Raw genomic sequence first — 43,049 nt, 5'->3', positions numbered from 1 at the left:
AGAGCCTTACAGGCGCATATGAAAAACCCCCGGCTAAGCCGGGGGATATTTATTTATGTGTTGTTGCCGCAATAACCACGCTTGGCTTCGGTTGACCACATCGATGGATAAATAATATAAAGTATCTTGTCGCAACCCTGTCACTGGAGATGTCATGGACCTGAAGAAAGGACAAAACATAATTGATGTCTTTGATGCGCTGTTACAGTCTACAGATCCAGCCCTCGCGCATGTGCGGGTGGCGGCAGACGCATGGACGCTTACGGAAATTGTCGGCCATCTTGTGGATTCTGCTGCCAACAACCATCAGCGGTTTGCCCGCTTGATATCGGGCAACCTTGAACAGTTTCCCCCATATGACGCGGAAATATTTGTGACTGTTCAGCAGTATGACGGCTGTGATTTTGCAGAAATGGCAAAGTTCTGGCGGCAATATAACTGGATGCTCATGCACATAATGCGGGCAATACCCGCCACGGCCCTTGAGAATATGTGGCAGCGCCCGGATGGGGCAAAGTCTCTACGGACTCTTGTTGAAGGCTACTTTGAGCATATAGAGATGCACACAGGCCAGTATCGCGAGCGCTTGCAGCGGGTAACGACTCATATTTTAAGTTAGAAACAGGAATTAGCGGTAAAATATCAAATTTTTCATCTGGTTCTGAAATTTAATAAAGTTCATGAAGGCATGAAGTTCATTACAATCTCAGACAGGAATGAACTGAGTTGAATATTCAAAAGCTCACTATTTCCCTTGCAGGTATTGCCTATGATGAATCTGTCGGATTTTGGAATTCTTATTTCTGCTATAGGTGGTGTAATTGTTATATATGAAAAAATTTTTGAAAAACGAGACAAATTTATCATTAAGTTTGATTCTTATCGTCCAGAAATGGATGATAGAGATGCAATGTTTATAGTTAGTAAAAGCTTTCGACCTATCTCCATAAGAAACTATGGCTTTATAAAAGAGGATGGACAGTTTGAGTCAATCCCTTGGATTGGTGAATGCGCGTCAGAATGCGACAACTATGATATTGAAATAAGAGGCACATTAGAGAATATGGAGTATAATCAAATTTGCGAAATTAAATGCCGCACTGGGGGGCGTCTTGTAGGTGCTTTTGCAATAGGATCTACTCAGAATTTTCCGAAATTCGCATTTGGGCTGAATGTTAATCCTGTTAAAAGACTATGGATTCGCTTAAAAATTTATGGAGTTACATATTTTGAATAGAGCTTCATCGCCACAAACGAGAAAAGGGAATTCATGTTTCCATGAATTCCCTTTAAATCTCTGGTCGGGATGAAAGGATTTGAACCTTCGACCCCTTGAACCCCATTCAAGTGCGCTCCCAGGCTGCGCTACATCCCGACGCGAAAGGTGTATCTACGCGGAACCGCCGGGTCTGTCAACTTTTATAATCATTCCAGGATTTTTCATTTAACCGCGGCGCAGAGCGCCGCAAATCCACGGCACACCACCATAATCTCCCAACTACACTCCCAATGCGGGCATCCTTGCCCAAACCTCTTTCCATCCATCCGCTTGCGGGCGAAGGAATCTACCGAGTAAGTCACTGGCTATTTTGACTTGCATTGTCCCTCACGCTGCGCAATTTTAGAAAAGCCGTCACTCCAACAGGATTACCTGCCATGAACATCATTTTGCGCCGCGTATACACACACGATGCCGAGCCAGCAGGAATACGGGTTCTTGTGGACAGGCTGTGGCCCCGGGGGATTTCCAAAAGCGCAGCCCTGTGGGATGTGTGGCTTAAAGATATCGCCCCATCAGACAACCTGCGCAAGTGGTTTGCCCACGATGAAGCCAAATGGCCAGAATTCAAGGAGCGCTATTTCGCCGAGCTTGATGCCGCCCCGGCTGTAGTTGGGCAGATGCTGACCATCCTTCGCCAGAATCCGACCGTGATACTGCTCTACGCCGCTAAAGCTACAGAAATAAATAATGCTGTGGCGTTGAAAGAATATCTCAAAAAAATGGATGTTTGATGTTCGAGAAAATTATCAATGAGAAATAATTCTATAACTAACTATTTTTATAATATTTTTTAGTATGGAGATTTATTGTTATGAACAGGCAAGATAAGAAAAGATTATTGGAACATATTTTTCTGGCTGTGCTTGAAGCGTTCAGCAGGCCAAATCAGCATGAACCTCAGCTAGTTGCGAATCTGGTTTGGTATCTGCCATATTTTATCAACAGGCTTTCCCTTTCTAATGGTAACGCTGTGAAAACTGGTGGCGTATTCGTGCATGCACAGCCATTTGTGAAGGTAGATAATTTTCCTGAGGCAAGGCCACAGTCTGTAGAACTTGGTGATCTCCTGTTGTTACGGACAGCATACCTGAATGGCCAGCCGCAAGATCACCGTGCAATGCTCTTGCAGGCCAAAAAAGTGGATAGAATCCCGACACTTCCGGATAATAAAAATCAGCATCATCTCTATGCGAATTGGCCCATATTTGAATACACGCGCGCGTCACGACATTTGAATGGAAAACGAAGACACCTACAAGGGCCAGATTTATACAATGCGGCTAAATATTTACTAATATCCACAGAGAATACAGATCAATGCGAAGAGTGTCATACTTGTTCTGAAAGATTCCACAATAGATATTTTTGCCGTCATCAACTATTGACTGCACATCCATCATTACCCATCCTATCGCATTATTACTGTTTTGCAACTGATTTGCTTAATTTCATCCTTGGAACCTCTGGCAAGTCGTACAACACAGATGTTCACAATGCTGAAACAGGCTGGAATAAAGTCATTCAAGACCTTACTGCGATCACTGCACATAAACATTCTGCTTTTATGGGAAGAGCATCACAGGATGACTCTGAAGAACGCGGATCAGGCAGCAGCACTTTTTTTGTGTCTGGCGAAGTAGAATCACAATCCCGCTTGTTTGAACTGGGGGTGACTACTGAGGGAAGCAGTCTATCTGGCCGTAATGTTCCACCAGATGTACCTGGCAGGGAATACCTTGATGACAATGACAATGGCGGCGGCGTTTCTGTGCTAGAATTTGCAGTACATATGGAGCGCACGGATCACACTGAGTAAAATCACCTATGCCAGCTCTAAACAAAAAATTGGCCTCTGCCCTAAGTTTTAGAGCAATCATTTGCATTCAGGACAATTAGCTTACAGTTCTCCTAACTTGGCCATCAGGATGGGGCTATGAAAGCCTCATTTTTTCAGGTTGGAAGAATCCCCTTGCGGCAAGAGCCCCACGGCCTGCGGCATCATCCCCCAATGCCTTGAAGACCGGGTGCACTTTCTTGGCAACACATCACGCTCAGGCACCTGTATGGCGCTTGCATCGCATCATGCACGCAAAGCAATGGAGGAGCTTTCTCAAAAAAATGACTATATTGAATTGAGCACAAGGCCCGGCTACAACAGGCTGTTTGCAGCCAGCATGCGTTTTTCATAAACACACGCAATCATTACATCATGGTAATATCAATCGCATAATAACCTCTCGCCGATAACCATATCACTTTGAAAAATCATTTAAAAAAATTAATCTTACAGCCCAACGCGTCATGCTACTGCATTTGATCAAAAATATGCCAGGGCACTACTGCTTGCAGAACATATACAACTTGGGATAAAAGAATACAGCAAGTTTACATACGATTTGCCACTCCAGAGCTCCTCCCCCCGGAGTTGGGTGAACTTTATTGGACCTGATGCGGCGGTGTGCACAATTATAGGTGTTACAGTGCGCCAGAGCGTCTGTGCCAATAAGTCGTTCTCTGCTCCTCCCCCCTTTCAGGGCAGATTAAAGAACAGTTCAAAAAACGCTGTGCAACAAGATACGTACGCGCTCAATGTACGATTCTGCCTGTTCCGCGTTTTTTGCACTTGATGCCCAACTGTTCTGCCAGTGCTTATCCACAAGGCAGAATGGTGTGGTTACTTTACTCTGGAGCACCGTTATCATGGCCTTAAGAAACATCAAACTTTCCGGGAAGTTGACGTCTATTGGAATAGCCTTTGTATTGCCTCTGGGCGTTTTGCTTTACATCTCTGTATCCAACATCAATTCGCAAATATCTTTCAGCAGTCTGGAAACCCAGGGTAACTCTTTCCAACGCCCGTTGGAACATCTGCTGGAGTATCTGCCAAAAGCAACACAGCCAGATGGCCAGCGCAAGGTTGATCAGGCATTTGCCGAACTTGAGGCGGCAAACAGGCTGCATGGATCTGACCTGCAATTCACCGCTGATGGCTTGAATGCTCGTGGTCGCTCCCACCTTTTTCCAGATGCTATTGCAGGCCGGTGGGAGCAACTGAAAAGCAGGCAGAATGATGCCGCCGCGTTCAAAGAGGGTCTTGCCCAGTTGCTGGAAGATGTTTCGGGCATGATTACTCACTGCGGCGATACCTCGAACCTGATTCTTGATCCGGATCTGGACAGCTACTACACAATGGATATGACCCTGCTCACGCTGCCCCAGACCCAGCGTAGAATCGCGTCGATCCTTGATTTTGGCAACGCGACCCTGCTCGGATCCCAACTTGGAGAAACCGAACGGCGCCAGTTCCACACGTTTGCTGCAATGCTCCAGGAGTCCGACTATTCCCGCATTCTGGCTGACACACAGACGGCCCTGAACGAAGACCCCAATTTCTATGGAGTCAGCCCTACGCTTGCGCCCAAGCTTAAGGCGGCGCTTGAAAGCTATAAAGCGGCCACGGAACCTTTTATTGCAATGCTCAACAGCATTTCGGCTGGGGCAGCAATATCTCAACGTGAGTTTATGACCACAGGCGAAAAGGCATTTGATGCAACCTTTCGCTACTGGGAGGTGTGCGCCGCTGAGTTGGATGTGTTACTTGCTGTGCGCATCGATGATTATAAAACAAAACGCGTAACCATGCTGTTGGCAACGGGCTTTGCGCTGGTACTGGCCTCGCTGGTGGCATATCTGGTGGGTCGCGGCATTACGCGCACTATCAGGGGCATGGTGGCGTATAGCAACGCGGTTGCGGCGGGCAACCTCCACGCAATTCTTAAGGCTGACGGCAGCACCGCCGAACTTAATCAACTGAAAAAAGACCTTGAAGCGATGGTGACGGCACTCAAGGAAAAGCTTGGATTTGTGCAGGGAATACTCGGCGGCGTTGCCACCCCCTGCCTGGTGGTTAACCAGGAAGGCCGCATCACATATCTGAATCAGCTCTTGTGTGATTTTCTGGCTATGGAACAAAGGGCCGATACGCACTTTGAAGCTCATGTAACAAATTTTTTCCGCCACAATCCAGAAATATCAGGCGACATACTCACCGCGCTCAAAGAAAAACAGGCAAACCCTGGCCGCACACTTGAAGGTCACGATGCAAAAGGCAAAGCATTTTTCATAAAACTTGATGCCACCCCCATATATGATCCGGCAGCAGCGTTTATTGGTTGTTTTGTCCAGTTTACAGTCCTCACAGAGCTCCGGGAACAGGAGGAAAAACTGCTCACATCAAACAGGATTATTTGCGAAACAGCTGAACAGGCCGGATCCATTGCCGGGGAGGTTTCAACGGCAGCAGCGGAGCTTTCAACGGTTGTAGAGCAAACGAGCAAGGGCATGAACACCTTGCACGTCCGCACGGCTGAGGCAGCTGTGGCCATCAGGCAGATGAACGCCTCCGTTGTGGAAATTGCCCAAAATGCCTCCGACGCAAGCCTGCAGGCAGACAAAACCATGCAGCAGGCCAAGAAAGGTGCGGCTACGGTGCAACAGTCTGTCGCAGCAATTGGCCGCGTGAAGGGGCAAACAGACATTTTGAAGAAAGACATCAGCGGCCTTGGCGATCAGGTGGCCGACATCGGGCAGATCATGAATGTCATTACCGATATTGCCGATCAGACCAACCTTCTGGCTTTGAACGCCGCAATCGAGGCAGCCTGAGCTGGTGAGGCTGGACGCGGATTTGCTGTAGTTGCCGATGAGGTCAGAAAGCTTGCAGAAAAAACCATGAGGGCAACTGCGGAAGTCAGCTCTGCCATAACCGCCATTCAATCTGGCGCTGGCAAGGCTGCTGAAGGCATGGGAGATGCCGCTTTAGCCGTGCACGAAGCAACGCAACTGGCGGACCAATCCGGCGTGGCATTGCATGAAATTCTGGAACTGGCTGGTTTAACCACTGATCAGGTGCGCTCCATTGCGACCGCTGTTGAAGAACAGTCGGCAACAAGTGAAGAAATACACCATGTGTTGAATGAAGTCAGCGGGGTGGCAGATCAAACAACCAGCGGAATGGAACGGTCTGTAACTGCGGTGGAACAGCTCGCATTCCAGGCGGGGGCGCTCGACAAACTTATTCAAAAAATCAGCGGCAAAACCTGCCTGCCATCCGGCGCTTAATCTGCAAAAACGCAGTATGGCTGATCAACAAAAGGGTTGGCCTGATTGGCGTAACGTTCCACAATGCGCAGCTGTGCTTGCCGTCTTAGCCTGCAACTACCACGGTATCACGCCCTGCTTCCTTGGCGGCATAGAGGGCCTTGTCTGCCCGGATCAGCATGACGGCCAGCGATGCCTCGGCGGATTCTGGCGATTCGGCCATGTCCGCCATATCTGCGCTCAGCGCCACGCCTATGCTTATTGTTACCAAAAGCTCGTTGCCGTCATGCCGCAAGGGATTCGCTGACACCGCATGCCGTATGCGGTGGGCAAGCTCTTCGCCTTGCCGGGCGTCCGTGCAGGCAACAAGAACCACAAACTCCTCGCCACCATAACGCGCAAGGAGGTCCGCACTGCGCACGCTGGCATTGATTATCCTCGCAGTGTGCTGCAACACCATATCGCCTACATTGTGCCCAAAGGTGTCGTTGATACTTTTGAAATGGTCAATATCAAGCATCAGGCAAGCGCACTGTTGGCCTGCTGAATACGTTTTTTTAAGAAATTCCGTGCCCATTGCCTGCAAAAAACGGCGGTTGTGCAGGCCAGTGAGCGCATCTTTCTGGCTCACGGCCTCGGCCTTTTTGATCTGCCTGGCGACCCTGAAACTCATTACAGTAAATGCGTCAAACAGAATTTTGAGTTCGTTGGGCATATTTTGCTGGTCACACAACTGCCCTGTTGCCTCGTAATTATTTTTGCGCAACTCAAGCGCATAGGCCGTTAGCTCCTCAAGTGGAGCTTCAATACTGCGGGAAAAACGCAGCATCAGTGGCATCATGAGCAATATGGCGCACAACGATCCAAGGCCGACAAAAATTGTAAGCCAGCGATATCCTGCCAGGATTTCATCAACTGACCGAAAATACACCAGCCGCCATCCACCATTCCCGACAGCAACAGAAGCGCCGAGCATGCGCACGCCCTGATCGTTCACAAAACTCTGACCTGATTCGTCAAGTTGCATAAGTTGCAAGGGGAGTTGCTTTGCAGCATCGTCTGCGTTGCTTGCAACTGCCCTGTGGGGAGCAAGGATGTTTCCTTGGGCATCGCACAGTATCAGGCCCATCTTGTCAGGAACAAAAGACCCATGCAGCCAAGCGTCCAGATCGCCCACGAAAATGGACAGAAATACGACTCCGTCAAACTCCCCGGCCTGGTTAGTCACAGGCATTGAAAACATGCACACGGGTTTGCCGGAAACCCGCCCATTGATTCCTGTAGTAATTGCACTGCGGCCCATCATTGCTTGCTTAAAATAATACCTGTCTCCGCCGTACAAACCTGGTTTGCCCATAGAATCAATTTCTGAAATGCCCTGTGCATTGACAAATACCGCTGCTGCAATGCCCGTGTGGCTTTCATCGTAATCGCTAAATTCTTTTGCAGCACTCTCCATATCTGATCTGTGCGCTTTAATAACCTTTGTCAAAAATGAAACATCCTGAAAGCATACGTTCACATAGGCTTCAATTGTATTTTTATTTTGGCCCAGGATTTCGGCAAGCTGTTTTTTTTCATGCTCGATAAGGCGTTCTTGCTGAAAAAAAACAAAAAAAAGTGCCGCAATGGTGATTGGAATGCAGACAATGGCAATGGTATAGGCGCGAATACGTCCCCTGATCGTATCAAATCGAAAGATACTCATAAGTCTATGTCTGTTCATGACCATCTCGCTGCCTGTCAGATTTTTCTTTTTTTGCCTGCCTGAAATCATTAGCAATATCCATTCCAATACTTTTTTGTTTCATGCCACGATAATGGCAAAAAATCATATATGCCTAGTACGATGTCCATCGAAAGCAATTAAAATAAATCTTAACAATACAATTACAGTAAGAAATTAGTGTTGTTATATGAGTTATAACCATAGAAATTGTCATGAATCAAGACATGCGCCTATACTTTGAGACAGACTCAAAGGAATTTTCTTATCGGATAAAATTTTTTTCATGTTTACGCCTAATTATGCATTCAAAAAAAGAGTTCAAAAAAAATTATTACGCGGTATCTATTCTTCAAAATATTCTAAAAGTATGAATCACAATTTTAAAAGATATTTTTAGAACAGCAAGCCCTATGAACGCTATCAAGATAGCAGCAATCAATTCAAAAACAAGATAATCATATTTTTATTATAGCGCACTGCACTGTAAAAACAATAGGATCAACATTACTACAGTAAATTGTATCACTCTTTATAAAGCAAGTATTATCTGGTATCATATTTATTAACATTTGTTCGTTTCATGAACGTCAGCATGTGAAAAAAATATTTATATTTATGAAATATAAACATTGTAACATAAATTCCGAAAATAAAATTGCAGCCCTACTACCATTGATACCGCTGTTTGCTGCAAAACAATAAATAGCAAGCGCTTGTTGCGACATGTCTTGTCAGCATGTTGCGCTGTGCTCAGCCCAGATATGTCACTACAATTGCCTAAGGAGCCGTTTTGATCAGCCAGATACTGCATACGTTGCGTGGAAAATTTATCCTCACTATTTCGGTTGGGGCCATAGCCATGGCCGGGCTATTTTGCTTTTCTTTGCAGGCAATTAACAATATTGAAATCAAATATGCCCACACCCGCGATACCGCCATCGCAGGCAGGATTATTGCCCTGGAAATAACGAAAAATATAAATTATTTTAGCAGATTAACTAGAAACATCATGCTTGGCAGCAATATTGATAAAGACCTCAAGCAAATAGACACAGCCATTGCCGCCGTCAAAAAGCACTTTGCGACACTCTCCTCCCTCAAGCTGCCCGCAGACTCCAAAGCTTTGACGGATAAAGCTCATGAGGCGGCCATTGCATTCATGAACAATGGGCAGAGCCTCGTTGCTCCCTTAAAGGATATGCCCGCGGACCAACGCTACCTCACCTACAAGACATATGAAAAAGAAGCCACGCCCTATGCCGTGGCATTCCGCGAACATTTTGAAAAATTTGACGCAAATATTACCGCCCTTGCTGAAACAGCCATGGCCGAAATGAATGATGACATCGCATCGCGGCGCACCCTGATGTGGATCGAATTTATTTTTGCCATATGTCTTGTGTATTGCGCAGGATATTTCCTGACAAACAGAGACCTGCGCGCCATGCGCCAATGTGTGTCTTTTGCCTCTACCCTTGGCGCCCAGCAGTCAGATGAACGTCTCGCTGCCGAAAATTTTGCCAGCCTGAGCACCCTGGCTCTCGCGCTGAACAGCACCGCAGACAATCTGGCTGCTTACCGCAGGGCTTCTTCCACCGCTCAGGCTGAAGCTGAGCATGACCGCGAAGAAGCCAGAAAAGCCCTTGCAGAAGCCCAAAAGGCGCAAGCTCTAGCAGAGAACGCCAAAAGCCAAGGGATGCTCCACGCTGCCAGCCAGCTGGAACATGTGGTTGAAATTGTCTCCAGTGCTTCGCAGGATCTTGCGGTTAAGATAGACCAATCCCGTAGCGGAGCTGACGATCAGTCTGGCCGCGTGCGCGAAACCGCCACGGCCATGGAGCAAATGAATGCCACCGTGCGCGAAGTTGCCCAAAATGCGCAGCAGGCCGCCGGCATTGCAGATCAGACCCGGCAACAGGCTCTGGAGGGCTCACAGATTGTCAACGATGCGGTCAAGGGCATTGAGTCGGTGCACACGCAATCGCTTGCCATACGCCAGGATATGGACGTGTTGGGCAAACAGGCCGAAAGTATCGGGCAGGTGATGGGCGTTATTGCCGACATTGCCGACCAGACCAACCTGCTTGCGCTCAACGCCGCCATAGAAGCCGCCCGGGCGGGCGATGCCGGGCGCGGTTTTGCCGTTGTTGCGGATGAAGTGCGCAAACTGGCGGAAAAAACCATGTCTGCCACTCAGGAGGTGGGCCGTGCCATTGGCGATATTCAGGCCGGAACGCGGAAAAATATCGTGAATGTGGAACAGAGCGCCAGCGCCATTGAAGAGGCTACCAAACTTTCCATTCGCTCCGGCGATTCGCTTAAGCAGATTCTTGAGCTTGTTCATTTGGTAAATGATCAGGTTCAGGCCATTGCCGCTGCAAGCGAACAACAATCTGCCGCCAGTGAGGAGATCAACAAGTCTGTTGAGCAGGTTGCAACCATTTCTGCCGAAACGGCTCAGACAATGGAAAATGCAGCGCATGCCGTTGATGGCCTTGCGCAGCAGGCGCAGGTGTTGCAAGGGCTAATCCGCGACATGAAAAATCAGGGCTGAAGCTCCTGAGTGTAATCTTTCATTGCGAAAGGCCGTCCATCACCGGGCGGCCTTTTTGCGTCAGTGCAGCAAATATTACGCACTCACATCCCGCAGATTTTGAAATCAATAAGCAATATTTTTACGCCGCAGTGTATGGACACAGTACGCAAGGCGCATTAGGCTGTTTATAACCAAAATGCTTGGAATGCCCTCATCTGCATTCCAGGCCGATTTGCGGGGCATAACAGTCTCCGTGGTTCATGGCAGCTGCGAAAATCATTACCACATTTAACATGCCAATTTCATTAGTTTATAATTGTGTAATAATTTTGTCCGCACTTGCTGCGGGCCATCAACTTCATGCTTTTGGGGGAGGCGCACCATGCAGTTAAAAGTAGCGACCCGGCTTTGGCTGGGCTTTGGTTCCATTTTCTTTCTGATGCTGCTCAGCGCCTTGATTATGCGCCACTACCTGAGCCAGGCCGACAACCTTGCCGACACAACGGCCGATGAAAGCATGCCGCTGGCCATGCTGGCAGCGGATATGAAGCTGCAAACAGTGCAGGTGCAGCAATTCCTGTCTGACGTTTCCGCAACGCACAACCCTGATGGCTACAAAGACGCGCAAGAAGCTGCGGATGCCTTTCATGAACACGCAGAGAAATTCAAAAACAAATTCGCTCTTGAGAACAATAAAAAATTACAGGAGAGGCTAGCCTCGCTGGTCAAGTCGTTTGACGCCATGTACGCGATAGGCCGCAAGATGGCTGATACTTACATAAATCAGGGCATTGAGGCTGGCAACGAACTCATGGAAGATTTCGACAATGCCACAGAAGCTCTCACAACGGCTCTGGAACCGTTTATTGAAGAGCAGACTGGCGTGGCAAGCCACAACCTGGGCACCTTAAAGGACGAGCTTGCCACAAGTCTGATCCTGCAATGGGTTCTGACCGGGATTTCAATTATTACTGGCTCGCTTGGGGCATTTTTTACAATCCGGTCATTCATGACGCAGCTTGGAGCGGAACCTGCCGATGTGGCAGAAGTGGCGCGCAAAATCGCCCATGGCGACCTTGAAGTGGATATGAGCCTGCACGGCAGCCGTAAAAACTGCGGTCTGTTCGCCGCCATGAGCGAAATGCGCGACAAACTCAACGACAGCTTCACTGAAGCTTCCACGCGGCAGGCTGAGGCAGAACTACAAGCCGAAGCCGCCCGCAAGGCAACAGCCGAAGCCCAGCAATCAAAGCTGATGGCTGAAAGGGCCAAGGCAGAGGGCATGTTGCAGGCAGCGCAGCAACTTGAAGAAGTGGTTGAAGTAATCTCTGGCGCTGCGGAGCAGCTTTCCACGCAGATAACCCAATCCAGCCGCGGGGCGGATGAACAGTCAAACCGCGTGCGCGAAACTGCCACAGCCATGGAAGAAATGAATGCGACAGTGCTTGAGGTCGCCAAAAATGCCCAACTCGCAGCAGGCGTTTCTGGCAACGCTCAAAAACAGACTATGGAAGGCGTGCAGATTGTGAGCACCGCTGTTGAGAACATCAAGTCCATTCATGCTAAATCATCGGCAATAAAGCAGGATATGGGGGCATTGGGCAAACAGGCTGAAGCCATTGGCCAGATCATGAACGTCATTGCGGATATTGCCGACCAGACAAACCTTCTTGCGCTCAACGCCGCCATTGAGGCTGCCCGGGCTGGCGATGCAGGCCGGGGCTTTGCCGTGGTGGCTGATGAAGTGCGCAAACTTGCAGAAAAGACCATGACAGCCACCCGTGAAGTTGGGGACGCCATCAGCGGCATTCAGCAGGGCACGAGAAAAAATATTGATAATGTGGAAGACGTGGGCGCAGCCATTGAAGAAGCAACCACGCTCTCTGCCCGTTCTGGCGATGCATTGCGGCAAATACTTGAATATGTGGAGCATGTTAACGATCAAATCCAGGCAATTGCCGCTGCAAGTGAGCAACAATCGGCAACCAGCGAAGAAATCAACAGATCCGTTGAGCAGGTCGCAACTATTTCTGCCGAAACTGCGCAGGCTATGGATCACGCAAGCAAGGCCGTGGATGCCCTATCCCAGCAGACGGCTGCACTGCAAGGGCTAATACGCGACATGAAAAATCACGGCTGATGCGCCTTTTCTTTTCGCTGTTCATGGCCGCCTTCGGGCGGCCTTTTACTTTTTTGACAGATATATGGCAAAGCAATCTTAAATAGCCACCATGTGTTAATGATAACATTTATCAAATGTAACAATTGCAATGTACTTGCAATCTTTTTTCCATCTCATTATATATCGAATATAGAATTAGTATTCCTTACAAACACATAACCAATTGTGATGCTCCGGCTCAATCTGCATCAGATACGCACGATTTGTAAACGACACCCAAATATCCAAGAGCCTTAAGCATCCAAGCAGAAAGGAAAATTGCGCCAAGCAGTCCCCCCTATCTTTACCCGCAAGCTATTGGAACAGGAGATAACAAACAAAAAGGTTTGCAGCCATATCAACAACTTGTGAAGGAAATGCCAATGACTAATCTTCTTGGTGAATTTTTTGGAACGATGATTCTGATTACCTTTGGTGCTGGCGTTGTTGCCTGCGTTCTGCTTAAAGACTCCAAGGGCAACGGCGGCGGCTGGATTGTTATCACGGCGGGCTGGGCTTTTGGCGTCATGCTCGGCGTATTTACCTCGGTGGCGCTTGGCGCGCCCCAGGCTGATCTTAACCCCGCAGTGACCCTTGCAAAGACCATGCTGGGCGTCTACGGCGCGAGCCAAGCCTTTGTAACCATGCTGGCGCAGATCGCCGGCGGTTTCACCGGCGCTGCCATTGTCTGGCTTGCCTACCTGCCCCACTGGGCCCCCACTGAAGATCCCGGCCTGAAACTGGCGGTCTTCAGTACCGCGCCTGCCATCCGCAGCTACGGTCAGAACTTTTTGTGCGAAGTTATCGGCACCTTCATGCTGCTTTTTGGCATCTTCGCCATTTTCCACACCAACAACGGCACCCTGCCTTCTGGTTACGGCCCCTACATGGTGGGCATCCTTGTGTGGGCTCTGGGCCTCAGCCTTGGCGGGCCCACCGGTTACGCCATCAACCCCGCCCGTGACCTTGGCCCCCGCATTGCGCATGCGGTGCTGCCAATTGCGGGCAAGGGGTCTTCTGACTGGGCCTATGCCTGGATTCCAGTGTGCGCTCCCATGGTCGGCGCCGTGCTTGCCTATGTTGTGGGCAAGGCCATAGGTCTGCTTTAGACCGTTTTGAGCAACTCCGTGCTGCCAGCAGCGTACTGGTTTCCAAGCTCCTGCGCGTTGCGGCAACAAACACCAACCATGCTTTTCGGAGGATTATATGGCTCATAAATACATTCTGTCTCTTGACCAGGGCACAACCAGCTCGCGCGCCATTCTTTTTGACCGCGATGCCAATATTGTTCAGGTTGCGCAGCGGGAATTCACCCAGATATTCCCCCAGCCCGGCTGGGTTGAACATAACCCCAATGAAATCTTTGACACGCAGTCGCATGTTGCCAAGGAATGCCTGAAACACGCCAACGTGCAGAGCAACGAACTGGCCGCCGTGGGCATCACCAACCAGCGCGAAACCACAGTTGTGTGGGACAAGGCCACAGGCGCCCCCGTATACAATGCCATTGTGTGGCAAGACCGCCGCACGGCTGGCTTTTGCGATCAGCTACGCGCTGCGGGCAAGGCTGAGGTAATTCGCCAGAAGACCGGCCTCGTGCTTGATGCCTATTTTTCTGGCACCAAGGTTCGCTGGATACTCGACAACGTACCCGGCGCGCGCGCCAGGGCCGAAGCTGGTGAGCTGCTTTTTGGCACAATTGATACATGGCTTATATGGAACTTCAGCAAGCGCGGCGCGCATGTGACCGACCCTTCCAACGCCAGCCGCACCCTGCTTTTCAACATCCACACCGGCCAGTGGGATGATGAACTGCTTGAAATCATCGGCGTGCCGCGCGCCATGCTGCCCGAGGTGGCCCCTTCCTCCAGCGTTATGGCGCAGACCCATCCCGAATTTTTTGGTCAGGCTGTGCCCATCGCGGGCGTGGCTGGCGACCAGCAGGCCGCTACCTACGGCAATGCCTGCATGACCGAAGGCATGGCCAAAAACACCTACGGCACGGGCTGCTTCCTGCTGCTCAACACGGGCACCAAGGCCCGCGAAAGCAAGAACAACATGCTGACCACCGTGGCGTGGGAAACGCCCAAGGGCCGTTATTACGCCCTTGAAGGCAGCGTTTTTGTGGGCGGCGCTGTGGTGCAGTGGCTGCGCGACGGCCTCGGCTTTATCCGCGACTCTTCTGAAATGGAAAGCCTTGCCATCACCGTGCCGGACAACGGCGGCGTGTACCTTGTGCCAGCCTTTGTGGGCATGGGCGCTCCCTACTGGGATCAGTACGCCCGAGGCACCATGGTGGGCATCACGCGCGGCACCAACCGCGGGCACATTGCCAGGGCGGCGATAGAATCCATTGCTTTGCAGACCCTCGACATCATGGAGGCCATGCAGAAAGACGCGGGCGTTCCCCTGACCACCCTGCGCGTGGACGGCGGCGCAAGCCGCAACAACATGCTCATGCAGTGCCAGGCCAACCTCACCGGCGTTGTTGTTGAGCGCCCCATGGTTACGGAAACAACCGCCCTTGGCGCGGCCTACCTTGCCGGTCTGGCGGTGGGCTTCTGGGAAAGCGAAGAACAGCTCTGCGCCCAGTGGAAGCTTGACCGCCGCTTTGAGCCAAACATGCCCGAAGACCGTCGCCAAGAACTGCTGCACCAGTGGCACCGCGCTGTGGAGCGGGCCAGAAGCTGGATTGAAGAATAAGTTTCGCCCCGGCCAGAGCCGGACGCGCATTGCCTGACCAACAGGGCTGCTCCACGAGGGCGGCCCTGTTTTGCATTTTAAACTGCTGTTACTGCAAGGTATGCCTCGCAGATTATTGATTGTTATATTTTCATAACACTCTGTTATTGAATATTGTTTTTTAATTATTGCGTGTATTATCTGCATTGCAAATTTTTATGAATACGGCTAATTTGACATTGAAATTAAATTTCAAACCTGCTAATCCGTGACCTCACCTGAACAGTATTCTCAACCCTGCCCGCACATCTGAATGTAAGCGGCGCGTTTCGCCAACCATAAGGATATGTAATGTTGTGCCATTCTCGCCTTAACCTTGCCGAAAACGCCACACGCCACGAAAAACTCGTCCCCTGCAGCTCTGCTGTGACAGAAATCATTCACCAGCTTGCGGAATCACTGGGTAAGGCCATAGACGCCAAGGATACCTATACCCTCGCCCATTCAGAAGAGGTTGCCATCATCTCGCAGGCTTTGGCTCTTGCAATGGGCCTGGGGCACCAGGCTGCCGACATAATCCATGTGGCTGGTCACCTGCATGATCTTGGCAAAATTGGTGTTCCTGACGACATCCTGGCCAAAACATCCGCTCTTACTCCCAAAGAATGGCTGGCAATCCGCAAGCATCCAGACATGGGGGCCGACATTCTTGCTCCCATAGCCTGCCTTCGGGATTGCGGCATTGTGGATATGGTGCGCGCCCACCACGAACGTTTTGACGGCAACGGTTACCCGCAAGGGCTTAAAGGTGGCCACATTCCGCTGGGCGCACGCATCATCACCGTTGCGGATAGCCTTTCTGCCATGCTGCAATCGCGCCCATACCGCCAGGCCAAGACTTTTGACGAGGCCTGCCGCGAAATCATCAAAGGCACCAGCAGCCAGTTTGACCCGGATGTGGTCAAAGCCTTTATGAGCATCAGGGACAGACTGCGCGACCTCGTTGCCATGTTGCGTGCAGATTGAACATCCATCAAAACGCGCCAGAAAATCCAGCATGCGGAGCTGTGCGCAACACCCTTCACAGATTGTAATCTGCTGAACCTGCGGTTCATGTTGCTGCCGGGTATCTGCAATTCAGGCAGTCACCCTATGCAAACTGTTTGACTGCCTTAAAGTAAGTGGTTAACTTGTCGTTTTGGCAAATGCACGGCCCACGCTGTGTTTCGTGAGATTTTGTCCTCACGGTGTGGATGCTGTTGGTTGCTGCGCAGTGCAAACGCACGGCATTCGCCGTGCCACTTTTTTGCCCAAGCCCGCGCAACCAGCCAGCTATCGTTTATTTGCGGCAGGCCTTTGCGCCGCTATGCAGCCGGATTCTGACCCCCGGCACACTCCTGACCTCTGAATTCCAGGCAGATTTATGCAAACAAACATATCATCGGCCATGAGTCGCGAAGCGCTCAGACGCCGCACTTTCGGCATTATTTCCCACCCTGACGCAGGCAAGACAACCCTCACGGAAAAGCTGCTGCTGTTCGGCGGGGCCATCCAGATGGCGGGCGCGGTCAAAGCCAAAAAGGCCCAGCGTCATGCCACTTCTGACTGGATGGAAGTTGAACGCGAGCGCGGCATTTCCGTTTCATCCTCGGTGATGAAGTTCACCTACGCCGATCATATCATCAATCTGCTTGATACGCCCGGTCACCAGGACTTTTCAGAAGACACCTACCGCGTGCTCACGGCTGTGGACTCCGCTCTCATGGTCATTGACTCTGTCAAGGGCGTTGAAACGCAGACCCGCAAGCTCATGGAAGTGTGCCGCATGCGCGACACGCCCATTCTGACCTTTATCAACAAGCTTGACCGCGAAGGCCGCGATGCCTTTGACCTTTTGAGCGATATCGAGCAGACCCTGGGCATTCAGGCAGCGCCCATGACCTGGCCCATTGGCATGGGCAAGAGCTTTCAGGGCGTGTACGACATTGAGCGGCAGGCCATCCGCTTTTTCGCGGAGGACGGTAAAAAAACCTCCCGACCCAAGGAAGCTCTGGTCATCAACGGATTGAACGATCCGCAACTTATCGAACTGATTGGCGAAGACGCCGCCGAGCAACTGCGCACCGAGATTGATCTGCTGGAAGGAGCAGGCTTTCCTTTTGACAAGGAACTGTACCTCAAGGGCAAGCAGACACCTGTGTTTTTTGGCAGTGCGGTCAATAATTTCGGCGTTCAGGAGCTGCTCGATACTCTTGTGCGTCTTGCCCCCGGCCCCATCCCCCGCGTGGCGGAATGCGCCACGGGCGAACGCGTGGTCAATCCGCTGGAGGAAGATTTTTCCGGCGTTGTTTTCAAGATTCAGGCAAACATGGATCCCGCCCACCGCGACAGAATTGCCTTTATGCGCATATGTTCCGGCAGGTTCGAGCGCGGCATGAAGGTCAAGCACCACCGCATCGGCAAAGAGGTGCAGCTTTCGCGGGCAATCACCTTTATGGCGCAAGACCGTGAAGGCGTTGAAGACGCATGGCCCGGCGACATTATCGGTTTGCATAACCACGGCACGCTGAAAATCGGCGACACGCTCACAACCTCAGAAGTGCTCAAGTTTACGGGTATTCCCAACTTTTCGCCCGAGCATTTTCGCCGCGTGCAACTGGCTGACCCCTTGCGCTCCAAGCAGCTTGCCAAAGGGTTGAAACAGCTTGCGGAAGAAGGGGCCATTCAGGTTTTTCGCCCGATCACAGACAGCTCTCACATTCTTGGCGCAGTGGGCGTGCTGCAGTTTGACGTTATCATTGCCCGGCTCAAGGCCGAATACGGCGTTATTGCCCTGTACGAGCCCTGCCCCATTTCTGCTGCGCGCTGGATAACCTCCAGTGACCGGGCGGCGCTGGAGTCTTTTAAATCCGACCAGCAGTCAAACCTCGCCTACGATGGGGACGACTGCCTTGCCATCCTTTCCAGCAGTGAATGGCGGCTCTCGCGGATTATTGAAGAATGGCCGCAGATAACATTCCACACCACACGTGAAATCAGATAGCCGGGCAAAAACTTCATCTGTTCGCACCTGCATAAGATTGAATAACCGCACAAAATCCTGCAAAAACGGATTTTTGTGCGGTTATTTTCAATTCTGATTACATAGTGAGGCACCGCAGGCCGCGCCTTACGGGGATATAGAGTTTTTGCCCCCGCAAAACCGTGCTTGAAAAGTTGGCAAAGCAGGCATATATGGTCTACTTGATTAGCCTTAAGCTTTGGCCCTTTTTCTCAGGTGCTGCCTCGTTGAGGAAACCCACACGCCTGCCCCCCGAAACTTTCTTTCAACCACTCCTTTATGCTAAAAAGACTTCTGATTTTTCTATGTATGCTGATAGCCATGCTTGAGGTGGCATCCTATTTCTACATCAAGTATATAAATACAAACATTCAGATGCCATCTTACAGTCTGGTGAACGTTAACAGCAAGTTCTGGACGTTCAGCGACGAGCATTTTGGCGTATGGCACCATCCATCATCCACATATTTGCACAAAAAACCCTGCTTCACGGCCCAGTACACTTCCAACGCCTTTGGCATGCGCGACAAGGAGCGCACCAAGGATGCAGACCAGCCGCGCGTGGTTATTTTGGGCGATTCTTTTATTGAAGGATGGGGCAACAGATCGGAAGACAGGCTCTCCAACCTGCTTGAGGCTTCGACCGGCAAGGAAGTGCTTAATTTCGGCACATCCGGAGGTTTTGGCACCATTCAGGAATGGCTGCAATACAAGCATCTGGTTAAACAATTCAGGCATGATGTTGTTCTGCTGGGCATTTTGCCCCGCAATGATTTTGAAGATAACAGCCTGGATTTCTACTATACGCAGGACACGGACGATTACCGCCCATATCTGGTTGGCGATTATCCTGATTACAAGCTTTTTTACCCGGTTAAAAACTTGCCCCAACCGACCAAAGTTCAGGCCTTGGCCAAGAGCTTCAAGCTCACCCTGCTGGAATGGAGCTGTCTGTACCGGGTTGCTATTTATCTGAATGATTTCAAGATTGAAAACATGAAGCTTGTCCCCCGCTGGACACCTGAAAATACCGGTGATCCTTCGGGCGGATCCATGTACTATTCTGTGCCCGAGAACGAATGGAACATCATGCGCTATTCCATTGAACAGCTTGTTGCCGAAGCGGGCAACCGCAAGGTTATTCTGTTCACCATTCCTGCCTATCAGGATTTTGAACACTATGACGGCAAGGAGCCGCCCCTTGCCCGCATGCTGCGCGAACTGGCCGGGCGCACCGGTGCGACCTATGTGGACTTGATGCCTGCCATGCTTGCGCGCGGCGTCAAATACCCCGACCTGTATTTCAGTTGCGACAAGCACTGGAATGCCTTTGGCAACGCTGTTGCCGCAGACATTCTTGAGCCATACGTGCGCGCCGCGCTGCAATCATCCCCCGCTGCAAGAGGAAACTGATGCAACACCGCAAACTACATTTCGGCTTTTTGCCTGCTGCCGTGAGCAACAAGGAATGCGCCGATACCGCTATGGCCATGACATTGATATGTCTGTTGGCCGTCATGTTTACCAAGTCGCTCACCCTGTTGCCCCTTGCTCTGGGGCTGCTGCTGGCGGGCATGATCTGGCCCCGCGTGTATTCGCCCGTGGCAAAGCTCTGGCTGGGTCTTTCCCTGCTGCTTGGCTCCGTCATGTCGCGACTGCTGCTGAGCGTCATATTTTTTATTGTGGTGACCCCGCTGGCGCTTGTCATGCGCCTTTTCGGTCATGACCCCATGCGCCGCAAGGGCTGGAAAAAGAACACGGATTCCACCTTTGTTTCGCGCGACCATACCTTTGAAGCAAAAGACCTGGAACATCCTTTTTAGGATTTGTTCCTTCAGGAGATATCAATGGATTTTCTGAAAGACCTGCTGCAATTTTTTATGCAGCGCAAAAAATTCTGGCTGCTTCCCCTTGTGCTCGTTCTGCTGCTGTTTGGCGTGCTTGTGGTGATGACCAGCGGCTCGGCCATAGCGCCCTTTATTTATTCTGTTTTTTAACAGCATCTGGTCAGGCGCACCCGGCGCCGACGACACATGGGAGCCTTCATGCCCAGAGCCATTCTTGGCATTTCTGCCTATTATCACGACTCCGCAGCCGTGCTGCTGGTGGACGGCAAAATTGTGGCAGCCGCTCACGAAGAGCGCTTTTCACGCATCAAGCACGATTCCGGATTTCCCAGCCATGCTGCCGCCTATGTGCTGCGCGAGGGCGGGCTGAATATTGCCGATCTTGAGGCTGTAGCTTTTTACGACAAGCCCTACCTCAAGTTCGAGCGCCTGCTTGAAACCTACAACGGCTTTGCCCCGGCTGGCCTGCGCAGCTTTCTTTCTGCCATTCCCGTCTGGATCAAGGAAAAGCTCTTCATGCGCTCCATGCTGCGCGAGGCCATAGCCAAGCTCGGCCCCGGCTCGCCCAAGATGCTTTTTCCGGAGCATCATCTTTCGCACGCTGCCAGCGCCTTTTATCCCTCGCCCTTTGACAGGGCCGCCATCCTGACCATTGACGGCGTTGGCGAATGGGCAACCACAACCATTGGCCTTGGCGAGAACGCCAGCATCCGCATTCTCAAAGAACAGCAGTTCCCGCACTCGCTGGGCCTGCTCTATACTGCGTTTACTGCGTACTGCGGCTTTAAGGTCAATTCGGGCGAATACAAGCTCATGGGGCTTGCGCCTTACGGCGATGGCGACATGGAGCTTGTGGAAAGGCTCAAAAAGGCCATCTGCGACAGCCTTGTGGACATTCGCGAAGACGGCTCCCTGCTGCTGAACATGGAGTACTTTGACTATGCCACCGGCCTGCGCATGTACAAGCGCGACAAGTGGGAAAAGCTGCTGGGTATTCCCCCACGCGATGCGGAAAGCGAAATCGGTCAGGAATATATGGCCTTGGCGCTGGCTATCCAGCAGGTGACGGAAGACATCGTGCTCAAGCTGGCCCGCACAGCCCGCGAGCTGACCGGCTGCGACAATCTGGTTATGGCGGGCGGCGTGGCCCTGAACTGCGTTGCCAATGGCCTGCTGATACGCAGCGGCATCTTCAAGAATGTGTGGATTCAGCCCGCCTCCGGCGACTCTGGCGGCGCGCTTGGGGCTGCGCAGGCCGCCTGGCACATCTGGGGCGGCAACGAGCGTCCATCTCCCAACGGTATTGATGCCATGCAAGGCTCGTATCTTGGGCCAGAGTTTTCGCGCAACGACATTCTGCGGGTCGCGCGCCGTTTTGACGCGCCCTATACTGAATACACCAACCTTGAAGAACTTTACTCCACGGTGGCCCAGCATCTGGCGGACGGCGCTGTGGTTGGCTGGTTTCAGGGCCGTATGGAATATGGCCCCCGGGCCTTGGGCGACAGGTCTATTCTGGGCGACCCCAGAAGACCAGAAATGCAAAAAAAGCTGAACCTCAAGATCAAGTTTCGCGAGGGGTTCCGACCCTTTGCGCCTTCTGTGCTTGAAGAATACTGCGCCGAATGGTTTGATCTTGACGCCAAGTCGCCCTACATGCTTGTATGCGCCCCAGTGGCGCAGAAGCACCGCACGCAATTGCCGGAAAACGTGCGCGAGCTGCCGCTCTACGACAGGCTGTATCTGCAACGCTCCACGGTTCCGGCCATCACGCATGTGGACTGGTCTGCCCGCATCCAGAGCGTTTCGCGCAGCACAAATCCCCGTTACTGGGGGCTGATAGACACGTTCCGGCGTGAGCAAGGCTGCCCCATGGTAGTCAACACCAGCTTTAACGTGCGCGGCGAACCTATTGTCTGCACCCCCCTGGATGCCTATATCTGCTTTATGCGTACAGAAATGGACTTTCTTGTGCTTGGCGACATGATTTTTGATAAGCGCAATCAGCCTGAGTGGAAAGAAAATGTAGACTTCAAGTCTATTTTTACCCTAGACTGACGCATAGCTGCATCATAAATACGTATAAAACAAGAGCGGATCTCCTGAACAGGGGGTCCGCTCTTATTTTGTATAAACAACACGCTGCCCAAATGGCCGTGACACTGCTATCGCAAAATAAAAAATACTATTAATAATTGTTTAGGTAACAGGACAATCTTGTTGCCGTTCTTTGCAATATTATATAATTTGATTGATGATATATTTTTATTACTATAAGTAATCCCACCAGATATATTTCCCGTTTGTTATCAGGTAAATTTGGAGCCAAAGTGGAATTTCATATTCCAACAATGTTCGTGATGCTGGTCGCCGGTTGCATTGCACTTGCGGTGTCTGCACTTGCGGCTTCTGAACGCCATGCAGGCGATGGGTTGCGCGAATGGGGTTTGGCCCTCTGCATCCATGCCACAAGTTATATTCTCTTTGCACTGCGCGAAACTATCCCTGGTTTTTTGTCTATTGTATGTGCAAATGCATTTTTTTCCATTTCATATGCAGTTTTTTACTATGCTGTTCATATTTTTCTTGGGGTACATCCGAAATACAGATTTCTGTTCTGGGGGCCACCCCTTATTATTACTGTTGGTGTGCTCATTTTCTATGACTCGGTCATATTTCGCGTGCTGTTGGTCAATGCCATGTTGGCTATTCAGGGATTCCTGGTGCAAAAGGCGCTGTTAAGTTATAAATTTGATTTTTCTGTGCGTGGGCGCAACCTGATGCTCTTTGGCATTGGGCTGTCAATTATCACACTTGCGTGGAAATTCTGTGTAGCCATTGTTGCTCCCAATCAGATAATGAGCATTTTTCAGACCACTCCGGTTCAGGTAACACTCTATCTTGTCACGTTCATTGCTTTGATTATGGTTTCAACCGGCTTTGCCCTCATGGCAAAAGAACGCTCGGATGCGGCCTTGCGCAAGGCTGCCCTGCTGGACAGATTGACCGGCTGCTGGAACCGCATACGTATTGAAGAGATATTGCAGCAGGAAATGGCGCGCATGCACCGCTATGGGCATCCAGTTACGTTGTTGATGCTGGATCTGGACAATTTCAAGCGCATCAATGATCAGTTCGGGCACCTTGCTGGTGATGAAGTGCTGCGGGCGTTTGGAAGATTGCTGCGCACAGATATACGCGCAACGGACGTGCCCGGACGCTGGGGCGGTGAAGAATTTGTTGTGGTCTTGCCCTCATCCACTTTTTTTGATGCTGTAACGCTGGCAGAGCACATCCGTGACCGTTTGGAAACATTCAAGTTCTCTTTCGGCGCAGTGGTTACTGTCAGCATTGGCGTGGCGGCCTGCCGGGCAACTGACACTATGGAAGAATGGATGCAACGGGCAGATATGGCCCTCTATAGAGCTAAACTTGCCGGACGCAATCAGGTCAAGGTGGAGGATCTGGACGGCAGTGTCAGCAATTTTATTTGCAGCCCGTCAAGCGCTCTGCGTCTTCAGTGGAGCGAATCCTACGAATGTGGACATCAAGAGATTGACCAGCAGCACCGCAATCTGTTTGCAACAGTCAACAACCTACTGCAACTGGATAGCTCCGGCGTTGATAAAAAAACAATCGGCGCTGCTGTTGAAAGCCTGCTGACGGACACGGTGGAGCATTTTCAGTTTGAGGAGCACATCCTGAACCAGATCGAATACGCGGAGGCGCCCTTACACATGCAGGCTCACAAACGCCTGCTGGACAGGGCCAACATTCTGCTGGCCCTCTTCCAACGCGACGATGCAGACCTAGCTGCCTTGCTGCACTTTATGATTTATGAGCTGACAGCCCAGCACATCATGATTGACGACAGATGCTTTGGCAAAATTGACGCTGCCGTGCATGAAACGCCTGCTCCGCCGCATTCTGCCGATCATGACTAATCAACGCTGATCTTGTTTCCGCAAAAAATATGCACGGCGCAATGCGCCAGCCTGCAATAGCTGCCTGATATTACGCCCTGCCCCGGCCCTGACGCACAAAAAATCCTGCAATGCCAAAAATCGTGGCGGGCAATATCCAGCCAAGCCCAACAGATTCAAATGGCAGCATGGCCGTCAGCTTGATGGGCAGCCCAAAATCTTCAAGCACGCTCAGGCCGCTGGCCAACAGCGCGCCAATGGTGGCAAATCGAAAAATGTTGTCGTTCTTGATGAACTTGTCAAACAGTGAAAGCACGATAACAGCGAGAGTACCTGGGTACAGAAAAATCAGAACCGGGGCCGCAAGGGAAATGATGCTGTCCAGACCCACGTTTGAGGCCACCATGCTGAACAAACCAGTGGTGATGGCCACAGCCCTGTAGCTGAAGCGCCCCTTGCTGAACTGCGAAATAAAGGTGCCCGTGGTGCCGATCAGCCCCACAGCCGTTGCCATACAGGAAACACTTATCACGACTGCCAGCAGCCAATTGCTGGCACGGCCAAAAAGCCCGCTTACAAGGCCGGATACCAGCGCGCCTTTTTCCGTATCTGCCGGAAACAGCCCGGAGCCTGTCGCACCAAGGTAGCACAGCCCGCCGTAGATTATGAACAGCAGCATCCCTGCCACAAGGCTCGACAAGCCAACGGAAAGCGCTTTCTGACTGCCGGAGGTATAGCCCTTGCCCTTGAGCGTATTCACGATAATAAAACCGTAAACCAACGCGGCCATGACATCTAGCGTCTGATACCCGGCGAGGATGCTGTTCCACGCAACCTTGGCGTCATGCACGTTGGCGTCGATCTCTCCCAGTGGCCAGGCTACGGCAGCGCATACAATCAGGATAAACCCGCCGATCTTGATGGGCGAAAGGTAGCGGGCGATGGCGTCCACCATATTTGATTCGCGATATGCCAGTAATGTAGAAATGCCAAAAAAAGCGGCAGAATAGAGAACTTTGGCAAGGCTGAACCCCTTGGACGAATAACCAAGCGGTGCAAACGAAATGGCAAAGGCAGTGGCCCCGGTGCGGGGAATGGCCAGCAACGGCCCAATACACATGATGATTGCCAGCATCATGAGCATGGCCGGGGTGCCGCCAAGTCTGTAAAAAAGCCCTTCCTTTCTGTCAATGCAAGAAGAAGCCAGCATGGCGTAAATGGTCAGCAGGGCAAGCCCCACATCTGCTGCGTAATAGCACAAAAAGCCCGTGAACCACTGCGATCCCGCTGTCAGCCCAATGTAGGGGGGAAAAACCACATTCCCCGCACCAAAAAGCATGGCGAACAAGGCCGCCCCAACCACAAATGAATCGCGCACGAGTTTTTTGTTCATAAAATTCCAGTAGTACGAGTATTACAGGGGCCTGCCCTTTGCCGTGGCACGGCGCAAGCCATCCGCGCCGCCTCAAATATCAGAAGGTGAGGCCGCAGGCTATATGGTCAGGTCATATTTTTTTTGGTCAGACGCGGCAGGCGTTCAAAAATAATTACCTTTCAACACGTTATATACGCATTATATACATAAGCCAGGGCAAAAAATTCGGCTCTGCCGTTTATTGCAAACAGCAGAGCCGCTACAGGTCAAGACCAGTGAGGATGGCCCAAACCTAAACTCGATGAATCGATCTATTTGGCTACAGCAAGAATAACCTGCGAGGCCTTAACAATGGCGGTAACCTTTTTGCCAGGTTCCAGGCCAAGGTTCTTGATGCTGCCCATGGTCACAATGGAGGCGATGGAAGCGCCGCCGGGCAGTTCAACAATAACCTCGGCATTGACCGCGCCGGGGGTAACCTTGCTCACAGTACCGGCAAACTGGTTGCGGGTAGAGAGCAGATAGTTTTCTGCATCATTCATCAGCAACACAAAGCTGGCCTTGATGAGGGCCATTGCGCTGGCGCCGGGCTTGAGGCCAAGATTCTTGGTGCTCACCTTGGTAATGGAAGCAACAATATTGATACCGCCTTCAACTGCCAATTCAACTTCATCATTGACAGCACCAGAGTTAACGGCAACAACTTTACCAGAAAAAACGTTTCTTGCGCTGGTTTCCATATGATTCTCCTTCAGTTTGCGGAGTGACTGGAATAATCGGGGGGAGGACAACCTCCGCTTTGTATGGATCAAGACTACAAGCTTTGCAGTTAAATAGCCAACCACTCGCACCGTTACATTGATAAATATTAATATGCTGTTATTTCATATAATTGAATTATCCCGATTTTTACTAAATGCGTGATTATAAAAATATTTTTTGGATGTTTCGACAAAGGCGCAGCGCAACCCGAATCCACTGAATATGCAGTCTATCCCCGCCGCCAGCCCGCGCATGGTGACAATGTGCTCAAGACACCGTACACTGCTCAGCCACAAGCCGAGTTCTACTGCGCCTAGCGCGGAGCCAGCTTTCCCTACAACAGCAGCCTTCAGTGGGGCCATGGCAGCAACGCCGTGATTAATCGTGCGTGTGACACATGCCCAACTGCCAATATCTGGAGAACGCATGAATACGTTTGATGTTGTTATTATCGGCGGCGGCCCTGGCGGAGCCAAGGCCGCAGGCATACTTGCCCGTGGTGGAAAATCCGTTGCGCTGGTTGAAAGCACCCATATGGGCGGCGTATGCCTTAACTGCGGCTGCATTCCCACCAAGCTGCTGCTGGGCGCAACCGCTCCCAAGGGATTGTTGCGCGGCCTTGAACGCCAACGTGTAGCCAAAGGCAGCATTGAGGTGGATTACGATGCTCTGCAAAAACGCATTCAGCGTTTTGTCAAAGCCTCATCTCAGACCCTGAGCAAGGGGCTGGAGCAGCTTGGCGTAACGCTCATTGAAGGCCGCGCCGCTTGCGCCAGCCCCTCTGAGGTCATGGTGACAGCCGCAGACGGGAGCGTGCAGAATCTGCGGGCAGAGCATATCATCCTTGCTGGCGGTTCCCGTTCCGCCGCATTCCCCGGCATGACGCCCGACCATGATGCTGTTCTGGACAGCACGGACATGCTGCGCGTGCCTGCTGTGCCGGAAAGCCTGATTGTTGTGGGCGCGGGGGCTATCGGCCTTGAAATGGCCGACTTTTTCAACGCAATGGGCAGCAAGGTTACCATTGTGGAAGCCGCACCCCACCTTGCCCCAACGGAAGATGCTGATCTTGGGCAAGAAATAGCAAAGCTCCTTGGCAAAACTGGCATAAGCTGCATCACAGGCGTTAAGGCGGCATCGCTGACAACGCGTGAGGGCGCGGCTGTGCTCGTGCTTGAGGACGGCAGGGAACTGACCGCCGCCAAGGCCCTTGTGGCTGTGGGCAGAACGCCCAACACTGATGATCTTGGAGCGGAAAAAGCCGGATGCACGATTAAAGCACGCGGTTTCATCACTGTTGACGAGCATCTTATGGCTGCCCCCAATGTTTACGCCATTGGCGACATCAACGGGCAAACCCTTCTGGCGCATGCTGCGGAGCATCAGGGCGCGTATGTGGCGCGGCGCATTATTGGAGCGCAAAGCGGCCCTTACGCTTCCGGGCCTGTGCCTTCCTGCGTATACGGCAGCTTAGAAATCATGCGTGTGGGCATTACCGCCAGGCAGGCCCTGACCCAGAGCGGCCCGGTGGCCGTTTCCAAGGCGCAACTCATGGGCAACGCCATTGCCCAGGCTGGGGGCGATGCGTCGGGCTTTATCAAGATTGTGTGGCAGAACGACTGCATTGTGGGCATTGCGGCTCTGGGGCACGGAATTTCGCACCTTGTAACAGCGGCGCAGCTGCTGCTCATAGGGCAATACCACGGTTCTGCGCTCGATGCCTTCATGTTTGCGCACCCGACACTGGACGAAGCGTTGCACTCCGCTCTGGAAGCGCCACAAGAACCTTTTGCTGGCTGATCCAGAAATTTTCGCTTTCCCAACCGTTCAGCCCCGGTCAGCCCCATAAGCCGACCGGGGCTTTTTGTTGCAAGCGTCACATTCCTCATATCGGATTAGGTATTTTTTTAAATTCTTGTCAAACTGCATCATCTTGTCTAAAAAAAACCTGCTTGAATCAATGTTATGCGGAAGTTTTTTCGTGCAATCCTTACCCCCCCTATCAGGAGAGCAACATGCCTTATGTTGAACGAGTGTTAAATAACCTTAAAGAAACATATCCCCATGAACCTGTTTTTTTGCAGGCTGTGCAAGAGGTGTTGCAAAGTCTGCAACCCATCCTGGACAAGCAGACTGAATACGCAAAAATGAAAATCCTTGAGCGGATTGTGGAGCCGGAACGTTGCGTCTCCTTCCGCGTGCAATGGATGGACGACACAGGGCAGGTTCAGGTTAACCGGGGGTATCGGGTTCAGTATAACTCGGCTCTGGGCCCGTTCAAGGGCGGTCTGCGCTTTCACCCCAGCGTGAATCAGGGCGTGCTGAAATTTCTTGGCTTTGAGCAGATTTTCAAGAACTCGCTCTCGGGCCTTGCCATCGGCGGTGCCAAGGGCGGCTCGGATTTCAACCCCAAGGGTAAATCCAAGACGGAAATCATGCGCTTCTGTCAGGCATTCATGACGGAACTCTGGACGCATATTGGTGCAACTGTTGACGTGCCTGCTGGCGATATTGGCGTGGGCAGTCAGGAAATCAGCTTTCTTTTTGGGCAGTACAAGCGCCTGACCCGGCGCTACGAAGGCGTACTCACCGGCAAAAACCTGCTCTTTGGCGGCTCGCTGGCGCGGCCTGAAGCCACAGGCTACGGCGCTGTGTATTTTGCCCAAGCCATGCTTGACGCGCGCGGCCAGAGTCTTGAAGGCAAGGTCTGCACTGTTTCCGGCGCAGGCAACGTGGCTATCCACTGCTGCCAGAAGCTTATTCAGGTGGGCGCAAAACCCGTGACCGTTTCCGACTCGCGCGGCATGATCTATGACCCTGAGGGCATCAGGCTGGACGTGCTCAAGCAGGTGAAAGAAATTGAGCGCGGCCCCCTCACCCGCTATGCGGAGCTGGTTTCTTCCGCCAAATACACGCCTGTGGCGTCCTATCCCGCCGGGCGCAATGCAGTGTGGAACGTGCCCTGCTTTGCGGCTTTTCCCTGCGCGACGCAGAACGAACTGAACCTCGCGGACGCGGAAACCCTGCTGGCCAACGGCTGCGGTTGCGTGGCGGAAGGTGCAAACATGCCCTCAACGCTTGACGCAGTGCATGCCTTTATTGCTTCCGGTATTGCCTACGGCCCAGCCAAAGCAGCCAACGCGGGCGGTGTGTCTGTGAGCCAGCTTGAAATGGCGCAGAATGCCAGCATGCAGCGCTGGACGTTTGAAGCGGTGGACAACCAGCTCAAACACATCATGTACGACATTCACCAGCGTGCCGCCGCCACTGCCGCAGAATTCGGTCAGAAGGGCAACCTTGTGATGGGCGCGAACATTGCGGGCTTCCGCAAGGTGGCTGACGCCATGATCGCCTTGGGCGTGTAACACTACGGTTGGCAGCCTGCCCTGAGCATGCCTGCCCGCAAGAATAACAAAAAGCCTGCTGCGTTGCGAAATATTCCTGAGAAGGACACATTCCGTACCGCACAGGCTTTTTTGTATTTACGCTATATCTCGATGCGGCTGTTTTGCAGTTATGATACCTTGGTGGTGTCGCCCAGCCCCAATGCCCGCTGCATCAGCACAACATCCACCCACTGGCCGAGTTTGTAGCCTGCGGACTGGAGCACACCCGCGTGCCTGAAGCCATGCGCCGCATGCAGGGCAATGGAACCAGCGTTGCCGCTGTGGCCGATAACAGCCACCATCTGCCGCCAGGGGCCGCGCTCGCACCGCTCAATGAGCGTTTGCAGCAGCGCATGCCCAAGCCCTTGCCCCATGGCCTGTTGCGCAACATAGATGGAATCTTCCAGACAAAATCTGAAAGCTGACCGCGTACCGTACAGACCAGCGTAACAATAGCCCACAACGGTATTGTCCTGCCGGGCCACCAGATAGGGCAAACCAAGTACGAGCACTGCCTGACGGCGGCGCTCCATTTCTTCCACGCTGGGCGGCTGTTCTTCAAACGTTGCCAGCCCGTGCAGCACATGCCAGGCATAAATGCCCTGCACTGCCGCCATATCATCCGGTTGCGCGTCATTCACAATAATGTGCGGCGCACCGCCCCCGCTAGAGCGCAAAGGTTGCGAATCCATGGGTACAGGCCTCGATGTTGCGAGTAAGCTGTTTACCAGCCGTTCAGGTGAACCTTGCTTTCGTTGAATCTGTCTGCCTCGGCAAAGGGCTGCGCAGGATGCCCCATAACCACAAGACCGAGCATGTTGATCTGGGCCGGAACATTGAGCAGTTCGCGGATAGGTTCAACGCGGTCTTCAAAGGGGTGCATACCGCACCACACCGTGCCAAGGTTCAGGCCACGCGCGGCAATCAGCATGTTCTCCAGCGCTGCAGTGCAGTCCTGCTGCCAGTAGCCTGGAGCTTTGGCTTCATCTGGATTGGCGCAGACCACAATCACCACAGGCGCTTCGGCGGCCATTTTGGCATAGGGGTGCCGCTCGGCAATGGAGGCAAGCAAAGCTTTGTCGCGCACAACCACAAAGTGCCAGGGTTGCTTGTTGTGTGCGCTGGGCGCGCACATGCCGGCCTTGAGTACGAGCTGCAAGTCTTCATCGCTCACAGGCTCAGCCGTGAATTTACGTATACTGCGGCGGGTAAACAGCGCTTCAAAAACGTCCATTGAAATTCTCCTGAAAATGCTGGCAGTGAAACCGCATACTGCTATTGCGCGCAAAACAAGGCGAAATGCAGTGCGGTCTGAATACAGATAAACTTTGCCAGTGGTCAGTATGCAATAATTTTGATTTAAACAAAAGTGTGGGATGCCCGGCGCTAATGGTGCAAAAAGCCCCCTTTCTTACCCGTGTAGCGGGAGAAAGGGGGCTTTGCGTTCATTCAGGGCAAGCAAAAAGCCCGCCAGAGGCCTAGCTCATGTCCCAGTTGGGATACATGGTCCAGATGCCGCAAGGGCAGATGCCTGCGCAGATGCCGCAACCGATACAGCGGGCAGGATCAGAAACGTATTCAAATCCGCCGCCAGCGGTTTCCTTGCGGTCAATGGCCTTTTCCGGGCAGGATTTAAGGCACATCTTGCAGTCGCGGCAGGTGCCGCAGCTCACGCAGCGGGAGAATTCATCCTGCGGCGTGGGCAGATCACGGTCATGGCACTTGGCAAAATAGGCCGTGTGCAGACGCGTGGAAGGCACGAGCTTTTTCTTTTCCGGCGTGTAGGTTTCGCCGCGCACAAAGGCATCTGCGGCAAAGGCGGCATCGCGGCCCGTGCCGATGGCATGCACCAACAGGCCGGGCTTGATAACGTCGCCCACTGCAAAAACGCCGTCCATGATGCTGAGGTCGGGCTTGGGCACGATCCATTCACGGAACTTTTCCAAACCTTCCGGCAGGAAGGAGAGGTCGGGCGATTCGCCGATGGTGATAATGACCATCTTGCCGGGAATGAGCGTCCCTTCCTGGGTGATGATGCCGTTATCGGTGACTTCCTTGGTCTGCACAGGCCACACAAGCTTACCGCCCAGCCCTTCAACATGCTCAATTTCATGGGCAAAGGCGGCGGGCTTCTGCACGTCGATGCAGGTCACCTGCTTGGCGCCCATGGCATAGGCACCCACAGCGGCGTCCATACCCGCATTGCCGCAACCGATAACAATCACGCTGTCGGGCACGGCGGGCTTTTCGCCCTTGTTGATGGCTTTCAAAAAGTCAATGCCAGCCACGATCTTTTCGTGACCGGGCCAGGGGAAGATGCGCGGCACGTGCCCGCCGGTGGCGACCACCAGGGCAGAGTGCTTCTTGCGCAGTTCCTCGAACTTTTTGGCGTCAACAGGGCAATTGTTCACAAAGGTCACGCCCATGTCCTCAATGCGCTTGAGTTCCTTGCGCAGCAGGTCATGGTTCAGACGGGCACGGGGAATCACCTGTTCAAGCTTGCCGCCCATGACGGAATCGGCTTCGTACACGGTGACGTCGTGTCCCAGGCGGGCAAGCTGCCAGGCAGCCGTGAGGCCGCCAACACCGCCGCCGATCACGCCAATGTGCTTGCCGGTGCGTGTTTTGGGCTTATCGACCGTGATATCCGCAGAACAGGAACCGAGCTTGCCGATCTGCACGGGGCTGTCCAGATCAGTGCGCGTGCAGCTCTGCATGCAGGGGTTGGGGCACACGCTGCCGCAGACGGAACCGGGGAACGGCGTGTAATCCAGCACCATGCGGTAGGCTTCTTCCACATTGCCTTCGCGCAGAAGATTAAGTCTGCGCTGGGTGGGGATGGACGCCGGGCAGTTGAATTCGCAAGGGGCGGCATACTCGGCGTTCTGCCACATGGGCACACGCAGGCGGTAATCGCCACGCGCCACCAGCCCGTTGACCATAAAGTCATCGGGGGCAACATCGCTGAAAATACCGCTGGGTATCCATTCCTTACTGCGGAACTGCCCAAGGCTCACAACTTCCTTCTGGCCACGCTCCTCAAACGGCAGCGGCGTGATCTTCTGCCACTGGCTCCAGTCGCACAGTTCGCTGCGCAGGCTGGGCTGGTCAATGGCCATCAGAAAGTCGTCAAGACCAGCGTCAAGCCAGGCGATGTCTTCATTGTCCAGGGGGTTGAGGCGCACATCCTTGGGCAGCTGTCCAACAGGCCCACGAAAGTAGACAGCACCGCCAACCATGCCGACGCAGGAGCGTTCGCCCATGACCGAGGCAATATCCTGACTGTCATGGCCGCACACAACGGCCTTGCCGCCGCCCATGAATTCAAAAGAGAAGCTGCCCACGCTCTTGAGCACCCAGAGTTCCGGGGCTTCATAAAGGGGGTCGTGCTTCATGAGTGAGCCAGAGCGGGTACCCGCGCGGCCACCAATGTAAACAGTACCGGCTGCCGCGCAGTGGGCCGCAGTGTCGCCCGCGTCGCCGCGCACCACTATGCGCCCGCCCGCGTTCAACCAGCCTACGTCCGCCGAGGCGGAGCCTTCAACCAGAATCTCGGTGTTGGGCAGGCACATGGAGCCTACCCGCTGACCGGGGTTGCTGACCTTGAAGGTCAGCTTTTTTCCTTCCTTGTTCCACAGGGGGCCGCCGATGTCGTGCTGGCCCGAGGCCTCAATATAAAAGTCAGTCTCACCCTTCTCTACCGCCGCCTCAATGGCCAGCAGCAAATCCTGGGTGGACATGCGCTTGTGTTCGTCTACCGTGCTAACGCGCAGCATGTTCTGCTCCTCGCCAAAGTCTAACAGGCGTACTGGATATCCAGCTTGTCGGCCACAGCCTTGTCCGTGGTAACCAGGGCGTCGGAACGCCCAACCGGCAGCGAACTGTTGCCCACAGGGGCCAGCAGCTTGCGCAGTTCGGAGTCAAAGGCCAGCATGTAGTCCACAATGTTCTGCGCGCCCCTGTCCACATCCAGCCTTTTGACCAGACGCGGATCCTGGGTGCATATGCCCGTGGGACATTTGCCGGTATTACAGGCATTGCAGCGGCCATGCTCATTGCCGACGCAACCCAGCAACTGAATGAGGATCTTGCCGATGATAACGCCGTTGGCGCCAAGGCAGATCATCTTGAAGGCATCCGCAGCAGCGTTGCCGGTCAGGCCTATGCCGCCGCCAGCCCACAGGGGAATCTGCCCCTGAAGACCCTGGGCAACGGCAGCCATGTAGCAGTCGCGCAGCTTGGAAACAATGGGATGCCCGGTATGCTCCAGCGAAACCTCGTTGGCAGCGCCCGTGCCGCCCTGAATGCCGTCGATGAAGAACCCGCCGCAGATCTTGTAGGGATCGCGCAGTAGGTTGTTGTAAACGGAAACGGACGTGGCCGATGCCGCGCACTTGATGGCCACCGGTACGCGGAAGCCAAAGGCCGCATTGAGCGAAAGGTGCATTTTCTGCACGGATTCTTCAATGGAATACAGGCCCTGATGGTTCGGCGGCGAATGCAGGGTCGCCTTGGGTACGCCACGGATGGCCTGAATGTGCGGAGCCACCTTGGCTGCGGGCAAGAGGCCGCCGTCGCCGGGTTTTGCACCCTGACCAATCTTGATGAGCACGCCCGCCGGGTCGGTCTTCATGCGGGGCATGGCCTTGATGATGCGGTTCCAGCCAAAGTGGCCGGAGGCGATCTGCAAGATCATGTATTTGAGCTGGTCGGATTCCAGCAGCTTGATGGGCATGCCGCCCTCGCCCGAGCACATGCGCACGGGCATGCCGCATTGTTCATTAAGATAGGCTGCGGCAAGGGCAATGGCTTCCCACGCGCGGGTGGAGAGCGCGCCGATGCTCATGTCGCTGAAGATGGCGGGGTAAATCCAGTGCACCGGGGGGGTGCGCTCGGTCAGCACAAGGCTGTCGCCGTCAACGCGCAGGGGCAGTTCCTTGGCAAGCATGACGCGTCCAAGGGGGGAGCGGATATCAAAGGTATGACGCTCGGAATCCAGTGCGGGGTCGGTCATCTGACTGATGCGGCCCACAAAGATGGAATCAAGCGTGCGCGGCGGGTTCAGGTTGGTGCGCCCGCCACGCTTGACAGGGCCGTGGTGGCGCGCAAGCACGGGGAACCGATTATCCTGGTTGCGCACGGGTTTGATGGCCGCGTTGGGGCAGATTTTTTCGCACATGCCGCAACCCACGCAGGCGTTGGGGATGCTGGCCTTTTGCAAAATGACCGGGCGCGCGGAATGCTCCTGCGTCGGGTCGGGAAAGGCCTTGCGCGAAAGCGTGATGCTGCGGCGCATCATGCCCACTTCTATGGCGTTGAAAGTACACGCCGCCACGCACGAGCCGCACATGGTGCACAAATCGGGGCGGTATTCTATCTTCCAGCGCAGGTCGTTAACACTTACGTCCTGAGTTCTTACTGATTCCATCGCTGCACCGCCAGATCGTTGTCAATAACCACCATTTCCCGTTCATTGGGATAGATGTCGTTGGAGATGTCGCGGTCTGGCATGATGGCGTTCAGACCGCAGACCTCGGAGGCGATGGCCACCATATCCGAGTTTACGCCCACAACAACAGGCCGCAGCTTTTTGGAGTCGCAGCAGGTAATCATCTTGCCGTCAGGCAGAAGGCCGATGATGGTGTTGGGGCCGTTGATCTCCAGATGCGCGAGGGATTCGCGAATAAGATTCAGCACCTTGCGGTCAGCGCGCTGTTCCGCCTCCACAAAAGGCAGGGGCGTGATAACGTGCTTGTAATACTTGATGGGCCAACGCAGCTCATGCAAGACATAGTGCAAGGTGTACAGAAAATTCTGCGAGTCGGATTCAAAACCCACATAACCTCTGTGCAGCGACTTCTGGAACTCTTTGTTCTTGGTGAAAAACGTGTTTTCGCCGTTGGCGCACACGGTGTAGCCCTGCAAAAAGAAGGGATGCGCAGCGTAGCGCACGATGGCGTAGTTGGTATTCTGGCGGCACTGGGTCACGATGTTGCGCGCAGTCAGGCGGCCATCGTCTTTCCATAGTCGAAAATATACAGCTATGTCGGCAGGATCACCGATTTCTTTAAGGGTCAGCACATCGGGCCAGAACGAATAGACAAAGCCATTCTTTTTCTCGGCCAACAAACCCCGCAGCTCAAGGCGCGTGTCCAGCAGCAGGTTTTCACGATCTTCCTGACTACGGGAGCGGTATTCCTCCGGATAGTCATAGTTGCGGAAGACGTAACGGGGCATGGCCTCAATCTTGAGGCCGGGGCGTTTGTCCACTTCAGGTACCCACTGGGCAACCTGCACAAAACCCTTTTCTTCCATGTAATCGTTGACCAGCTGCACGCCCTCGGGGGTGCAGGCCAATGAAAGCAGGGGTTTGTCTTTGTAGTGGCTGAACACGCCCTCCAGGTCTTGCATAACCATAGCAAAACCGGAGTTGTCATGCCCTTCCTGCTGCGGCAGCATTAGATTGAGCGCCATTGAGGGGGGTACAGGCGTCTTGCTCTTGATGGAACCAATTCTGCACATAGCTGTTAACCTCGGGAAAATGCGTCACTTGAAGACCAGCCCGCAAAACTGGGCTACAGGGACACGAATGAACCCTCTCGTAGGGTGCAAAGTTGACTGACCTTTTGGTGTAGTCTGAAGACATGACCAAAACGCACCACGAGTTGAAGCATGGGACTGTCAAAAGACAGCCTCTGCGCTCCAACCGGCGGATCCACACTGGCGGTTGCGTTCGGCCTCTGGCGCAGGGGGGAAATTGAGTTTGCTACAAACCTTTTCGATGGGCAAGAATAAATTGATGTCCTGCATCAAAAAAAAGTTACAGTGTTTAAGTTTTGATACCATGCACAAAAACTGGTGTTTGTATGTGAAAAATCTCGTAAAGTTCTGCAAATATCTCTGGATGTACAATTTTTTTTGCAAATTTGACATATTGCCATAACATAATGTTGGCATTGTCCGATATTTTTCTTAGAATCAGACTCAGATTGGCATAATTTAAGCCCTTTTAAAAAGAATTTGATAACGCATTTCATAAAATGTGGTTATTCCCCCCTGCGAGGTAAAAGATGAATGTAAGAATGTGGCTTGTTACCCTTTGCTGTGGGTTTGTCGTAGGCATGGCGACCCTCTTTTTCACCAGCACACACATGTCCACACTTGTTTTTACGGAAGTAACCATTCCCCAGCTTTCGGCTGCATTGCAGTCAAAATATGAATACGGCCTGAAAAGTGTTGTGGATGTTGCCGCGCAAGATCTTGCCGACAGGCTCAAGGGAGTTTCTGACCCCAAGGAGCAGTACGCGCTGATTGAAAAATACACAGATTATCAGCGCTTCTTTCCCAACGACGAGGGCTATCTGTTTACCTACAAAACAGACGGCACCCGAATAAATGTGCCCACCAACAAGTCGCAGAACGGCAAAAATGTTATTGATCTCAAGGATAGCGACGGAGTCTATTTTATACGCGAGTTGATTGAAGCCGCCAAAAAGGGCGGAGCGTTCGTGGCTTACCGCTTTGACAAGCCGGGGGCTGGCATACAGCCCAAACTGGCATACACACGCATGATACCAGGCACTGACGTCATCATCGGCACAGGCGTGTATATCGACAGCGTCGAGGCCGAGCGCACCCGTGTCGCCAACCTGGTTTCCGAGCGAAATGACCACTATGACAACCTTGAACTGCTCATTTGCGGCGGCATCCTTACTGTCATTCTTGGCTTTGCATGGCTGATTACCCGCATTATCTGTCTGCCCCTGCGGCAAATCACCGGCGAAGCGGAAAAGGTCGCCCAAGGTCAGGAAGCCGCCCTGCCCACCCTCAAGGCATCCTGTCCGCTCGAAATCCGGCGGCTCAACAGTTCGCTGGGCATGATGATCGAAAATCTGCACGGCCGCATTGAAGAAGCAGCAGACAAAACCCGTCAGGCCGCCGAAGCTCTGAACCACGCCAAGGTGGCGCAGACCGCTGCAGAAGAAGCCAAGCTGCGCGCGGAATCTGCCCGCAGGGAAGGCATGCTCGCAGCCGCCCATCAGCTTGAATCCATTGCCGAGGCGCTCTCCTCCGCTTCATCTGATCTCTCGCACCAGATCAAACGCTCTGATGAAGGTGCGGAAGAATCTTCCAAGATGCTTTCTGGCGCAGCCACTGCCATGAATGAAATGAACGCAACGGTTCAGGACGTTGCCAGAAACGCAGGTCTGGCATCGGGGGCATCGCTCGAAACCCGCGACAAGGCTCTTGCTGGCGCTAAGATCGTGCAAAACGCCGTGGAAAGCATCACCGAGGTGCAGACCCACTCGCTTTCGCTCAAGGAAGACATGACCCGCCTGAACGAGCACGCGCAGGCCATTAACCAGATTATGGGCGTCATTTCCGACATCGCTGACCAGACCAACCTGCTGGCGCTGAACGCTGCCATCGAAGCCGCCCGTGCTGGGGATGCCGGCAGGGGCTTTGCTGTTGTGGCGGACGAAGTCCGCAAACTGGCGGAAAAGACCATGGTTTCCACAAGCGATGTGGCCAAGGCCATTCAGGCCATTCAGGACAGCACCGCCAAGAGCATGCAGGGCGTTGAAAACGCGGTTGGCTCCATCGGCGTGGCCACGAATCTGGCCGGGCAATCTGGCGAAGCCCTGCAAGGCATTGTGGAGGTTGTGACCGCCACGGCTGATCAGGTGAACGCCATTGCCGCCGCCAGTGAAGAACAGTCTGCAGCGAGCGAAGAAATCAACCGCAGCATTGTTGAGGTCAACGAGGTTTCACAGCTCACGGCTGAAGCTATGAAACAGGCTTCCACTGCCGTTGCCGACCTCACCGAGCAGGCCAAAAAGCTCGCCGCTCTTATTCAGGAGATGAAGCAGGGCTAGGCTGCTCTACCCCGCCATTCAGATTCCCGGTTTGCGCTTGCACGGCGCAGACCGGGAATCTTTGTTTTTCGGGCGGAACGACCACGCGGAATGCAAGTTTGCTCAAACATCCAATGGCAAACGCTTCTTGCGTTTTTGTCCGCAACACGCCACATTTGCAAAACGTTCGGCAACAGGCGGCCTGTTGCAGCCGCCTGTGCGAGGCAAGCTCCTGCACAGGCCCGTGCCCTGTGAAGCGTCCATTGCCCCTTTTCAGGAAAATTCATGAAAAACCGCATCCTCATCCTGGTGGTGTTGCTCTTGTGCGCCTGTGCCCGTCACGTATCCCGTCATGAAACGTCCGCCGACACCCTTGCAGCAACACAGTACGGCGAGGTGCAGGGTTTTGCGGCGGCAGGCGTCAAAACATGGCTTGGCATTCCTTACGCCGCGCCGCCTGTGGGCGAACTGCGCTTTCGGCGCAACCAGCCGCCCATCCCCTGGCAGGGCGTCAAAAAGTGCGTGGCATTTGGCAACAAGCCCATCCAGTACATGAACATGTTCGGGCTTGAGCGTTCGCGGGTTCCCGCCAGCGAGGATTGCCTATACCTCAACGTGTGGGCGCCGCTGACCGCCGCCAAAGACGCCAAGCTGCCAGTATTCGTATGGATATACGGAGGCGCGTACCACATGGGCGAAGGCAGCGACCCCATGTACGACGGCGCGTCCTTTGCCAGAGACGGCGTGGTATTTGTCAATTTCAACTACCGCGTCGGCCCCTTGGGCTTTTATGATTTTTCCATGTACGACAAGCGGTTTGAATCCAACTGCGGCGTTTCAGATCAGATTGCCGCCCTGCGCTGGGTGCGTGACAACATAGCCGCATTTGGCGGCGACCCGAACAACGTGACCATTGCGGGCGAATCCGCAGGCGGCACGGGCGTGTACAACATGCTGGCATCGCCCATCGCAAAGGGGCTGTTCCAGAAGGCCATCGCCGAGAGCGGCGTCACAGGAAATACCGAATCCCGCCGCATGGTCGAGATGAACAACACCATCTTTTTTGAAAAGCTGGGCATTAATCCGCGTACAGACATGGCCAAACTGCTGGATATGCCCGCGCAGGACATGCTTGCGGCCGCTACGTTCACACTCAAGGAAGGCCCGCGCCGCCATCCCGGCATCTTCATGCCCGGCCCGGTCAAGGACGACCTGCTCCCCCTGCACCCGTGGGAAGCCTTGGCCCAGGGCAATGCCCGCGACGTTAAGGTCATTCTTGGCACAAACCGCAACGAAGGCACGCTGTTTGCCCTGCTGGGCCTGCTGCCCAAGGACTGGCAACAGGTGGAAAAGATGCTGCGCGATAACGGCGCGGCTGCCAGTATCCCCGCAGTATCGGAGCTGTACGCCAGCGAAAAGGGCATGAAAAAGCTGACCACCCTCGCGGGCGACCGGGCATTTGTGGTGGATATGGTCAAAAGCGCCGATGCCCAGAGCGCCTTTAACAGCACCTATGTGTACCGCTTTGACTACGCCCCCCTGCTGCCGGAGCTGCTCTTGCTGGGCGCTGCGCATTCGACGGAGATTTCCACCGCGCTTGCCACCAATGATCATCCCTTCTGGCTGCTCACGCCCGCATCACGCCGCAAGGAGCTTACGCAGTCCATGCACGGAGCGTGGCTGAACTTTGTAAAAACGGGCAATCCCAACGGCCCCGGCGTTGCACCCCTGTGGCCGCAATACGAAGCAGGGCGGCGGCTCACCTATATTTTTGACCAGACAAACACCGTGGAATCGAATCCCCACGGCGCTGTCTATGAAGTGTGGAAAGATATTCAGCTGTACCAGTAAGTTGCGGGTCGGCTTCATTGACATGAAGCGCTCGGCTTCTTACCCTCCACACGACAACAACTATTTCACTGCTTTCATTTGCTGAAAGTTCAGGAGGCACACATGACAGAAGCCAATACCCAGATCGGCGCTGATTTTTCGCCGGATGTGGACAATATACCCGAAGATTGCGTTCTCGAGCCGCTTCACGAGCGCCGCTACCTTGTGGGTGGAAAGTTGCTGGAGTGGGCGGGCCCCGTGCACACCGTGCATTCGCCCCTGTATGTGAACGGCGAGCAGCGCGTCATAGGCTCCTGCCCGGAACTGACCGAAGCGGAATCGCTGGCGGCGGTGGATGCCGTGACCAAGGCGTGGGACAATGGCCGTGGCGCGTGGCCCACCATGCGCGTGGAAGACCGCATTGCCCGCGTGGAGGAATTTGCCCGCCGCATGCTGGCAGTGCGCGATAAGGTGGTGCGCCTGATGGTGTGGGAAATCTGCAAGCCGCTCAATGATTGCCGGGCGGAATTTGACCGCACCATCGACTACATCCGCGCCACTGTGGACGCCCTTAAAGACCTCGACCGCGCCTCCTCGCGCTTTGTGATCGAGAGTGGCATTTACGCCCAGATCCGGCGCGCGCCGCTTGGGCCGGTGCTGTGCATGGGCCCGTTCAACTACCCGCTCAACGAAACCTTCACCACGCTTATTCCGGCCCTGATCATGGGCAACCCGGTCATCGTCAAAACGCCCCGCATCGGCAAGCTGCTCTACGCGCCCCTGCTTGAGGCCTTTGCCGAATGCTTCCCTGCCGGAGTGGTGAACATCCTCTTTGGCGACAGACGCGTGGCCATTCCCGCTCTGGAGTCTGGCCGCATCAGCGTGCTGGCCTTTATCGGTTCAAGCCGCGCTGCTGATGCTTTGCGCCGTCACCATCCCTCGCCCCACAGGCTGCGCTGCGTGCTTGGGCTGGACGCCAAAAACGCCGCCATCGTGCTGCCCTGCGCCGACATGGATTTGACCGTGTCCGAGGCCGTGACCGGTGCGCTGAGCTTTAACGGCCAGCGTTGCACGGCCCTGAAGATCTTTTATGTGCACACCTCGCGCACTGAGGAATTTCTGGCAAAATTCAGCGAGGCCATTGCCGCCCTGCCCATGGGCCTGCCCTGGAAGCCGGGGGTCAAAATCACCCCGCTGCCCGTGCCCGGCAAGATAGACGACCTGCGTGAACTGGTAGACGAAGCTGTTGCCAAGGGCGCGCGCATTGCCAACCCGCACGGCGGCACCTTTGACCGCACACTGTATTACCCCACACTGGTTGCGGGCGTTACCGCAGACATGCGCCTGCACACGGAAGAACAGTTTGCCCCTGTGGTGCCTGTGGTTTCTTATAATGACGTGTCGGAAGCCGCAGAGGCGGTGATCGCCTCGCCCTTCGGCCAGCAGGCCAGCATCTTCGGCACTGACCCCGATGCAGTGGCTGCGCTTATCGACCCCATGGTCAATCAGGTGTGCCGCGTCAACATCAACAGCCAGTGCCAGCGCGGGCCGGATACATTCCCCTTCACAGGCCGAAAGGACTCTGCGGAAGGCACGCTCTCTGTCAGTGATGCGCTGCGCGCCTTCTCCATCCGCACACTGGTGGCTGCCAAGGGTTCCGCCCCCAACAAGGAACTGATTTCAGACATTGTGCGCAACAGAAAGTCCAACTTCCTGTCCACGGATTTTCTGTTCTAAGTGCTGAAATTGCTAGAGAATTAGCAGTTAAGCTAAAACTTGAGAGGCCGCGTAAGCGGCCTTTTTCTATGCACAAAATTTACTTTGATTGATTTTTTACCCCAGCTTCGGCGGGTGGGAGAAGCTGAATGGCCCGCGCTCGGCAAACTCCCCCGGCACGCGGCAGTAGTGCGTGTTCACCCGTCCATCAACAAAGTGGTGGAGCAAAAATGCCGGGGCTTCATCTGTAAAATCATCCCCGCCCGTGGCGCAGAAATTCGGCACTATGTGCATGCACACCGGGGGAGCCGTCAAGGCCGCCACTCCGTGCCACATGGTGAACATGTACCTGTGCAGATGCCCGCAGCAGAGCCTCACATTGGGGAATTTCTCCAGTATGCGGCCAAGGCTCTCGGCATTTTCATATGGCTCGTCCATCACGCCAAGGGCTGTGATAAAGGGCGGATGGTGGGTAAAGACCAGCGTGGGTCTGCCTGGCTGGGCTGCCAGCGTTTTTTCCAGCCACGCCGCAACGGGCGCGTCAAAATGGCCGGAATGCGAGCCGGGTCGGGTGCCGTCAAAAAACACAAGCCGCAAGGGAAAATCCTCAACCGTATAGCACAGGTAAGGGGCAACCGCCACATCCGCCGGGCAGTACTGCCCAAGCTCGGCCACAAGGTTTTCACGCTTATCATGGTTGCCAGGTAGCACATACACGGGCATGGGCAGCGCAGACAGCGCCTCTGCCGCAATGGCGTAGCCCCCGGGCTGGCCGTTCACCGAAATATCCCCGCTCAGCACAAG

At 53.6% G+C, this 43,049-nt stretch carries 30 protein-coding genes, 1 tRNA gene and 1 pseudogene (1 of these 32 only partly in view); 22 read left to right on the top strand and 10 right to left on the bottom strand.

Annotated elements, in window-relative coordinates:
- Nucleotides 1-154: 154 nt before the first annotated feature.
- Nucleotides 155-619 carry a DinB family protein gene (locus tag QZ383_RS03070; protein WP_291442910.1) on the top strand — a complete coding sequence of 155 codons (465 nt, stop codon included), beginning with the start codon at nucleotides 155-157 and terminating at the stop codon, nucleotides 617-619.
- Between the two features lie 150 nt (nucleotides 620-769).
- The gene (locus tag QZ383_RS03065; RefSeq protein WP_291442909.1) at nucleotides 770-1,237 is read left to right on the top strand and encodes a hypothetical protein; all 468 of its coding nucleotides are present in this window, start codon (nucleotides 770-772) and stop codon (nucleotides 1,235-1,237) included.
- A gap of 61 nt (nucleotides 1,238-1,298) precedes the next feature.
- Here QZ383_RS03065 and QZ383_RS03060 read toward each other — a convergent pair.
- A tRNA-Pro gene (locus QZ383_RS03060) sits at nucleotides 1,299-1,375 on the bottom strand.
- A 281-nt stretch (nucleotides 1,376-1,656) separates the two neighbouring features.
- Between QZ383_RS03060 and QZ383_RS03055 the strand changes: the two genes are divergently transcribed.
- From QZ383_RS03055 to QZ383_RS14465, 4 genes and pseudogenes are all read left to right on the top strand, one after another.
- Nucleotides 1,657-2,013 carry a DUF488 family protein gene (locus QZ383_RS03055; protein ID WP_291442908.1) on the top strand — a complete coding sequence of 119 codons (357 nt, stop codon included), beginning with the start codon at nucleotides 1,657-1,659 and terminating at the stop codon, nucleotides 2,011-2,013.
- 80 nt (nucleotides 2,014-2,093) lie between these two features.
- Nucleotides 2,094-3,098 (top strand): hypothetical protein, encoded by a 1,005-nt coding sequence (locus QZ383_RS03050; protein WP_291442906.1) that lies wholly within the window; start codon nucleotides 2,094-2,096, stop codon nucleotides 3,096-3,098.
- 139 nt (nucleotides 3,099-3,237) lie between these two features.
- A complete protein-coding gene (locus tag QZ383_RS14470; protein ID WP_365860894.1) occupies nucleotides 3,238-3,471 on the top strand; it encodes an ASKHA domain-containing protein in 234 nt (77 codons plus the stop codon).
- 400 nt (nucleotides 3,472-3,871) lie between these two features.
- Nucleotides 3,872-6,403: pseudogene (locus QZ383_RS14465) on the top strand (methyl-accepting chemotaxis protein).
- 85 nt (nucleotides 6,404-6,488) lie between these two features.
- Here the strand turns inward: QZ383_RS14465 and QZ383_RS03040 are convergent.
- Nucleotides 6,489-8,108 (bottom strand): diguanylate cyclase, encoded by a 1,620-nt coding sequence (locus QZ383_RS03040; protein WP_291442904.1) that lies wholly within the window; start codon nucleotides 8,106-8,108, stop codon nucleotides 6,489-6,491.
- Between the two features lie 1,012 nt (nucleotides 8,109-9,120).
- On the opposite strand from QZ383_RS03040, the gene QZ383_RS03035 reads away from it, so the two are divergent.
- The 11 genes from QZ383_RS03035 to QZ383_RS02985 all read left to right on the top strand — a co-directional run bounded on the left by QZ383_RS03035 (nucleotide 9,121) and on the right by QZ383_RS02985 (nucleotide 24,342).
- Nucleotides 9,121-10,665, top strand: a complete 1,545-nt coding sequence (locus QZ383_RS03035; RefSeq protein WP_291442902.1) for a methyl-accepting chemotaxis protein — start codon at nucleotides 9,121-9,123, stop codon at nucleotides 10,663-10,665.
- A 364-nt stretch (nucleotides 10,666-11,029) separates the two neighbouring features.
- Nucleotides 11,030-12,787 carry a methyl-accepting chemotaxis protein gene (locus tag QZ383_RS03030; RefSeq protein WP_291442900.1) on the top strand — a complete coding sequence of 586 codons (1,758 nt, stop codon included), beginning with the start codon at nucleotides 11,030-11,032 and terminating at the stop codon, nucleotides 12,785-12,787.
- A 404-nt stretch (nucleotides 12,788-13,191) separates the two neighbouring features.
- Complete coding sequence (locus tag QZ383_RS03025; RefSeq protein WP_291442898.1) at nucleotides 13,192-13,917, top strand: MIP/aquaporin family protein; 726 nt, start codon at nucleotides 13,192-13,194, stop codon at nucleotides 13,915-13,917.
- 97 nt (nucleotides 13,918-14,014) lie between these two features.
- Nucleotides 14,015-15,511: a glycerol kinase GlpK gene (gene glpK / locus QZ383_RS03020; RefSeq protein ID WP_215646572.1), complete on the top strand. Its 1,497-nt coding sequence runs from the start codon at nucleotides 14,015-14,017 to the stop codon at nucleotides 15,509-15,511.
- Between the two features lie 330 nt (nucleotides 15,512-15,841).
- On the top strand, nucleotides 15,842-16,516 hold the full coding sequence (locus QZ383_RS03015; protein WP_291442894.1) for an HD domain-containing phosphohydrolase: 675 nt from the start codon (nucleotides 15,842-15,844) through the stop codon (nucleotides 16,514-16,516).
- Between the two features lie 397 nt (nucleotides 16,517-16,913).
- A complete protein-coding gene (locus tag QZ383_RS03010; protein ID WP_291442892.1) occupies nucleotides 16,914-18,533 on the top strand; it encodes a peptide chain release factor 3 in 1,620 nt (539 codons plus the stop codon).
- Between the two features lie 393 nt (nucleotides 18,534-18,926).
- Nucleotides 18,927-19,964 carry an SGNH/GDSL hydrolase family protein gene (locus QZ383_RS03005; RefSeq protein ID WP_291442890.1) on the top strand — a complete coding sequence of 346 codons (1,038 nt, stop codon included), beginning with the start codon at nucleotides 18,927-18,929 and terminating at the stop codon, nucleotides 19,962-19,964.
- Nucleotides 19,964-20,374: an SxtJ family membrane protein gene (locus QZ383_RS03000; RefSeq protein WP_291442888.1), complete on the top strand. Its 411-nt coding sequence runs from the start codon at nucleotides 19,964-19,966 to the stop codon at nucleotides 20,372-20,374. Before QZ383_RS03005 ends, QZ383_RS03000 begins: the two co-directional genes overlap by 1 nt.
- Nucleotides 20,375-20,398: 24 nt before the next feature.
- On the top strand, nucleotides 20,399-20,548 hold the full coding sequence (locus tag QZ383_RS02995) for a DUF5989 family protein (RefSeq protein WP_192111728.1): 150 nt from the start codon (nucleotides 20,399-20,401) through the stop codon (nucleotides 20,546-20,548).
- Nucleotides 20,549-20,596: 48 nt separating this feature from the next.
- A complete protein-coding gene (locus QZ383_RS02990; RefSeq protein WP_291442886.1) occupies nucleotides 20,597-22,456 on the top strand; it encodes a carbamoyltransferase in 1,860 nt (619 codons plus the stop codon).
- A gap of 722 nt (nucleotides 22,457-23,178) precedes the next feature.
- Complete coding sequence (locus QZ383_RS02985) at nucleotides 23,179-24,342, top strand: diguanylate cyclase (RefSeq protein WP_291442885.1); 1,164 nt, start codon at nucleotides 23,179-23,181, stop codon at nucleotides 24,340-24,342.
- Nucleotides 24,343-24,412: 70 nt separating this feature from the next.
- Here the strand turns inward: QZ383_RS02985 and brnQ are convergent, their stop codons facing one another.
- Both brnQ and QZ383_RS02975 read right to left on the bottom strand, forming a co-directional pair.
- Entirely contained in the window at nucleotides 24,413-25,714 is a 1,302-nt protein-coding gene (gene brnQ, locus QZ383_RS02980; RefSeq protein WP_291442883.1) for a branched-chain amino acid transport system II carrier protein, read from the bottom strand.
- Between the two features lie 293 nt (nucleotides 25,715-26,007).
- Entirely contained in the window at nucleotides 26,008-26,436 is a 429-nt protein-coding gene (locus QZ383_RS02975) for a TOBE domain-containing protein (RefSeq protein ID WP_215646587.1), read from the bottom strand.
- A gap of 448 nt (nucleotides 26,437-26,884) precedes the next feature.
- Here QZ383_RS02975 and QZ383_RS02970 point away from each other — a divergent pair, with 448 nt between their 5' ends.
- Nucleotides 26,885-28,258 (top strand): NAD(P)/FAD-dependent oxidoreductase, encoded by a 1,374-nt coding sequence (locus tag QZ383_RS02970; RefSeq protein WP_291442880.1) that lies wholly within the window; start codon nucleotides 26,885-26,887, stop codon nucleotides 28,256-28,258.
- Between the two features lie 215 nt (nucleotides 28,259-28,473).
- The gene (gene gdhA / locus QZ383_RS02965; protein WP_291442878.1) at nucleotides 28,474-29,823 is read left to right on the top strand and encodes an NADP-specific glutamate dehydrogenase; all 1,350 of its coding nucleotides are present in this window, start codon (nucleotides 28,474-28,476) and stop codon (nucleotides 29,821-29,823) included.
- 149 nt (nucleotides 29,824-29,972) lie between these two features.
- On the opposite strand, the gene QZ383_RS02960 is transcribed toward gdhA, so the two are convergent.
- The 5 genes from QZ383_RS02960 to QZ383_RS02940 all read right to left on the bottom strand — a co-directional run bounded on the left by QZ383_RS02960 (nucleotide 29,973) and on the right by QZ383_RS02940 (nucleotide 36,261).
- Complete coding sequence (locus tag QZ383_RS02960; protein ID WP_291442877.1) at nucleotides 29,973-30,536, bottom strand: GNAT family N-acetyltransferase; 564 nt, start codon at nucleotides 30,534-30,536, stop codon at nucleotides 29,973-29,975.
- A 32-nt stretch (nucleotides 30,537-30,568) separates the two neighbouring features.
- Nucleotides 30,569-31,078 carry a nitroreductase family protein gene (locus QZ383_RS02955; protein ID WP_291442876.1) on the bottom strand — a complete coding sequence of 170 codons (510 nt, stop codon included), beginning with the start codon at nucleotides 31,076-31,078 and terminating at the stop codon, nucleotides 30,569-30,571.
- A 244-nt stretch (nucleotides 31,079-31,322) separates the two neighbouring features.
- Nucleotides 31,323-33,620: an FAD-dependent oxidoreductase gene (locus tag QZ383_RS02950; protein ID WP_291442874.1), complete on the bottom strand. Its 2,298-nt coding sequence runs from the start codon at nucleotides 33,618-33,620 to the stop codon at nucleotides 31,323-31,325.
- Between the two features lie 20 nt (nucleotides 33,621-33,640).
- Nucleotides 33,641-35,272 (bottom strand): glutamate synthase-related protein, encoded by a 1,632-nt coding sequence (locus tag QZ383_RS02945; protein WP_291442872.1) that lies wholly within the window; start codon nucleotides 35,270-35,272, stop codon nucleotides 33,641-33,643.
- Complete coding sequence (locus tag QZ383_RS02940; RefSeq protein ID WP_291442870.1) at nucleotides 35,260-36,261, bottom strand: glutamate synthase; 1,002 nt, start codon at nucleotides 36,259-36,261, stop codon at nucleotides 35,260-35,262. Before QZ383_RS02940 ends, QZ383_RS02945 begins: the two co-directional genes overlap by 13 nt.
- A gap of 734 nt (nucleotides 36,262-36,995) precedes the next feature.
- On the opposite strand from QZ383_RS02940, the gene QZ383_RS02935 reads away from it, so the two are divergent.
- From QZ383_RS02935 to QZ383_RS02925, 3 genes are all read left to right on the top strand, one after another.
- Nucleotides 36,996-38,720 carry a methyl-accepting chemotaxis protein gene (locus tag QZ383_RS02935; RefSeq protein ID WP_291442868.1) on the top strand — a complete coding sequence of 575 codons (1,725 nt, stop codon included), beginning with the start codon at nucleotides 36,996-36,998 and terminating at the stop codon, nucleotides 38,718-38,720.
- Between the two features lie 264 nt (nucleotides 38,721-38,984).
- Nucleotides 38,985-40,550: a carboxylesterase/lipase family protein gene (locus QZ383_RS02930; protein WP_291442865.1), complete on the top strand. Its 1,566-nt coding sequence runs from the start codon at nucleotides 38,985-38,987 to the stop codon at nucleotides 40,548-40,550.
- 102 nt (nucleotides 40,551-40,652) lie between these two features.
- Nucleotides 40,653-42,266 carry an aldehyde dehydrogenase family protein gene (locus QZ383_RS02925; RefSeq protein WP_291442864.1) on the top strand — a complete coding sequence of 538 codons (1,614 nt, stop codon included), beginning with the start codon at nucleotides 40,653-40,655 and terminating at the stop codon, nucleotides 42,264-42,266.
- A 96-nt stretch (nucleotides 42,267-42,362) separates the two neighbouring features.
- On the opposite strand, the gene QZ383_RS02920 is transcribed toward QZ383_RS02925, so the two are convergent.
- Nucleotides 42,363-43,049, bottom strand: the 3' portion of a protein-coding gene (locus tag QZ383_RS02920; protein WP_291442862.1) for a phosphodiesterase. 132 nt of this gene lie beyond the right edge of the window; 687 of the gene's 819 nt are visible here — the last part of the coding sequence; its start codon lies off the right edge, out of view; its stop codon occupies nucleotides 42,363-42,365.

Origin of the sequence: Desulfovibrio sp. (genome assembly GCF_019422935.1) — a bacterium.
Classification (GTDB): Bacteria; Desulfobacterota; Desulfovibrionia; order Desulfovibrionales; family Desulfovibrionaceae; genus Desulfovibrio.
The sequence above is the reverse complement of the archived record's forward strand: the minus strand, read 5'-3'. Positions and strand labels throughout refer to the sequence as shown.

Coding starts and splice junctions, on each gene's coding strand:
- QZ383_RS03070 (WP_291442910.1), top strand. CDS start 155: ATGGACCTGAAGAAAGGACAAAACATAATTGATGTCTTTGATGCGCTG.
- QZ383_RS03065 (WP_291442909.1), top strand. CDS start 770: ATGATGAATCTGTCGGATTTTGGAATTCTTATTTCTGCTATAGGTGGT.
- QZ383_RS03055 (WP_291442908.1), top strand. CDS start 1,657: ATGAACATCATTTTGCGCCGCGTATACACACACGATGCCGAGCCAGCA.
- QZ383_RS03050 (WP_291442906.1), top strand. CDS start 2,094: ATGAACAGGCAAGATAAGAAAAGATTATTGGAACATATTTTTCTGGCT.
- QZ383_RS03040 (WP_291442904.1), bottom strand. CDS start 8,108: ATGAACAGACATAGACTTATGAGTATCTTTCGATTTGATACGATCAGG.
- QZ383_RS03035 (WP_291442902.1), top strand. CDS start 9,121: ATGCTTGGCAGCAATATTGATAAAGACCTCAAGCAAATAGACACAGCC.
- QZ383_RS03030 (WP_291442900.1), top strand. CDS start 11,030: ATGCAGTTAAAAGTAGCGACCCGGCTTTGGCTGGGCTTTGGTTCCATT.
- QZ383_RS03025 (WP_291442898.1), top strand. CDS start 13,192: ATGACTAATCTTCTTGGTGAATTTTTTGGAACGATGATTCTGATTACC.
- glpK (WP_215646572.1), top strand. CDS start 14,015: ATGGCTCATAAATACATTCTGTCTCTTGACCAGGGCACAACCAGCTCG.
- QZ383_RS03015 (WP_291442894.1), top strand. CDS start 15,842: ATGTTGTGCCATTCTCGCCTTAACCTTGCCGAAAACGCCACACGCCAC.
- QZ383_RS03010 (WP_291442892.1), top strand. CDS start 16,914: ATGCAAACAAACATATCATCGGCCATGAGTCGCGAAGCGCTCAGACGC.
- QZ383_RS03005 (WP_291442890.1), top strand. CDS start 18,927: ATGCCATCTTACAGTCTGGTGAACGTTAACAGCAAGTTCTGGACGTTC.
- QZ383_RS03000 (WP_291442888.1), top strand. CDS start 19,964: ATGCAACACCGCAAACTACATTTCGGCTTTTTGCCTGCTGCCGTGAGC.
- QZ383_RS02995 (WP_192111728.1), top strand. CDS start 20,399: ATGGATTTTCTGAAAGACCTGCTGCAATTTTTTATGCAGCGCAAAAAA.
- QZ383_RS02990 (WP_291442886.1), top strand. CDS start 20,597: ATGCCCAGAGCCATTCTTGGCATTTCTGCCTATTATCACGACTCCGCA.
- QZ383_RS02985 (WP_291442885.1), top strand. CDS start 23,179: ATGCTCTTTGGCATTGGGCTGTCAATTATCACACTTGCGTGGAAATTC.
- brnQ (WP_291442883.1), bottom strand. CDS start 25,714: ATGAACAAAAAACTCGTGCGCGATTCATTTGTGGTTGGGGCGGCCTTG.
- QZ383_RS02975 (WP_215646587.1), bottom strand. CDS start 26,436: ATGGAAACCAGCGCAAGAAACGTTTTTTCTGGTAAAGTTGTTGCCGTT.
- QZ383_RS02970 (WP_291442880.1), top strand. CDS start 26,885: ATGAATACGTTTGATGTTGTTATTATCGGCGGCGGCCCTGGCGGAGCC.
- gdhA (WP_291442878.1), top strand. CDS start 28,474: ATGCCTTATGTTGAACGAGTGTTAAATAACCTTAAAGAAACATATCCC.
- QZ383_RS02960 (WP_291442877.1), bottom strand. CDS start 30,536: ATGGATTCGCAACCTTTGCGCTCTAGCGGGGGCGGTGCGCCGCACATT.
- QZ383_RS02955 (WP_291442876.1), bottom strand. CDS start 31,078: ATGGACGTTTTTGAAGCGCTGTTTACCCGCCGCAGTATACGTAAATTC.
- QZ383_RS02950 (WP_291442874.1), bottom strand. CDS start 33,620: ATGCTGCGCGTTAGCACGGTAGACGAACACAAGCGCATGTCCACCCAG.
- QZ383_RS02945 (WP_291442872.1), bottom strand. CDS start 35,272: ATGGAATCAGTAAGAACTCAGGACGTAAGTGTTAACGACCTGCGCTGG.
- QZ383_RS02940 (WP_291442870.1), bottom strand. CDS start 36,261: ATGGTTATGCAAGACCTGGAGGGCGTGTTCAGCCACTACAAAGACAAA.
- QZ383_RS02935 (WP_291442868.1), top strand. CDS start 36,996: ATGTCCACACTTGTTTTTACGGAAGTAACCATTCCCCAGCTTTCGGCT.
- QZ383_RS02930 (WP_291442865.1), top strand. CDS start 38,985: ATGAAAAACCGCATCCTCATCCTGGTGGTGTTGCTCTTGTGCGCCTGT.
- QZ383_RS02925 (WP_291442864.1), top strand. CDS start 40,653: ATGACAGAAGCCAATACCCAGATCGGCGCTGATTTTTCGCCGGATGTG.